The organism is Histidinibacterium aquaticum (assembly GCF_008710275.1).
GTDB classification, from domain to species: Bacteria; Pseudomonadota; Alphaproteobacteria; order Rhodobacterales; family Rhodobacteraceae; genus Oceanicola; species Oceanicola aquaticus.
In genome coordinates, this window is record NZ_VYQE01000007.1 from 1 (window position 1) to 55,102 (window position 55,102).

Consider the following 55,102-nt stretch of genomic DNA (forward strand, 5'->3'; position numbering starts at 1 on the left):
CCATTGCCCGAGTTCGAGCTGGCCGCCGACCCGCGGCGATCGTCGTCGTCATCGTCGCTGCGGGGGTTCAGCACCCGCGGGCGGCTGTCGTCGCCGCGCCTGATGGTGGTGAGGTCCCGCAGGATCTCGCCCGTCGTCGGGTTGAACACGAGCTCCCGGTCATAGCTGGGGCTCTGCGCGTGCAGAATGACGCGCCCGAGCAGGGTCCGGCTCGCCTCGATCGAGGTGAAGCCCTGGGCGCGAAGCTGCGAAACGATCTGGTCCTGCACCGTCTGGGCGCCAGCGGCAGTGGCGGCAAGGACCAGGTAAAGGACAAGCGCGAGGCGCGTCATAATCTCTCCGTGCAGGATGCCCCGCCGGCGCAGCCGGCGAGGCATCCGGATTCAAGTTTGACCGGAAAGGCGCCCGGCGACAATCGGATCAATCGTCGTCGTCATCATCGTCATCATCATCGTCGTCGTCGTCATCATCGTCGTCGTCGCGATCACGGCCACGGCGATCATCGTCGTCGTCATCGTCATCGTCGGCGCCACGGCCACGGCCACGGCGATCATCGTCGTCGTCATCGTCATCGTCATCGTCGGCACCACGGCCACGGCCCCGGCGATCGTCGTCGTCGTCATCGTCGTCGTCATCCGCGCCGCGGCCACGTCCGCGCCCGCGGCCATCGTCGTCATCGTCATCGTCGTCTTCGAAGCGGCGGCCGTTGCCGCCGAGGCCCGGATCGTCATCGTCGTTGTTGCGGGCCGCGACGAAATCGCGACGCTCGCGGCTGACCTCGATTCCGCGGCGGTTGGCGTCTTCCGGATCGGCGCGGCCCTCCTCGCGCTTGAGGAGCTCGCCGGTGCGGCTGTCATAGACGAGCTCGAGCTCACGGCCGTCGCGAATGGCCTCGATCTTGGTCTGCGTGGGGCCGGTCTTGACCTCGATATGGTCGAAGCCGCGCGCCGAGAGCTGGCTGACGACCTGGTCCGCGACCGATTGCGCGGCCGCCGGGCCGGCGAGCGCGAGGGCGGCGAGGCCGCCGGCGAAGATGGGCTTGATCATGGTATCCTCCGGGACTGGGGTTGGCTGGTGAGCCGAGTTGACCCCGTGTCCGGCGGTCGGCACCATCGGCCGCAGGCTTATCCGGGGCCGGATAAGCCTGCGCCGCATGCCCATAAACCTGGGTTTATGCCGATCAGGCCCCGCCCATGTCCCAGCCGAGAGCCTTGGCCACCGTGTAGATGTCCTTGTCCCCCCGGCCGCACATGTTCATGCAGATGATGTGGTCACGCGGCAGCTCCGGCGCGATCTGCGTGACGTGAGCCAGCGCATGGCTGGGCTCGAGCGCGGGGATGATGCCCTCGGTCTCGCAGGAGAGCTGGAAGGCCTCGAGCGCCTGGGCATCGGTGATCGCCACGTATTCCGCGCGACCAGTATCGTGCAGCCAGGCGTGCTCCGGGCCGATGCCGGGGTAGTCGAGCCCTGCGGAGATCGAGAACCCTTCGAGGATCTGCCCGTCGTCGTCCTGCAGCAGGTAGGTCCGGTTGCCGTGCAGCACGCCCGGGCGGCCGCCCGTCAGCGAGGCGCAGTGCTCCATCTTCTCCGTGACGCCCTTGCCGCCCGCCTCGACGCCGATGATGCGGACCTCCTTGTCGTCGAGGAAGGGGTAGAACAGGCCCATGGCATTGGAGCCCCCGCCGATGGCAGCGACAAGCGTGTCGGGCAGCCGTCCCTCGGCCTCCATCATCTGCTCACGCACCTCCTTGCCGATGATCGACTGGAAGTCGCGGACCATGGCCGGGTACGGATGCGGGCCGGCAACGGTGCCGATGCAGTAGAAGGTGTCGCGGACATTGGTCACCCAGTCGCGCAGCGCGTCGTTCATCGCGTCCTTGAGGGTGCCGCGGCCCGAGGTCACCGGCACCACCTCGGCGCCCAGCAGCTTCATTCGGAAGACGTTGGGCTTCTGCCGCTCGACGTCGTGCGCGCCCATGTAGACGACGCATTTCAGGCCGAACTTGGCGCAGACCGTCGCGGTGGCGACGCCATGCTGACCCGCGCCGGTCTCGGCGATGATCCGGGTCTTGCCCATGCGGCGGGCCAGCAGGATCTGGCCCAGCACGTTGTTGATCTTGTGCGCGCCGGTGTGGTTCAGCTCGTCGCGCTTGAGGTAGACCTTGGCGCCGCCCAGCCGCTCGGTCAGCCGTTCGGCGAAATAGAGCGGCGAGGGCCGGCCGACGTAGTGGGTCCAGAGATGGTGCATCTCGTCCCAGAAACTCTGGTCGGTCTTGGCATGCTCGTAGCAGGCCTCGAGCTCGAGGATGAGCGGCATCAGCGTCTCGGACACGAAGCGCCCCCCGAAATCGCCGAACCGCCCGCTCTCGTCGGGCCCGGTCATGAAGCTGTTGATGAGATCTTCGGCCATGATCGCCTCCCGCCTGGACCATGAAGCTCTAGCGAAGGCCGCCCTCCGCCTCAAGCGCACAGGCCGTCGCGGGGGCGCCGAACGCCCGGATTTCTCCAAAGGCGCTTCGAAGCGCCTTGTCCGAAGCGGTTTGGTGCTCCCGGACCTGCCGCTTGACCACACCACCGCGTTGCGCCTCGCGCGAAGCGAAGACCTGGGCCAGCCCACGCTCCGGGGTGAGGTGTTCGGGCAGGGAGCTCATGCCCCGTCCTCCCACAGGACGGTTAATCCGGCCCTACCCGCACGCAGGCTTTGACACGACTCGTCTACTAGGAAACAATTTTCGGACAAGGGAGGATCGAACCATGCACCACATCCGACTCGCGGCGGCCCTGCCGCTCGCCCTTCTCGCCCCGGGCTGGGCGCTGGCCCAATGCGCCGACTTGAGCGAGGCCGCCCCCGAGGGCGTGACGCTCACCGAGACGACGGAGATGCCCGCCGGAGAAGAGGCGCCCGTCGCGCATTGCCTCGTCCGCGGCACGATGGACGAACGCACCGGCACCGACGGAAAGACCTATGCCATCGGCTTTGAGCTGCGCCTGCCGGAGGACTGGTCGGGCCGCTTCATGCACCAGTTCAACGGCGGCGCCGACGGCTCGGTCGTTCCGGCGCTGGGACAGATGTCCCAGCTCGGCCCCGACCAGGGGGCGCTCGCGCGCGGCTTCGCCGTCGTCTCCTCGAACGCCGGCCACGACGGCTCCGCGAACCCCGATGCGGGGCTCGCCGGTGGCACCCGCTTCGGCCAGGACTTCGAGGCTCGGCGCGACTATGGCTACGATGCCGTCGCCACGCTGCACCCGGTGGCCCTCGCCCTGACGGAGGCGCAGTACGGACGGGCTCCCGATTACATCTACGGCATGGGCGGCTCCAACGGGGGTCGTCACGCGATGATCGCCGCCGAACGGATGCCGGAGGCTTTCGACGGTCTGCTCGCCGGCTACCCGGGCTTCAACCTGCCCCGCGCCGCGCTCCAGCATCCCTGGGACGTGCAGAGCTTCCTCTCGGTGGCGGACACCCTGCCCGAGGCCTTCTCCCGCGACGAACTCGCTCTCGTCTCCGCGGCCGTCTCGCAGGCCTGCGACGGGCTCGACGGGCTGGAGGACGGCCTCGTCTATGCCACGATGCAGTGTCAGGAGGCCTTCGACCCGCAGAGCCTCGCCTGCACCGAGGGCGACGGGGCCGACTGCCTGCCGCAGGAAAAGGTCGACGCGCTCACCCGCATCCACGGCGGTCCCCGCAACAGCGCGGGCGAGCAGCTCTACAGCGACTGGCCCTGGGACACCGGCATCTCCAGCAACGACTGGCGGTTCTGGAAGCTCGAGAGCGGCATTCCGCCCTGGGGCGGCCAGCCGCTCATCGCGGTGATGGGCGCGGGGTCGCTGGCCGAGGTCTTCACCACGCCCCCGACCTCCGTCGAGGGCACGCCCGAGGCGCTGCAGGACTTCCTCACCGGTTTCGACTTCGACGAGGACGCGCCGAAGATCGATGCGACCACCGAGGCCTTCCCCGAAAGCCCGATGGAGGTGATGACCCCGCCCGATGCCGACGACCCGACGCTGGCCGAGTTCCGGGAGGCCGATGGCAAGCTGATCGTCTTCCACGGCGTCTCCGACCCGGTCTTCTCCTTCTTCGACACACTCGACTGGTACGAGGCCTTGCAGGAGAACACCGGCGGGACGGAAGGGACCGTGCGGCTATACGCCGTGCCCGGCCTGCCCCATGGCAGCGGCGGCGCGGCGCCCGACCGCTTCGACATGCTGGGCGCGCTCATCGACTGGGTCGAGGAGGGCGAAGCGCCGGAGGAGGTGACGGCCACGGTGCGCTCGGACAACGAGGAAGCGCCCGAGGCCCTGCGCGGCGCGGAGCGCATCCTCTGCCCCTGGCCGCAGATCGCGGTCTACGGCGAGGGCGACGTAAGCGCGGCGGAAAGCTTCAGCTGCGAAGAGCCCGCCTGACGCGGGCCACGTCCGGGGCTTCGGCCCCGGGCGCGTTCTCGGAGGTCTTGCTAGCGCAGGCTCGGGATGGCCGGGCCGCGGGCCGCCCGGATGAAGGCGGCGATGCGCTCCGGATCCTTTACGCCGGGCGCGGATTCCACACCGGAGGAGACGTCGACCTGCCGCGCGCCAGTGAGGTCCAGCGCCTGCGCCACGTTCCCGGCATCGAGCCCGCCGGCCAGCATCCAGGGCACCGGCCAGCGCCGGTTGGCGACCAGGCGCCAGTCGAAGGCCACACCGTTGCCGCCGGGCAGCGGCCCTCCCGGGGCGGGTTTGGCGTCGACCAGCAGCTGGTCCGCGACCGCGCCGTAGGCATCGAGCTTCTCCACGTCCTCGCGCCCGGCGATCCCGACGGCCTTCATCACCGGCAGGCCGAAGCGCGCGCGCACCTCCGCCACCCTCTCCGGAGTCTCGCGACCGTGGAGCTGGAGCATGTCGAGCGGCACGCGGTCGAGGATCTCGTCCAGCTGCTCGTCAGTGGGGTCCACCGTGAGCGCCACCTTCGCAACCCCGAGCGGCGCGGCGACCGCGGCCTCGCGCGCAGCCTCGACGCTCAGGTTGCGTGGGGATCGCTCGAAGAAGACGAAGCCCACGTAGGACGCGCCCGCACCGGCGGCGGCCTCGACTGTCTGCGGGTCGCTCAACCCGCAGATCTTCACCCTGACGTCGGGGGGCATGGGCTCAGCCGGTCTGGTCGAGAAGCGCAAGGACCTCGTCCTTGCCCTCGTGCTTCTCCGCCTTGAGGCGATTCACCTCGGCCTCGAGCTCACGTTCGTGCCGGATGTGGCGCCGGGCCTCGACCCGCTGCGGATGCTCGCGGATCCATTCCCAGATCAGCCCGATCACGAGGCCCACCGCCACGCCGATCATCAGCGCCACGAAGAGCGGAACCGAGACGGCCGTCCCGAGCCAGCTGAGCCCCGGCACGGCATCGGCGAGCGCATCGGGCAGAAGGCGCAGTTCGACGGTTCCGCGGTTGGCGAAACAGACCACGATCAGGATGAGGGCGACGAGCGCCCAGAAGGCGTAGCGGATATAGCGCATGGCGTAGGTTCTACTTCCCGTTCAGCCGGTCCCGCAAGAGCTTGCCGGTCTTGAAGAACGGCACATGCTTCTCTTCCACATGAACGCTCTCGCCGGTGCGGGGATTGCGGCCGGTCCGCGCGTCGCGCTTCTTGACCGAGAAGGCGCCGAAGCCGCGCAGCTCCACCCGGTGGCCCTGCGACATCGCGCCGGTGATTTCCTCGAAGATGGTGTTCACGATCCGCTCGACGTCGCGTTGGTAGAGGTGAGGGTTTTCGTCAGCGATCTTCTGGATCAGTTCGGACCGGATCATCCATCTACCCCCTTGTCTCGGCACCACACGGTCCATGACCTGAACGTCAGCCGAATTTGGTCCCGACTATAGGGCGGGTCTGCTTTCGGAGAAATACGGCTTGCGACGAAATTGGTGTGTTTTTCCGGGCATTTCCGGGTTGCGCCCAGTTCCTCGGCATCCCGGATCACGCGAGCGAGAGGATTCCGCGATCCGCCGCGCCGCAGCATCGGACGATGATTCGCGGCCCCTCAAGGACCCAAATGAAAAACCCCGCGGCCTTTCGGCCGCGGGGTCCGGTCCTCCGGAGAGGAACCTCTATCAGTTGTCGTCGTCGTCGCGGTTGAGCGCGGCGCCGAGGATGTCGCCCAGCGAGGCGCCGGAGTCGGAGGAGCCGTACTGCTGCACCGCTTCCTTCTCTTCGGCGATCTCGCGCGCCTTGATCGACAGGCCCAGACGGCGGGTCTTGCTGTCGATGTTGGTCACGCGGACGTCCACCTTGTCGCCGACGCCGAAGCGCTCGGGGCGCTGCTCGGCCCGGTCGCGCGACAGGTCGGAGCGGCGGATGAAGGACTTCATGCCCTCGTATTCCACCTCGATGCCGCCGTCCTCGATCTTGGTCACCTCGACGGTGATGATCGAGCCGCGCTTCACGCCGCCGACGGCCTCCGCGAATGGGTCGTCCTCGAGCGCCTTGATGGAGAGCGAGATGCGCTCCTTCTCGGTGTCGACCTCGAGCACCTTGGCGCGGACAACGTCACCCTTGCGATAGTCGCCGATGACGTCCTCGCCCCGGCCTTCCCAGGTGAGATCCGAGAGGTGGACCATGCCGTCGATATCGCCGGGCAGGCCGACGAAGAGGCCGAACTCGGTGATGTTCTTGACCTCGCCCTCGACCTCGGTCCCCTCGGGGTGCGTCTCGGCAAAGACTTCCCACGGGTTGCGCTGGGTCTGCTTGAGGCCGAGCGACACGCGACGCTTGGCTTCGTCGATCTCCAGCACCATGACCTCGACCTCCTGGGAGGTGGAGACGATCTTGCCGGGATGGACGTTCTTCTTGGTCCAGCTCATCTCGGAGACGTGGACCAGGCCCTCGACACCGGCCTCGAGTTCGACGAATGCACCGTAGTCGGTGATGTTCGTCACGCGGCCCTGGTGGACCGAGCCCAGCGGGTACTTGGCGACCACGGTATCCCAGGGATCTTCCTGCAGCTGCTTCATGCCGAGGCTGATCCGGTGGGTCTCCTTGTTGATCTTGATGACCTGGACCTTCACGGTCTCGCCGATCGACAGGATCTCGGAGGGGTGGTTCACACGGCGCCAGGCCATGTCGGTGACGTGCAGCAGGCCGTCGACGCCGCCGAGATCGACGAAGGCGCCGTACTCGGTGATGTTCTTGACCACGCCGTCGACCGCCTGACCTTCATGCAGGTTGGCGATGACCTCGGCGCGCTGCTCGGCACGGCTCTCTTCCAGGATGGCGCGGCGGGAAACGACGATGTTGCCCCGGCGGCGGTCCATCTTGAGGATCTGGAAGGGCTGCTTGAGACCCATGAGCGGGCCGGCATCCCGGACCGGGCGCACGTCGACCTGGGAGCCGGGCAGGAAGGCCACGGCGCCGCCGAGATCGACGGTGAAGCCACCCTTCACGCGGCCGAAGATCGCGCCCTCGACGCGCTCCTCGTCGGCGTAGGCCTTCTCCAGGCGGTCCCAGGCTTCTTCACGGCGGGCCATCTCGCGCGAGATGACGGCTTCGCCGCGGGCGTTCTCGACGTTGCGGAGGTACACTTCGACCTCGTCGCCGACGTCCAGGTCGGGCGTCTCGCCGGGATTCGCGAATTCCTTGAGATCGACGCGGCCTTCCATCTTGTAGCCGACGTCGATGATGGCCTGGCCCGCCTCGACGGCGATGACCTTGCCCTTGACCACCGACCCCTCGGTCGGCGTGTCCATTTCGAGGCTTTCGTTAAGGAGGGCCTCGAAGTCCTCCATGGATGCGTTCTGAGCCATGTGGCTTTGGATTTCCTTTGCGTTTTCTATTCGGGCCGGGCGGTTGTCTCCGCCGGTCTTGACGGTGGGTTGGCCGAAGGGCCGGATACAAAAGAGGGCCGGCTGTGACCGACCCTGCCTCAACTCCGCTCGCGACAGTCCCGCCGCTTCGACGGGGGCCCCTATAGACGAGGCCCCGGCGATTGGCAACCCCGCCGCGCGGCGGCGCAAGGGGACGTTAACCCGTTGGGCCTAGGGTCCTCCGCGGATCCAGCAGACAGGTCCGGACCCTCAGACCGGGGGCCGAGCCATCCTTGCGCAACGGGGGAGCATAAGTCCTCCGACAGGTGTTCCGGACCGCCCATTGGCGGCGCCGCCTCTCCTGCCATTTCACTGCGCCGCGCCGTCGCCTCGGACGGCGGGGCGGCGCGCCTCGATGACGGCCAGCGCCGTCTCGATGGCCTCCTCGATCGACAGGGTCGTCGTGTCGATCTCCACAGCATCCTCGGCTGGGCGCATCGGCGCCACGGCCCGCTCGCTGTCGCGCGCGTCCCGGGCCCGCACGTCCTCAAGCACGGAGTCCTCGGTGACGTCGTAGCCCTTGGCCGAGAGCTCCTTGTAGCGCCGCTCCGCCCGGCACTCCGGCGAGGCGGTGACGAAGAGCTTGGCCTCGGCTTCGGGGCAGATCACCGTCCCGATGTCGCGCCCGTCCAGCACCGCGCCCCCTGCCCTGCGAGCGAAGGCGCGCTGGAAATCCGTCAGCGCCTGCCGCACCTCGGGCAGCGCCGCCACCTGCGAGGCCGCCTGCGCCACCGGGCCGGTCCGCAGCCGCTCCTCGTCCAGCTCCGACGGGTCGAGGCTGCGCGCGGCCTCCACCGGCTCCTGCCCCTCGAGCATCCGCGCCCCGACGGCGCGGTAGAGCAGGCCGGTGTCCAAGTGCGCGAAGCCCAGCCGCGCGGCCACCGCACGGCTGATGGTTCCCTTGCCCGAGGCAGCGGGCCCGTCGATCGCGACCGTGAATCGTTCGCTCATTCCAGCACCTGCGTCGTCATCCCCGGGTCTTCGCCCTCGGCCTGCGGCAGGCCGTCGGCGATCTCGTAGTAGGCGCCCTTGTCGGCGCAGAAGATATGGCCCGTCAGCCGAATCCCCACGTCGCCGTCGAGCGTGCCCGCGTGGATCGACAGATGCGACCCCGGTCCGTCCCAGAAGAGGTTCGATCCGCAGACCGGGCAGAAGCCGCGCCGCGCGGTCTCCGAGCTGCGGTACCAGCGCACCTCGCCCGAGATATCGACGCTCTCGCGGGGGGCCGATGTCGCGGCGACGAAATGGCCCGAGGTCTTGCGGCACTGCCGGCAGTGGCAGCCGATCACAGGCCGGAGCGCCGCCGTCACCCGGTAGCGCACCGCGCCGCAGAGGCAGGAGCCCTCAGCCATCCCGCGCGATCCCGGCGCCCAGCCCCGTCATCAACGGCTCGAAGACCGGGAAGGAGGTGGCGATCGGCCCCGCGTCGTCGACCCGCATGGGCTGTCGCGTGGCAAGGCCCAGCACGAGGAAGGACATGGCGATCCGGTGGTCGAGACGGCTCTCCACCGTGACGCCCCCGGGCACGCCGCCCGGGCCGCGTCCGTGGACGATCCACCAGTCATCGCCCTCCTCGACGTCGACCCCCGCCGCGCGCAACCCCTGCGCCATGGCGTCGATCCGGTCGCTCTCCTTGACCCGCAGCTCCTTCACGCCGCGCATCACCGTGGTCCCCTCGGCGCAGGCCGCGACGACCGAGAGCACGGGGTATTCGTCGATCATCGAGGCCGCGCGCTCGGGCGGCACCTCGATCCCCTTGAGCCCTTCGGAGAAGCGCGCGCGAAGGTCCGCGACCGGCTCGCCGCCCTCCTCGCGTTCGTTCTCGTAGCTGAGGTCCGCGCCCATCTCGCGCAGCGTGGTGAAGAGCCCCGCGCGGGTCGGGTTGAGCCCGATGTTCGGCACCAGAACGTCCGACCCCTCGGCGATCAGCGCGGCGCAGACCGGGAAGGCGGCCGAGGAAGGGTCGCGGGGCACGGCGATGCGCTGCGGCCGCAGCTCCGGCTGGCCGCGCAGGGTGATGACCCGGCCTTCGTTGGTCTGGTCCGAGGCGATCTCGGCACCGAAGCCCGCGAGCATTCGCTCGGTGTGGTCGCGCGTCGCCTCGCGCTCGATCACCACGGTCTCGCCCGGCGCGTTGAGGCCGGCGAGCAGGACGGCCGATTTCACCTGCGCCGAGGGCACGGGCACCTCGTAGCGCACCGGCACAGGCTCGCGCGCGCCGACGAGCGTCATCGGCAGGCGCCCGCCCTCGCGCCCCACGGCGCGGCAGCCGAAAAGCGCGAGCGGATCGGTCACCCGTCCCATGGGCCGCCCGCGCAGGCTCGCGTCGCCGGTGAAGGTCGCCGTGATCGGGCTGGTGGCCATGGCGCCCATGATGAGCCGCACACCGGTGCCGGAGTTGCCGCAGTCGATGACGTCCTCGGGCTCGCCGAAGCCGCCGGTGCCGACGCCGTGGACGTGCCAGGTCTCTCCGTTCTGCGTGACCTCGGCGCCGAAGGCGCGCATGGCCTTCGCGGTGTCGAGGACGTCCTGTCCCTCCAGCAGGCCGGTGATCGTGGTCTCGCCCACCGAGAGCGCGCCGAGGATCAGCGACCGGTGCGAAATCGACTTGTCGCCCGGCACATGCGCCTCGCCCCGGAGCGGTCCGCCCCTCGTTGCCGTCATCGGGATCGGTGTGCCGTGTGCGGACATGGGTCCCCTCGCCTGAATTCGCGCCCGGTCTTAGCCCGGGTGCCCGGCGGGGTCTATGGGGCGGGGGAGGCACGAGCGAAGTGAGGCGGCGCGCGGTTCTGTCTGGGTTCAACCCCTCAACTCCGACGCGCCCACGTCGCCCCAAGGCCAGCACCCGACGGCGGGCGGGGGAGAATATCCATGATAACCGCGCGTTACCCGCGTTGGGGTCGGAGCGGCCGCTTGCCCTCAGCCGGCCTGCCCCCGCCGCCGCTCGATCGCCTCCCAGATCATGCCGGTCACGTTGGAGCCGTCGAACCGCTCCAGCTCCTGCAGGCCGGTCGGAGAGGTCACGTTGATCTCCGTCAGCCACTCGCCGATCACGTCGATACCGACGAAGACCTGGCCCTTCTCTCGCAGCAGGGGCCCGATCCGGGCGCAGATCTCGCGGTCCCGGTCGGTGAGCGCGACCTTCTCGGCCCGCCCGCCCACATGCATGTTCGAGCGCGTCTCGCCCTTCTGCGGCACGCGGTTGATCGCGCCCGCGGGCTCTCCGTCGACCAGGATCACGCGCTTGTCGCCCTTCTCCACCGAGGGGAGAAACTTCTGCACGATCAGCGGCTCGCGGCTCATCCCCGTGAAGAGCTCGTGCAGCGAGGCGAGGTTGCCGTCGCCCGGCGCCAGCTTGAAGACCCCGGCCCCGCCGTTGCCGTAGAGCGGCTTGACGATGATGTCGCCATGTTCCTCCCGGAAGGCGCGGATCGTGGCGAGGTCGCGGGCGATTGCGGTGGGCGGCGTGAGGTCGGGGAAGTCGAGGACCAGCAGCTTCTCGGGGTAGTTGCGCACCCAGAACGGGTCGTTGACCACCAAGGTCGAGCCCGCGATGCGCTGCAGAAGGTGCGTGGTGGTGATGTAGGACATGTCGAAGGGCGGGTCCTGGCGCAGCCAGACGACGTCGAACTCGGACAGATCCGCGGTCCGCGTCTCCCCGACCTCGAAATGGTCGCCCTTGACCCGGCGCACGGTGAGGTCGGCCCCATTCGCCACGACGCGGCCGTTCACGTAGGCCAGCTGGTCGGGCGTGTAGTAGAAGAGAGAATGCCCCCGCGCCTGCGCCTCTTCGGCGATGCGAAAGGTGCTGTCGGCGGCGATATCGATCGCACCGATCGGGTCCATCTGTATGGCGACCTTGAGCGGCATGGGCTCCCCCGTTGCGCGGTTCGGCGCAAGAGATGGCGCAGCCGCGCTCGACTGTCCATGCCCGAGGACCTGTGCGCCCCTGCAGGATGGCGGTCACACCGCGAAGGCGTTTTCCACGACCCGGACCTCCCCCCGGGCGTCGACGGTGGCGACGTCGAAACGCACCGGGGTAAGCTGGCCCTCGGGTTGGGTGCCGAGGAATTCCTGGGCGGTCGCCATGATCCGCTCCGTCTGGCGCCGGGTGACGCGCGCCAGGGCGCGGGCATGATCGCGGCTCTTCTTGACCTCGACGAAGACAAGCCCGGCGCCGTCGCGCAGGATCAGGTCGATCTCTCCCAGGGTGCCCCGCCATCGGCGGGCGACGAGCGCCTTGCCGCGCCGGTCGTAGTCACGGGCGACGGAGCCCTCGGCATGGGCGCCCGAATGGTAGTTGGTCATCCCGCGACTGATCCTGCTGGTCCTGGTCATGCGATGCTCCGTCTCCGATGACGACCTGTCTCGCACGAGAGTCTTAAGATTCCCTCAAGGTCAGCGCCCTCTGGTAGACCTCCCGCCGCGGCAGGCCGAGCGCCCCGGCGACGGCCGTGGCGGCATCCTTGACCCGCATCGTCTCCATCGCCTGTCGCAGCGCCGCGTCGATCTCCTCCTCGCCGGGGCCCTCTCCCTTCTCCGCCGCGCCCACGAGCACCACGAACTCGCCCTTCAGGGTCAGCCCGGCGGGGTCGATCGCGCCGGCGGGGCCCGAGACGACCTCCTCGAACTTCTTGGTCAGCTCGCGGCAGAGCGAGACCGGGCGGTCGGGACCGAGGCCCTCGGCGATGTCTCCCAGGAGGTCCGTCACCCGGTTCGGGCTTTCGTAAAGGACCAGCGTCGCGGGGACCTGGGCGAGCTCGGCGAGGGCGGCGCGGCGGGCGGCGCGGGCGGAGGGCAGGAAGCCCGCGAAGAAGAAGCGGTCGGTCGGCAACCCGCCGACCGAGAGCGCCGCGAGCAGGGCCGAAGCGCCGGGCACCGCGGTCACCGCCCCGCCCGCCGAGCGCACCTCGCGCGCCAGCCGGAAGCCCGGGTCGGCGAGCAGCGGCGTCCCGGCCTCCGAGACGTAGGCGAGCGACCCGGTGCGTGCCGCTTCGACCAGCCGGGCCCGGTCCGGCGCGGAACTATGGTCGTGGTAGGCCAGCACGCGCCGCCCGCCGAGCGGAACGCCGTGGATCTCCATCAGTCGCCGCGCGGTGCGGGTGTCCTCTGCGGCGAGCGTGTCGGCTGCGGCCAGCACGTCGAGCGCGCGCAGGGTGATGTCCCGCGCGTTCCCGATGGGCGTCGCCACGAGGTAGAGGCCGGCGGAGAGCGGCCGGGGATCGGAATTCATGCCTAGAAACTCCGGCTGCGAAACCTATGATGCCCAAGACCCCGGGTCCGGGACGCTCCGGCGACAGAACCAGCCCGCGCCCGCCGCCACAAGACCGGACGACCTCAAAGGAGCCCCCGCATGGACGCCCGAACGATCCGCCGCCCCGCCGCCCGACTGGCCGCCTTCCTGGCTGCCGTCTGGCTCTCAGCCTGTACCGTGGTCGACGGACCGACCGCCGGCTTCGGCGGAGACTCCGGCCCCCGAATCGATCCCTCCGCTCCCGTCCCTGTCGCGCTCCTGGTGCCCGCCGGCTCCTCGATCGGCGGCGATGCCCAGATCGCCCGTGACCTCGAGAACGCCGCCCGGCTCGCGATTTCCGATCTGCAGGGCGCCGACATCGACCTGCGCGTCTACAACACCGCCGCCTCGCCGGGCCAGGCGGCCCAGGTCGCGCAGCAGGCCGTGGCCGACGGCGCTCAGATCATCCTCGGACCGCTCCGGGCCGATGCCGCCGCTGCGGCGAGCTCGGCGGTCGTCGCGCAGAACGTCAACGTGCTGGCCTTCACCAACACCACCTCTGTCGCGGGCGGCAACCTCTTCATCCTCGGGCCGACCTTCGAGAACACCGCCCGCCGCCTGGTCCGCTTCGGCAACAGCCAGGGGATCGACCGCTACCTCGTGGTCTACGGCAACGACCCGCAGGGCACGACCGGCCGCGACGCCATCGCCCGCGAGGCCCAGCGCAACGGCGCCACCGTCCTCGGGATGGAGAGCTATCCCATGACCTCGCAGCAGGCGATCATGGAGGCCGCGCCGCGCATCGCCGCCGCCGCCGAGCAGAGCGGCGCCGAGGCCGTCTTCCTCACCGGCGGCGTGAACGCCGACCTGCCGATCATCGCCTCCGCCCTACCCGAGGCGGGGCTCGACACCTCGTCCACGCCCTACTTCGGCCTGACCCGCTGGGACGCGCTCTCGCAGGCGATCTCGCTGCCGGGGCTGCAGGGCGGCTACTTCGCGCGCCCCAACCAGGCCGCGATGCAGAGCTTCGAGAGCCGCTTCGCCGCGCGCTATGGAGACGCGCCGCACCCGCTGGCCGGTCTCGCCTACGACGGCATCGCCGCCATCGGCGCGCTGGTGGCCCAGGGCAACTCCGACGCGCTGACGGCCAGCTCGCTGACCCAATCGGCGGGCTTCACCGGGACCTCGGGCATCTTCCGCCTGCGGCCGGACGGCACCAACGAACGCGCGCTCGCCGTGGCGCGGATCCAGAACAACCAGGTGACGGTCGTTGACCCAGCTCCAAACTCCTTCGGCCGCGCCGGTTTCTGAGACCGACGTCCCCGAAGACGTGAAGACCCCGCGGCCGGATGACCTCGTGTCTCCGGCCGAGGCCATTTTCGACCGTGCCGCCGTCGCGGCGGAGGTCGAGGCGATCTATTCCGGGGCGGAGACGCCCTCCGAGGCCAAGCCGGATCTCGTCGCCTGCCTCTCGGCGGCCCGCACCCGCGGCATGGACGAGATCGCGCGGGCCTTCGCCGCGAAGCCCCACGACTCGCGCCCGGTCAAACGCTCCTATGCCTGGCTCACCGACCAGATCGTCGGCATGGTCTTCGAGATCGCGACCACCCGGGTGCATCCGCTGAACAACCCCACGGAGGGCGAGCGGCTCTCGTTGATCGCGGTGGGCGGCTACGGGCGGGGCGAGATGGCGGCCTATTCCGACGTCGACCTGCTGTTCCTCACGCCCTGGAAGATCACCCCCTGGGCCGAGAGCGTCATCGAAACGATGCTCTACATCCTGTGGGACCTGAAGCTGAAGGTCGGCCACGCCAGCCGGACGGTGAAGGACTGCATCCGCCTGGCGAAGCAGGACTTCACGATCCGCACCAGCCTCGTGGAGTACCGCCACATCGCCGGCGACGCCGCCCTGGCCGAAGAGCTGGGCGAGCGGCTCTGGACCGAGCTTTTCCGCTCCTCCGCCCCCGCCTTCGTCGAGGCGAAGCTCGCCGAACGGGCCGAGCGGCACCGCAAGCAGGGCGGCCAGCGCTACATGGTCGAGCCCAACGTGAAAGAGGGCAAGGGCGGCCTCCGGGACCTGCAGTCGCTCTTCTGGATCGGCAAGTACGTCTACGGCGTCCGCGACGCGGCCGAACTGGTCGACCACGGCCTGTTCAGCCGCGAGGAATACGACACCTTCATCCGCGCCGAGGATTTCCTCTGGGCCGTGCGCTGCCACCTGCACCTGCTGGGCAACCGCGCCGTGGACCAGCTGACCTTCGACATGCAGGTCGAGGTGGCCGAGCGCATGGGCTACCGCGACCGCGGCGGGCGGCGCGGGGTCGAGTGGTTCATGCAGGACTACTTCCGCCGCGCGACGCAGGTCGGCGACCTCACCCGGATCTTCCTCACCGTGCTGGAGCAGAGCCAGACCAAGCCCGAGCCGATGCTCACTCGGCTGATGACCCGGCGCAAGAAGGCGAAGCCGCCCTATGCCATCAAGCAGAACCGGCTGACCGTCGGCGACGAGGCCGAGTTCCTCGGCGACAAGCTCAACCTCCTGCGGATCTTCCGCGAGGCGATGCGCACGGGCACACTGCTCCACCCCGACGCCATGCGCCTGATCGCGGCGAACCTGCGGCTGGTGGACGAGGAGATGCGCGCGAGCCCCGAGGCCGCGCGGATCTTCTTCGACACCCTGCTGAAGAACGGCAACCCCGAGCGCGCCCTGCGCCGGATGAACGAACTCGGCATGCTCGCGGCCTACATCCCCGAGTTCCAGCCCATCGTCGCGATGATGCAGTTCAACATGTATCACAGCTACACGGTGGACGAGCACACCATCCAGGTCGTGTCCTCCCTCGCGCAGATCGAGCGGGGCGAGCTCGACGAGGAACTGCCGGTCGCGGCTCAGATCCTGCGCGAGGGTCTGAACCGCAAGGTGCTCTTCGCCGCCATGCTGCTGCACGACATCGGCAAGGGCCGGCCCGAGGACCACTCAATCGTCGGCGCGCGGATCGCCCGGACCGTCTGCCCCCGGCTCGGCCTCAAGAAGCGCGAGACGGAGACCGTCGAGTGGCTGGTGCGTTACCACCTGCTGATGTCGGACATGGCGCAGAAGCGCGACATCGCCGACCCGCGCACCGTCAAGGACTTCGCCAAGGCGGTGAAGACCAAGGAGCGGCTCGACCTGCTTCTGGTGCTGACGGTCTGCGACATCCGCGGCGTCGGCCCCAACGTCTGGAACAACTGGAAGGCCGCGCTGCTGCGCGCGCTCTACCGCCAGACGAAGCGGGCGCTGGAAGACGGGCTCGAGGCGATCAACCGCGAGGAACGCGGCACCGAGGCGCGCCGCAAGCTGCGCGAGGCGCTCTCGGACTGGCCAGAGAAGGTGCTGCGCACCGAGACCCAGCGGCACTACGCGCCCTACTGGCAGGGCCTGCACGTCACCGCCCACGTCGACTTCGCCGAACTCCTGCGCGAGGTGAAGCCCGACGAGATCGCGCTGAAGCTCACCCCCGACGAGGACCGCGACGCGACCCGTGTCTGCTTCGTCATGCAGGACCACCCCGGCATCTTCTCCCGCATGTGCGGGGCGCTGGCGCTGGTGGGAGCCGACATCAAGGACGCCCGCACCTTCACCACCAAGGACGGCTGGGCCACGGCGGCCTTCTGGATCCAGGACCAGGACGAAAGCCCCTACGAGGCCGAGAAGCTGCCGCGCCTGCGCACGATGATCGACAAGACGCTTCGGGGCGAGGTCGTGGCCCGCGACGCCTTCCGCGACCGCGACAAGCTCAAGAAGCGCGAGAAGCCCTTCACGGTGCCGACCTCGATCACCTTCGACAACGAGGGTTCCGAGATCTACACGATCATCGAGGTGGACACCCGCGACCGTCCCGGCCTGCTCTACGACCTGACGCGGACGCTCGCCTCTTCGAACGTCTATATCGCCAGCGCCGTCATCGCGACATACGGCGAGCAGGTCGTCGACAGCTTCTACGTCAAGGACATGTTCGGGCTGAAATTCCACGCCGAGGCGCGGCAGCGCACGCTGGAGCGCAGGTTGCGCGAGGCCATCGACCGCGGCGCACAGCGCGCGGAGGGCTGAGCGGGAGTCCGCCGGAGGGCGGAAGCGACGGAATCCGATAGGCTAATCGGCCGGGCACGCTCTCGGGCGACGGCGGGCCCGCGTCGATTGACGTTCAGGTATCCGCCCCCGGCGAATTCACGCGGGAACAGACTCCATCGCTCCCGCTTGATCACCGGGACGAGAGCAATGGAGTACCTGATGTTTCACCATTCCTCGAAGCTTCAATACGAAGTCCGCGTCGACAAGCCGGAGCCGGCCTTCGCGAAATACCTGCAGCAGGCCATCGGCGGGGTCGAGGGAGAGATCCGCGTCGCCATGCAGTACTTCTTCCAGGCCATGGGCGCCCGGGGCGACGCGAAGTACCGCGACATGCTCATGATGACCGCCACCGAGGAATTGAGCCACATCGAGTTCCTCGGCCATGCCGTCGCGCTGAACCTCGAAGGTGCGCCGGTCGAGGCCAAGGAGGAAGCGGCCAAGGACCCGGTCGTGCACGCCATCCTCGGCGGCATGAACCCGCGCCACATCCTGTCCTCGGGGCTCTCGGCCATGCCGGTGAACTCGAACGGCGTGCCCTTCGACATGAGCCACGTCTACGCCACCGGCAACCTCGCCGCCGACATGATGGCCAACGCCACCGCCGAGAGCGGCGGCCGGGTGCTCGCCTCGCGGCTCTACAACATGACCGACGACCCCGGCATGAAGGACATGCTCTCTTTCCTCATCGCGCGGGACACCTACCACCAGCAGCAGTGGCTGGCGGTCATCGAGGAACTCGGCGGCTGGGAAAAGGCCCTGCCGATCCCGAACTCGACGCCGGAAGAGCACGAGCGGATGAAGGACAGCTACTACTTCCTCAACACCTCGCTCGACGAGCCGACGCCCGAGGGCCGCTGGACCTCCGGCCCCTCGCTCGACGGCCGCAGCGAGTACCACGTCGAGGAGAAGATGAAGCCCTACGGCCAGAAGCCGGACCTCGGAAAGGCGCGTCCCGGTTCGGGCGCCCAGACCGAGCAGGAGTAAGATCCGGGCACCGGGATGGGCGCGGGGGATCGCCTCCGCGCCCGTCTCACGAGGCCGCTTCCCCTCGGGCCGGGAAGCGGATAACCGGGCGGACGGAGAACCGCGGGCCCGGATGCACTCATGAAACCGATCCGCCTCATCGCAGGCTTCCTGACCGTCGGGGTCTGGACCCTGCTCAGCCGCGTGCTGGGCTTTGCCCGCGATATCCTGATCGCCGGGATCCTCGGCACGGGCCCGGTGGCCGAGGCCTTCTTCGTGGCCTTCGCCCTGCCCAACATGTTCCGCCGCTTCTTCGCCGAGGGCGCCTTCAACATGGCCTTCGTGCCGATGTTCTCGAAAAAGGTGGAGTCGGGCGGCGACGCCGAGGGCTTCGCCCGCGATGCGCTCTCGGGGCTGGCGACGATCCTGATCGGGCTGACGGTCGTCGCGCTGGTCTTCATGCCCTTCCTCGTTCTTGCCATGGCGGGGGGCTTCGCCGCCGACAACCGGCTGGAGATCGCCACGGTCTTCGGGCGGATCGTCTTCCCCTACATCCTGCTGATCTCGATGGCCGCGCTGCTTTCGGGCGTCCTCAACGCGCTCGGCCGCTTCGCCGCCGCCGCCGCCGCGCCGGTGATCCTCAACGTGATCCTCGTGGGCGCGCTCTGGTACGCGACCGGGGCGCCGGAGTCCGTGGGGCCCGAGGGCTTCGAGGCCGCCGGCCTTGCCGAGGGCTACATCCTCTCCTGGGGCGTCCTCGTCGCAGGCGTGGCGCAGCTCGCCCTCGTCTGGGTCGCGGCCCGGCGGGCGGGTATCACCGTGATCCCGCGCCGCCCGCGCCTGACGCCCGAGATGAAGCGGCTCGCCCGGATCGCCGCCCCGGCCGCCCTGGCGGGAGGCGTGGTGCAGGTGAACCTGCTCGTGGGCCGGCAGGTCGCGAGCTTCTTCGACGGGGCCATCGCCTGGCTGGCCTATGCCGACCGGCTCTACCAGCTGCCGCTGGGCGTGGTGGGCATCGCGGTGGGCATCGTCCTGCTGCCCGATCTCTCACGCCGGATCGCTGCGCAGGACTCCATCGGCGGCCAGAACGCCTTCAACCGCGCCTGCGAGTTCTCCCTGGCCCTGACCGTGCCCGCCGCCATCGCCCTGATCGTGATCCCCGGCCCGATCGTCGGCGTCCTGTTCCAGCGCGGCGCCTTCGACGCCTCCGATACCGCCGCCACGGCCCTTGCGGTCGCGATCTACGGCGCGGGGCTGCCGGCCTTCGTGCTGCAGAAGGCGCTGCAGCCGCTCTTCTTCGCGCGGGAAGACACCCGCCGGCCGTTCTATTACGCGCTGGTCTCGATGGTGGTGAACGCCGTGGTGGCCATCGGCCTCGCGCCGGTCATCGGCTTCACCGCCGCCGCCTGGGGCACCACGCTCGCCGGCTGGGCGCTCGTCGTGCTGCTGGCCCTCGGCGCCCGCAAGCGCCTGGGCGAGGCCGCGACGATCGACCCCCGGCTCCGCCGCCGGGTGCCTCCAATCGTGCTCTCCGCCGCGCTCATGGGCGCGGTGCTCTGGGCCGCCGCCTGGGCCGGCGCGCCGCTTCTGGAGAGCGGCAGCTCGCGCTACGCGGCCCTCGCCGGGCTCGTCGGCCTGGGGATCGTGGTCTACTTCGCCGCGGCGCAGGTCACTGGCGCGATGCGGCTGGCGGAGCTCAAGGGCGCCATGCGGCGGGGGTAGCTCCGGAGCGGAGATGCGTCGGGCGGGGTTCCACCCCACCGCACGACCAAATCGCCCCTACCGCTCCCGGAGCTTCGCGAGCAACGCCGTCCAGCCGCCGGGCACGAGGACCGGCGTGATGGCGAAGCCCAGCACGAAGCCCGCGATCTCGGCCACCCAGATGGGCGATGGCCCGAAGAACACCGAGAAGATCAGCTGCAGCGCCACCAGCACCCCGATCAGCCGGAAAGCCGCGAGTTGCCGCGCCCCCTGCCGACCCAGATGCACCCAGAGCAGGTAGGTATAGGCCCCGATCAGCCCGTAGGCCCCCGGAAAGCCGCCGATCAGCGCCGCGTTCTCCTGCACCGCGAGCCCGAAGACCAGCGCTCCGCCCACGGTGCACGCGAGCCAGAGCGCCGCGAGCTGCACCTCGCCCAGCACCTCGCCGCAGAACTTGCCCAGCGCCAGCGTGATGACCACGGCGAAGGCGGTATTGGTGACCGAGCCATGAACGAAGGCATAGGTGACGAAGCGCTTGAGCAGATCGGGGCTCCAGGCCCCGCCCGGCGCGCCCAGAAGCTCCAGCACCCGCGGCGCGAAGGCATAGTCCTGCACCGCCCAGGAGCGCCAGCCGATGCCGGTGCGCCCGCCGAGGATCCCCGCCGAGGCGAGCGAAAAGACCGCCTCCGCCAGCAGCATCGCGCCCGCGATCGCGAGGATCACGCCGGGCATGCGATTGAGGGGAAACTCGTCGCTCATGAGGCGAGGGGGGCTCTTCTTGACGCTCTGACCCCCCGTGGGTAAGCGAGGCCGTCCCGGAACGCCAGTCTTGGAAATCCCATGTCAGACAGCCAGTTCTCCACCCGCGTCTTCTCCGGCATCAAGCCGTCGGGGGGCCTCACGCTCGGCAACTACCTGGGCGCGATCAAGCGGTTCGTCGACTGGCAGGAGCGCGGGACCGACTGCATCTTCTGCGTCGTCGACCTGCATGCGATCACCGTCTGGCAGGAGCCCTCCGAGCTGCCCGGCATGACCCGCGAAGTCGCCGCGGGCTACCTCGCCGCGGGCATCGACCCCGAGAAGTCGATCCTGTTCAACCAGAGCCAGGTGCACGAGCACGCCGAGCTCGCCTGGATCTTCAACTGCGTGGCGCGCGTGGGCTGGATGAACCGGATGACCCAGTTCAAGGAGAAGGCCGGCAAGAACTCCGAGAAGGAGAGCCTAGGCCTCTACGCCTACCCCTCGCTGATGGCCGCCGACATCCTGCTCTACCACGCGACCCACGTCCCGGTGGGCGAGGACCAGAAGCAGCACGTCGAGCTCACCCGCGACATCGCGGCGAAGTTCAACCACGACTACGGCACGGAGTTCTTCCCGCTGACCGAGCCGGTGATCGACGGCCCCGCGACCCGGGTCATGAACCTGCGCGACGGCTCCAAGAAGATGTCGAAGTCGGGCCAGTCGGACATGGAACGGATCAACATGACCGACGATGCCGACACGATCGCCAAGAAGTTCAAGAAGGCCCGGACCGACCCCGAGCCGCTGCCCGAGACCATGGAGGGCCTCAAGGAGCGCCCCGAAGCCAGGAACCTCGTGGACATCTACGCCTCGCTCTCCGACCGGAGCTCGGCCGAGGTCCTGCGCGATTACGCCGGCGCCGGCTGGGGCCAGTTCAAGCCCGCCCTCGCCGAGCTCGCCGTCGAGAAGCTCGCGCCGGTGGCCGAGGAGATGCGCCGCCTGATGGACGACCCCGCCGAGATCGACCGCACCCTCGCCCGCGGCGCCGAGCGCGCCCGCGCCATCGCGGCCCCGATCCTGGCCAAGACCTACGAGACGGTCGGCCTCATCCGGGGCTGATCCTCCCTCTTCTGGGTCCAAATATTCCTCGGGGGGTGGCCGCGCCCGCGCGGCCCGGGGGGCAGACAGCCCCCCGTCCCCGGCTCGACGCGGGGACCGGCCCTCAGGCCATCAGGAAGACCACCAGCGGCAGCGGCGCCACCGCCAGGAGCACCGTGGGGACAAAGGCCCAGGCCGGGTAGAGCCGGCTCATCCCGGCCAGCATGGCGAGCCCGCCACCGCCCCCCACCAGGGCCGAGCCGGGAAAGTTCAGTGCCAGGACGAGCGCGAGGTAGCGGTGGCGCAGCAGCACCGGCACCCAACGCCCCGGCGCGTTCTCGACGAAGAGTTCGAGCCGTGACTCGCTGTCGAGCTCGGCTCCCTGCGAGACAAGCCCCGCCGCGCGCCGCAGCCCGAGCGCGAGGAAGATCCGCGCCAGGACCGGCGCGGGCACCAGCCGGCCCGCCGCGTAGGCAAGGCAGAGCGCCCCCACCATGCCGAGGTAGACCAGCGGCGCCGCCTGCGCGCCGAAGGCGAGCATCAGCCCCATGCCGATCTCGGCCCCCGGCACGAATGGCACGGCGGAGACCATGACGTAGACCACCGCCGCCGTCACCAGCATAGCGCCGCCCATGGCATACTCGGCCGCCAGCCAGCCGGGGAGCGTGCGCGCCAGCCAGAGCCCCGCTCCCAGCGCCGCCGCGTAGAGGGGCACCAGGATCCATAGCCTGCGTCGTCCGGTCGGCGTCATGGCCACCTCTTCGCGTTCACGCACCAAGTCCCGCTCGTTTTCGCCAGTTTCGCGCGCGACCGCACCTGTCTATCTCGGAAAGGCAAACGGAGACAGCCATGACCTACGTCGCACCCCCGGCCGCGCGCATCGGCCACGTTCACCTGAAGGTCGCCGACCTCGAGCGGTCCATCGCCTTCTATTCCGGCGTGCTGGGGTTCGAGCTGACCCAGCGCTACGGCCCCGGCGCCGCCTTCCTCTCGGCCGGCGGCTACCACCACCACATCGGCCTGAACACCTGGGAGAGCGCGGGCGGCACGCCGCCGCCGCGCGGTCACACCGGGCTCTTCCACACGGCCTTCCTCTACCCGGACCGGGCCTCCCTCGGCGCGGCGGTCCGGCGGGTGGTGGAGGCCGGCATCCCGCTCGACGGCGCCGCGGACCACGGGGTGAGCGAGGCGGTCTACCTGCGCGACCCCGACGAGAACGGGGTGGAGCTCTATGCCGACAGGCCGGAGTCCGAATGGCCGCGGGAGCCCGACGGCACATTGAAGATGGTCAACGCGCCTCTCGACGTGCCTGCGCTGATGCGGCTCGGCTGAGCCGGTACGAACGACTGTCACGAGGACGACACGGAGGCCCTGTAGAGACGGGCTGTCGCGGGCCGTCCCGACCCGCGCGACATCCCGGCCTGTCCCGGCCGACCCCACGGTGCCCGGGCCGCCCTGCCCGGGCGCCACACCGCCCGGCGGCTCTGGACCTCCCTCGCCCCCTCGCCTAGCCTGCGCGCTCTCAGGAAGACAGGAGCACGGGACGCATGGCGGCGGGGACGAATATCCGGACGTATTTCGAGGGCAGCTGGCACGACGGCAACGCGATGATCATGCGCGCGGCCGACCACGGCAGTTGGCTCGGCTCCTCGGTCTTCGACGGCGCCCGCTATGCCAATGGCCTCGCTCCGGACCTCGAGGCGCATTGCGCGCGGGTGAACCGCTCGGCCGAGGCGCTGATGCTGACCCCCCACCTTCCGGTCGAGGACATGGTGGAGATCGTCCGAGAGGGGCTCGCCCTCTACCCCGAGGACGCGGCCGTCTACATCCGGCCGATGTACTGGGGCATCGAGAACGGCATGGCGGCCATCGTCCCCGGCGAGGGCACGCCGGGCTTCGCCATCTGCCTGGAAGAGATCCCGATGGCCCCCGCCGACGCCGGCGTGAAGGTGACGACCACCCGCTTCCGCCGCCCGGTGCTGGAGAACGCGGTGGTCAACGCCAAGGCAGGCTGCCTCTATCCCAATAACGCCCGGATGCTGGCCGAGGCCCGGTCGCGGGGCTGCCAGAACGCCCTGGTGGCCGACGCCATGGGCAACCTCGCCGAGAGCGCGACGGCAAACGTCTTCCTGGTGAAGGACGGCGCGGTCTTCACGCCGATCCCGAACGGCACCTTCCTCGCCGGGATTACCCGGGGCCGCCATATCCTGAACCTGCGCGCGGCGGGCTACGAGGTGCACGAGACCGTGCTGACCTTCGACGACGCCCGCGCGGCGGACGAGGTCTTCCTGACCGGCAACATGAACAAGGTGACGCCCGTCACCGCCTTTGACGACGTCTCCTACCAGGTCGGCCCGGTGACGCGGCACGCGCGCGAGCTCTACTGGGACTGGGCCGCGAGCGCAGGCTGATGCTTCGCGAGGGGCCGGTCCGCTACGGGTTCTTCGCGCTCTGACTGCTGCTCGAACCCGGCTCCAAGGGCCTTGCAGCCGCAGATTGCCAGCCGTGCGCGCACGCGGCATGCTGCGGTCAAGGGAGACCCAGATGCGCAAGTTCCTCGTCGTCCTCGACGACAGTCGCGAATGCCTGAACGCCATGCGGTTCGCCGCCATGCGCGCCGCCAAGACGGGCGGTGGCGTCACGGTGCTGTCGATCATTCCCCCCGAGGAATTCAACCACTGGATGGGCGTGGGCGAGATCATGCGGGCCGAGTCCCGCGAGCGCATCGAGGTGCACTTCGAGGTCTTTGCGAAATGGATGCGCGACAAGCAGAAGGTCGACCCGGAGCTTGTGATCCGCGAGGGCGAGGCGGTGCCGCAGATCCTCGAACACATCCGCGACGACCCGGAGATCGGCGTGCTGGTGCTGGGCGCGGCGTCGGACAAGAAGGGCCCGGGCCCGCTGGTCACCCAGCTGACCCGGACGGCCGGGACGCTGCCCGTTCCGATCACCATCGTCCCCGGCGACATCTCGAAGGAACGGCTCGAGGCGATTACCTGAGCCCGTCCGGCGGTTCCGACGCCCCGGATCGGGCCCGATGCAAATCTGAACAGGTCGGTTCACATTTTTGCGTCAGGACGTAACGTCGCCTGTGTCCTGGGACATGGCGTATCCCGCGGGCCACAGTTCTGCGCGGACGGCTTCCCGCCACTGTGCGGCACAGCGCAGAACCGGGGACCCGGTCGGCGTCGAGCGAAATCAAGGGCGCCAAACCCCCGTTTCGCCTGCGATTTTTCGTGATCGAGCCAGACCTTTTCCGGGGGCTCCGGCGACCTTTTCTCTAGCCCACCGCAACGGCGGCCTGACCTCCCTCGGGTCGCACAGAGAAAGGAAAAGACACATGAAACGCACCATCGCCCTCGCCCTTGCCGCAACCGTCGCCACCGCCGGTGCCGCCACGGCCGACAGCTACTTCACCATCATCGACCGTCAGGACAGCGCGATCCTCGACCTCGGCACGGTCGTCTCCGACCTCGACGGCGTCGTCGAGATCCGCGACAGCAAGGATGCCGTCCTCGGCCAGACCACCGTCCGCGCCGGCGCCAACGACCGCGTCCGCGTCGACGTGAAGACCACGCCGAACACCGATCTGACCGCCGTGCTCGTCGCCGACGGCAACGTGCTCGCCGAAGGCCTCGTGCGGGTCGACCGGGACAACTGAGACCCGCGTCTCGCGGGCGGTGCCGCACAGGCGTCGCCCGCCAACGGGGTCCGGGCCGGACGGAGCCCGACATACCCTGACTGAACGGTTTAGTTCACGATTATGTGACGCCACGCTGCCCTGCGATCCGCCGGGTCATCTTGTTTCTCCATTCGCCGCATTCCGAGCCTGACAGCCGGCCCCGCTGTTCACCGGCGCGCAGAACCCGGGGCCCGTCGACCCCGTCCGCCTTTCAAGACCGGCGGGCCCGCCCGCGCCGCACTCTTTCGTGATGGATCAGGCTTATTTACCCTACGTCACTCGCTTCCTTTCTAGGTCCTACCGCAACCCGGCCCGGCATCCGCCGCGCTCCTCCTGAAAGGAATGTCATATGGCACGACTCCTCTCCCTTGCTCTCGCGGCCGCGGTCTCCACCGCGGGCGTGGCCTCGGCGGACAGCTACTTCACCATCATCGACCGCCAGGACGGCCGGACGATCCTCGACCTGGGGACGGTCGTGTCCGACGTCGACGGCGTGGTCGAAGTGCGCGATGCCCGCGACACGATCCTCGGCACGACCAATGTCCGCGCGGGCGCGAACACGAACGTGCGCGTCGACGTGCACAACCGCCCCGTGGGCGGTCTCGTGGCCTATCTCCTCGACGGCGATCAGGTTCTCGCCCAGAGCCGCGTGACGGTCGATCTGGACGACCGGAAGAACTGACGGACGGCTCCGGGCGGCGCGTCTCGCACCGCCGCCCGGAGCTTCTTAGAACGATTCCAAGAGACCTTGACCGTTCGGCCCCGAACCCGCATATGCTGGGTAACCAGACACGGGAGCCGCCGATGTTCATCCAGACCGAATCCACGCCGAACCCGGCGACGCTGAAGTTCCTGCCCGGCCAGGCCGTTCTGGACGCGGGCACCGCCGATTTCGCCAGCCCCGACGCGGCCGGCAACTCGCCCCTCGCGCGCCGCATCTTCGCGGTGGACGGGGTGACCGGCGTCTTCTTCGGCACCGACTTCGTCACCGTCACGAAGGCCGACGGCGTCGAGTGGGACCACGTCAAACCCGCCATCCTCGGCGCGATCATGGAGCACTACCAGTCCGGCGCGCCGGTCATGGAGGGCGCGGGCGGCGCCGTCGAGCACGCCCAGCACGACGGCGAAGACGCCGAGATCGTGGGCCAGATCAAGGAGCTGCTGGACACCCGCGTGCGTCCGGCGGTGGCGCAGGACGGTGGCGACATCACCTTCCACGGCTTCGACCGGGGCGTGGTCTACCTGCACATGCAGGGCGCCTGCGCGGGCTGCCCCTCCTCGACCCTGACGCTCAAAATGGGGATCGAGAACCTGCTGCGGCACTACATCCCCGAGGTGACGGAAGTCCGGCCGGTTGCCGCCTGAGACGATCCTTCTCGGCTTCGACACATCGGCGGCGCATTGCGCCGCCGCTTTGCGTTGCGCCGACGGATCCGTCGTCACCCGCATCGAGGAGATGGCCCGCGGCCAGGGCGAGCGGCTCTTCCCGTTTCTCGAGGCGCTGCTCGCCGACGCCGGTCTCGGCTTTCGGGACGTGACGGCGATCGGCGTCGGCATCGGACCCGGCAATTTCACCGGCACCCGCATCGCCGTCAGCGCCGCCCGGGGGCTCTCGCTGGGGCTGGGCGTCCCGGCGGTGGGCGTCTCCACTTTCGAGATGATGCGGGGCACGGCCCCGGGCGGCTCCGTCGAGATCGTCAGCCTCGCGGCCCCGCGCGACCAAGTCTACCTGCAACGGTTCGAGAACGGACGGCCCACCGCCCCGCCCGCGCATTCGGCGCTCGACGGCCCGGCGCTCGCCGCGCTCGGACTGCCCGGCGGCGCGCGCATCGTCGGCCACCGGGCCGAGGAGATCGCCGCGCTCCTGCCCGGCGCGCCCGTGGCGGACCCGCGAGAGATCGAGGACCTGCCCCGAACGCTCCTGGGCATCGCCGCCGCGAAGGTCGCCTCCGGCGAGACCGGCCCCCGCCCCGCGCCGCTCTACGTGCGCCCGGCGGACGCCGCGCCGCCCTCCGACCCGCCGCCGGTCATCCTCGCGGAGGACTGAGGTGGAGCCCGAGGAAATGGCGCGCCTCCACGCCCGCGCCTTCGAGACGGAGCGACCCTGGAGCGCCGACGAGTTCTGCCGGCTGCAGTCGAGCCCGTCGAGCCTGGTGCTCGGCGACTCCCGCGCCATGATCGTCGCCCGGGTCATCGTGGACGAGGCGGAGATCCTGACACTCGCCACCGACCCGGACCACCGGCGGCAGGGCCTCGCCCGCGCCCTCCTGGAGGACTTCCACCGGGCGGCTCAGGAGCGAGGCGCCGAGACCGCGTTCCTGGAGGTCGCCGCCGACAACGCCCCGGCCCGCGCGCTTTACCTGGCGGCGGGTTACACCGAGAGCGGGCGGCGTCGCGGCTACTATCCGCGCGAGGGCGGCCCGGCCGTGGATGCGCTGCTGCTTTCGCGGGCCCTTGACGCACCGGCACCCGGTCAATCCTGAGGCAACCGCCCGTGAGGACGGCACGTCGCGGCCAGAATCCTATTGACCCTCCCTGCCCCGCATTGCCTTATTCCCGGCATGGCCGGTGCGGGGACGCATCGGAAGCGGGGCGCCAGACCTCGCGACGGGACAACCACCTGGGAGTGATCCATGACCTTCATGACGAAATTTCTCGGCGCCTCCGCGGCGCTCGCCCTCTCCGCGGGCATCGCCTCGGCGCAGGACGCTGCGGACCCGGCGCTGATCTTCGATCTCGGCGGCAAGTTCGACAAGTCGTTCAACGAGAGCGCCTACACCGGCGCCCAGCGCTGGGCCGACGAGACCGGCGGCGAGTACAACGAGGTCGAGCTGCAGTCCGACGCGCAGCGTGAGCAGGCGCTCCGCCGCTTCGCCGAGAACGGCAACAACCCCATCGTGATGGCCGGCTTCTCCTTCGCGACGCCGCTCTCCGAGGTGGCGCCCGACTATCCCGACACCACCTTCGTCATCATCGACGGCGTGGTCGACCAGCCCAACGTCAAGTCGGTCATCTTCTCCGAGCACGAGGGCTCCTACCTCGTCGGCATGATCGCCGCGATGGCCTCCGAGACCGATACCGTGGGCTTCGTCGGCGGCATGGACATCCCGCTGATCCGCAAGTTCGGCTGCGGCTACGCCCAGGGCGTGAAGGCCGTGAACCCCGAGGCCGAGGTCATCGCCAACATGACCGGCACGACCCCCGCCGCCTGGAACGACCCGGCGCGCGGCGGTGAGCTGGCGCTGTCGCAGATCGGCCAGGGCGCCGACGTGATCTACGCCGCCGCCGGCGGCACCGGCGTGGGCGTTCTGCAGCGCGCCGCGGACGAGGGCGTCTACTCCATCGGCGTGGACAGCAACCAGAACTACCTGCACCCGGGCCAGGTGCTGACCTCCATGGTCAAGCGCGTGGACAACGTGGTCTACGAGGCCTTCTCGACGGAGCCCTCCGAGATCGAGACCGGGCTGACCGTCATGGGCGTGGGCACCGACAACGTCGGCTACGCCGTTGACGAGAACAACGAAGAGCTCATCACCGAGGAGATGGCCGCTGCCGTCGAGGAAGCCAAGGCGGCGATCGCCTCCGGCGAGCTCGAGGTGCACGACTACACCTCCGACGAGAGCTGCCCCGCGATCACCTTCTGATCGCGGCGGCCCAGTGCCGCAGGGAGGGCCGCGCCGGTGACGGGCGCGGCCCTTTCGCATCGGGGCGGACCCTGTCCGGGCGCCCCTGCTTGACGATCCAGGCAGCGGGCCCGACTGTGGCCCGGCCTTCGCGTCCGTCCTGAGGGGCGGGTCGGGCGCGGTCTGACCCGGCCCCGCGGGGGCACGGCCAGAGGTATGCGCGCGCCCCGAAGCTTGAGAGAGGCGCCATGAGCGAGACCCCGGCCATCGAACTCAAGGGCATTTCCAAGGCCTTCGGCCCTGTGCAGGCCAACAAGGACATCTCGATTCGCGTGATGCCCGGCACGATCCACGGGATCATCGGCGAGAACGGCGCGGGCAAGTCGACGCTCATGTCGATCCTCTACGGCTTCTACAAGGCCGACGCCGGCGAGATCTTCATCTCCGGCAAGAAGACCGAGATCCCCGACAGCCAGGCCGCGATCACCGCCGGCATCGGCATGGTCTTCCAGCACTTCAAGCTGGTGCAGAATTTCACGGTGCTCGAGAACGTGGTGCTGGGGGCCGAGGACTCGGGCCTGCTCAAGCCCTCGCTCTCCCGCGCCCGGGGCGAGCTGAAGAAGCTGGCCGAGGAATACGAGCTCAACGTCGATCCCGACGCGGTGATCGACGACATCGGCGTCGGCATGCAGCAGCGCGTGGAGATCCTGAAGGCGCTCTACCGCGGCGCCGACATCCTGATCCTGGACGAGCCCACCGGCGTGCTGACGCCGGCCGAGGCCGACCACCTCTTCCGCATCCTCGAGGGGCTCAAGCGCGAGGGGAAGACGATCATCCTGATCACCCACAAGCTGCGCGAGATCATGGAGGTGACCGACACGGTCTCCGTCATGCGGCGCGGCGAGATGACGGCCACGGTCAAGACCGAGGACACCAACCCCTCGGAGCTCGCCGAGCTCATGGTCGGCCGCAAGGTGCTGCTGCGGGTGGAGAAAACACCGGCCCAACCGAAACAGGCCATCGTCGAGGTGCGCAATCTCAACGTCACCGACGAGAAGGGCGTGCACCGCGTCAAGGACGTGAGCTTCGACGTCCGCGCGGGCGAGATCCTCGGCATCGCCGGCGTGGCGGGCAACGGTCAGTCCGAGTTGCTGGAGGTTCTCGGCGGCTACGAGGTCGCCACCGGCTCCGTGAAGATCAACGGCCAGGAGATCGACCTGACGGGCGCGAAGTCCGACGGCCGCTCGCGCCGCGCGCGGGGCATCAGCCACGTCCCGGAGGACCGCCAGCGCGAAGGTCTCATCATGGACTTCCACGCCTGGGAGAATATCGCCTTCGGCTATCACCACGATCCCGCCTACCAGAGCGGGATCCTCATGAACAACGCCACCATCCGGCAGGTCTGCCAGGACAAGATGGAGCGCTTCGACGTCCGTCCGCCCGACCCGAACCTGCTCGCCAAGAGCTTTTCGGGCGGCAACCAGCAGAAGATCGTCCTGGCCCGCGAGATCGAGCGCGACCCGGACCTGCTGCTGGTCGGTCAGCCGACGCGGGGCGTGGACATCGGCGCGATCGAGTTCATCCACCAGGAGATCGTGCGGCTGCGCGACAAGGGCAAGGCGATCCTTCTGGTCTCGGTGGAGCTCGACGAGATCATGGGGCTCGCCGACCGGATCGCGGTGATGTTCGACGGCCGGATCATGGGCGAACGGCTGCCCTCCGAGACCTCCGAGCAGGAGCTCGGCCTGCTGATGGCCGGCATCACCGACACCGACCGCACCCACGACCATTCCGAGGTCGAGGCGCAGCTTGCCGAACGCCACGGCGCCGCGGGCAAGGAGGCATGAGCATGACCTCCGCGTCCGACGCGCAAGGCGGTTCGAACCGCCTTCCACGCGGCTTGAAAGCCGCGTCACGCCGTTTCGAAACGGCGTCACGCGTTTCTGAAAACGCGTGGCAAGTGGCTTCGAAGCCGCTTCTTCGCCCCTCTGACGAAAGGACCGCCTGATGGACCGCATGCCCGCCTGGGCGGACGCCATCCTCGTCCCGCTCATCTCGCTCCTGCTGGCCGCGCTGCTTTCGGCAGTCGTGATCCTCGCCATCGGCGAGAACCCGGTCGAGGCGCTCAACCTCATGGTCGCCGGCGCGCTCGGCTCGACCTACGGCTGGGGCTACACGCTCTACTACGCCACCAACTTCATCTTCACCGGTCTCTGCGTGGCAATCGCCTTCCACGCGCGGCTCTTCAACATCGGCGGCGAGGGGCAGGCCCTGCTGGGCGGCCTCGGCGTGGCGGTGATCCTGCTCTATGTGCCCTGGCCGCACTGGACCATCGCGCTGATCGCCGCGACCCTCTCCGCCGGCGCCTTCGGCGCCGCCTGGGCGGCGATCCCGGCCTACCTGCAGGCCAAGCGGGGCAGCCACATCGTCATCACGACGATCATGTTCAACTTCATCGCCTCCGCCCTGCTGAACTGGGCCCTGGTCGGCCCGATGAAGGCGCCGGGCCAGGAACCCGCGACGCCCTCCTTCGCGGCGAGCACGCACCTGCCGACCCTGAGCGACGTCTTCGGGCTCGTCGGCATCCAGTGGTCGAGCGCGGCCCCGGCCAACGTCAGCTTCTTCGTGGCCATCGCCGCCTGCGTGGCGCTCTGGCTGCTGATCTGGCGGACCAAGCTCGGCTACGAGATCCGCGCCTTCGGCCAGTCCGAGCCGGCGGCGCGCTACGCGGGCATCTCGCCGGTCAAGATCATCATGGTCACCATGCTGATCTCCGGGGCGCTGGCGGGCTGCATGGCGATCAACAACGTCCAGGGGGAGGCGGAACGGCTGGTGCTGAACGCCGCCGAGGGCGCGGGCTTCATCGGCATCGCCGTGGCGCTCATGGGCCGCAGCCACCCGCTCGGCGTCTTCCTCGCGGCGATCCTCTTCGGCTTCCTCTACCAGGGCGGTGCGGAGCTGGCGCTCTGGATGAACATCCAGCGCGAGCTGGTGGTGGTGATCCAGGCACTGGTGATCCTCTTCACCGGGGCGCTCGACAACATGATCCGGATGCCGCTGGAGAGCCTCTTCCTCGCCAACCGCCGGCGGCGCGAGCGCCGGGGCGGCGGCGGTGGCCCCAAGCCGGACCGGAAGTCCACCACCGCGGAGGGCGCGCGATGATCGCCGATCTCCCGAACCTCCTGCTGGCCCGGGGCATCCAGGCGACCGGCGTGCTCTCGCCCGGACCGGCGGTCGCGCTGATCCTCGGGCTCGCCACCACCGAGGGGCGCGGGCCCGCCCTGCGCACCTGCCTCGGGATCGCCACCGGGTCGCTTCTGCTGGCGGTTCTGACCGTCGTCGGGCTCGCCGCCCTGCTGGCCGAGCTGCGCCACGTCATGATCGCCGTAAAGATCCTGGGCGCGGCCTACCTCGCCTGGCTGGCCTTGGGCGCCTTCCGCAAGGCGGCCTCTTCCGAAGAGCCCCCCGTCCCCGCCGCCACAGCGATGAGCGCCGGGCGGCGTTACGCGGCCGGCTTCGTCTTCCAGGCCTGCAATCCCAAGGCCATCGTCTTCTGGCTGGCCATCGCCACCGTCGGCGGGCTTCAGACGGTCTCCGCCGCCTCGCTGGCGCTCTTTCTCTGCGGGGTCTTCGTGATCTCCTTCACCGGCCACGGCGGCTGGGCGGTGCTGCTCTCCAGCGCGCCGGTCCGCCGTCTCTACGCCCGCGCCCGGCGCGGGATCGAGGCGGGGCTGGGCCTCGTCTTCGCCGCCGCCTCCCTCCGTATCCTGACGTCGAGGATCTGAAGCCATGGATCTCAACACCGTTCTTCTCGTCCTCGATTCCACGGTCCGGCTGGCGACGCCGCTGCTGCTGGCCTGTCTCGCCGGTCTCTTCTCCGAGCGGGCGGGCATCCTCGACATCGGTCTCGAGGGAAAGATGCTGGCCGCGGCCTTCTTCTCGGCCGCCGTTTCCGCCGTGACCGGGCAGGTCCTTCTGGGCCTCGGCGCGGGGATCGCGATCTCGGTCGCGCTCTCGGCTGTTCACGGGCTGGCCTCGATCACCTTCCGGGGCAACCAGCTGATCTCGGGCGTGGCGATCAACTTCCTCGCCCAGGGCTTGACGGTCGTCATCGCGCAGGACTGGTTCGCCCAGGGCGGACGGACGCCGCAGCTCGAGGGCAGCGGCCGCTGGGACAGCCTGACGCTACCGCTGGCCGAAACGCTGCGCGACGTGCCGGTGCTGGGGCCGATCTACTACGAACTGATCTCCGGGCACTCGATCCTCGTCTACATCGGCTTCCTCTTCGTGCCGCTGACCTGGTGGATCCTGTTCCGCACCCGCTTCGGCCTGCGCCTGCGCGCGGTGGGCGAGAACCCGGCGGCGGTCGATACCGCTGGCGTCAGCGTGATCGGCATGCGCTTCGCGGCGGTGGCCATCGCTGGCCTGCTCTGCGGCATCGCGGGCAGCTACCTCGCGACCGCGCTGCAGGCGGGCTTCACCAAGGACATGACGGCGGGCCGGGGCTACATCGCGCTGGCCGCGCTGATCTTCGCCAAGTGGCGGCCCTGGTACGCGCTGATGTCCTGCCTGCTCTTCGGCTTCCTGCAGGCGGTGGGCATCCGCTTCCAGAACATCGATCTCGGGGTCTTCGAGGTGCCGGTGCAGTTCATGGACGCGCTGCCCTACATCCTGACGGTCATCATTCTGGCGGGCTTCGTCGGCAAGGCGATCCCGCCGCGGGCAGGAGGACAACCCTATGTCAAGGAGCGCTGATCTCGCCACCGTCCTGCGCTCGCGCGCAGGGGACGAGCCGCCGCGCGCCGCGCTGATCCTGGGCTCGGGCCTGGGCCACCTGGCGGGCGCCGTGGAGGGGGTCGAGGTCCCCTACTCCGACCTCCCGGGATTCCCGCACGCGGGGGTCTCGGGGCACGATCCCAAGGTCGTCATCGGCGACCTGGAAGGCGTGCGCGTCGCCGTCCTCGGCGGGCGGTCGCACTACTACGAGCACGGCCACGCCGACGCGATGCGCCTGCCGCTCGAAGTCATGGCGCAGCTCGGCGCGGAGTGCCTGATCGCCACCAACGCCGCGGGCTCGCTGGTGCCGGAGATGCCCACGGGCTCGATCATGGCGCTCTCGGACCACATCAACTTCTCCGGGCTCAACCCGTTGATCGGCGAGCCGACCGACGCGCGCTTCGTGCCGATGACGGCGGCCTACGACGCCGACCTGCGCCGCCACCTGCACGAGGCCGCGGAGGCGACGGGCACCGAGCTGCGCGAGGGAGTCTACGCCTGGTACTCCGGCCCGTCCTTCGAGACGCCGGCGGAGATCAAGGCGATCCGGATGCTGGGGGCCGATGCCGTGGGCATGTCCACCGTGCCAGAGATCATCCTTGGGCGGTTCCTCGGGCTGCGTTGTGCAGGGGTCTCGACCATCACCAACATGGCCGCGGGCATGTCGGACGAGCAGATCAGCCACAGCCACACCAAGGAGATGGCGCCCCTCGGGGCCGCGAAGCTCGAGACGGTGCTGCGCAAGGCGCTTCCGGCGATCGCGGGGGGAGTCCCTCGTGAGCACGGGCCGGGCTGAAGCCCGGCCTACGCCCGCGCCAATGCCCCGTAGGCCGGGCTTCAGCCCGGCGCCCCGACGCAGCCGTTGCATCCGCCGCAGGCCCTCCGGCCGTTGCCCCCGGTTTCCCTTTGCCGCCAATGACTTGACCACGCGTCCAAATCTGGCCGCCCGGACCGCCCGCCGGATCGCATAAAGCGCATCGCGCGCCGCCTCGCCGTTGCGCGTGAAGGCCGGGCGGGGCAGTTTGGGAGCCATGACGATCTACCTCCCCATCGCCGAGGTTTCGGTCAACGCCTTCCTGCTCCTCGGCATCGGCGGGGTCGTCGGGCTGCTGTCGGGCCTCTTCGGCGTGGGGGGCGGCTTCCTCATCACGCCGCTGCTCTTCTTCGTAGGCATCCCGCCCGCGGTGGCCGTGGCGACCTCGGCCAACCAAATCGTCGCCTCTTCGGTCTCCGCGGTTCTCGCGCATTTCCGACGGCGGAACGTCGACCTGAGGATGGGCACCGTGCTCATGGCGGGCGGCCTCGCGGGGTCGACCGTGGGGGTCTGGGGCTTCGCCATCCTGCGCGAAATGGGTCAGGTCGATCTCTTCGTGAGCCTCTGCTACGTCGTCTTCCTCGGCTCGGTCGGCGCGCTGATGTTCGTCGAGAGCCTCAACGCGCTGCGCCGCGCCAGCAAGCCGGGGGCCAAGGTCACGCGACGGCGGCACGGGCTGGCGCACACCCTGCCCTTCAAGATGAAATTCCGGGTTTCGGGGCTCTACATCTCGGTGATCCCTCCGGTGCTGGTGGGCTTCTCGGTCGGCATTCTCTCGGCGGTGATGGGCGTGGGCGGCGGCTTCATCATGGTGCCGGCAATGATCTACCTGCTGCACATGCCGACGAAGGTCGTCGTGGGGACCTCTCTCTTCCAGATCATCTTCGTGACCGCCTACACGACGCTGCTGCACGCCACGACGAACCAGACCGTGGACATGATGCTGGCCGTCATCCTGCTGCTGGGCGGGGTCGTGGGCGCGCAGCTCGGCACCCGGATGGGCGCGCGGATGCGGGCGGAGCAGCTGCGGATCCTGCTGGCGATCCTGGTGCTGGCGGTCTGCGGCAAGCTCGCGGCCGACCTTCTGATCGAACCGGCGGAACTCTACTCGATCGACGAGCAGGGGGTGGGATGATCCGGCTCCTGCTTCTGCTCCTGCTGGCGGGCCCCGCGGCGGCGGAGGAGGTCGTACTCGGGCTCAGCCGGGACGAGGTCTCGATCACCGCGACATTCGACGGCTCGGAGATCCTCTTCTACGGCGCGGTGAAGCGCGAAGAGCCGATCCCGGAGGATGCCGACCTCGAGGTCATCGTCACGGTGGAAGGGCCGAGCGAGCCGCTGACCGTGCGGCGCAAGGACCGGGTGGCGGGGATCTGGATCAACCGCGCCGCCATGCGCATGGACCTCGCGCCCTCGTTCTACGCGGTGGCGACGACGGGGCCCCTCCGCGAGGTCATCAGCCATACCGAGGAGCTGCGCCACAACGTCACCATCCCGCAGTCGATCCGGGCGGTGGGCGAGGTGGAGGGCGTGGACGATCCCGAGGCCTTCCGCCAGGCGCTGATCCGGATCCGCGCCGAGGACGGGCTCTACCAGATGCTCGAGGGCGAGGTGACCCTGGAGGAGGAGACGCTCTTCTACACCCGGGTGGAACTGCCGGCGAACCTGACCGAAGGGCTCTACGGCGTGCGCATCTTCCTGACGCGCGACCGCGAGGTGATCGACGTCTACCGCGGCGAGATCGAGGTGCAGAAGGTCGGGCTGGAGCGGTTCCTGTTCAAGCTCGCGCAGGAGCAGCCCCTGGTCTACGGGCTCCTCTCCATCGTCATCGCCATCGCGGCGGGCTGGGGCGCCTCCGCCGTCTTCCGGGCCCTGCAGAGCTGACCTCGCGGTGCGCTGACGCGCGCCGGCCGGGCCGCGTTCGGGCCACGCAGGCCCCGGGGGCGCTGCCCCCGGACCCCCGAGGGTATTTGGAGCTAGATGAAGATCAGCCCCGTCCCACGAGAGGCATCTTCGTGGCCATGATCGTCTGGAAGAGCGTGTTGGCCGAGAGCGGCAGCTCGGCCATGGCGAGGACGGCTTCGGCGACATGGGAGACGTCCATCGTGGGCGGTGCGGGCTCCCCGGCTTCCCGGGCGCGGGCCTTGAGGTGGGCCACCATCTCGGTCTCGGCATTGCCCACGTCGATCTGGCCCGCGGCGATGTCGAAGGTCCGGCCGTCGAGGGCGAGTTGCTTGGTGAGGCCGGTCACCCCGTGCTTGGTCGCGGTATAGGAGGCGGCGCCGGGTCTGGGCCGGTCGGCGGAGACCGAGCCGTTGTTGACGATGCGCCCGCCCTGCGGGTTCTGCCGGCGCATCAGGCCGAAGGCGGCGCGGGCGCAGAGGAACATGCCGGTGAGGTTGACCGAGACGGAGGCGAGCCAGTCGGCGACCGGGATCTCGTCGGGCGGCGCGGCGGGCGTGAAGATGCCGGCGTTGTTGAAGAGGAAATCGAGCCGCCCGGTCTCGGCGGCGAAACGGTCGAAGGCGGCCTCTACCGCGTCTGGGTCGGTCACGTCGCAGGGGAGGACCAGGGCGGATCGGCCCTCTGCCAGCTCCACCAGCGCATCGCGGCGGCGGGCGAGAAGGCCCACGGTCCAGCCCTCGTCCATCAGCCGCAGCGCCACGGCCCGGCCGATGCCGGAGGAGGCGCCGGTGACGACCGCGGTCTTCATGTCTCTTCGCTTTCGAGTTTCAGGGGCGCGGGGGTGCGGCCGAGATCGTCGGTCCTGAGCTCGCCGGTCGGCTTGGCCAGGCGGTTGCGGACGACCCAGCGCAGCTCGCGCTCAGCGCGGGTGACGGCGACATAGGCGAGGCGTTTCCAGAGCGGCTGGCCCGCCTCGACCCGGCCCATCTGCGCGGCGGCGTAGATGTCGGGGGCGAAGACCTGCACCGTGTCCCACTGCGAGCCCTGGGCCTTGTGGATCGTCACTGCCGCGCCGTGCAGGAAGGTGGCGCCCATGGTCGCGGCGAAAGGGATGAAGGGCTCTTCCTCGCCCTCGTTCTCGATCTTGACGATGGAGGCGGCGGAGACCTGGGGGTCCTCCGCGCCGAAGACATGGAGCCGGGAGAAGCCGGGGCGGCGGCCGGGGCCGAGGTAGACCACCTGGGCGCCCTTGATCAGGCCGCGGGCCTCGAGGTCGAGACGCTTCTTGCGGTGCTTGAGCGGCAGCTCGATGCCGTCGCAGATCAGCGGCTCGCCCTCGAGCAGTTCGTCGTCGGGCGCGTTGTAGGCGGCGCGGAAGGCGTGGATCAGGCGGATCCGGGTCTTGTTGCGCCAGACCAGCGCGGGGGAGCGGGACATGAGGTCCGCCTCCATCCGCTCGGCCCGGACCACGCGCTCGTCGCGCTGCGCGGCCTCGGCGACCAGCCACTCGAAGCGGTGGAAGTCGACCTCGGGGTCGGCGAGGGCATGGGCGAGGTCGAGGATCGGGTTGTCCTCGGCCTGCCGGTGGACGCGGGAAAGCTCGAGCTTGCGGGGGGCGGGAAGCTCGTCGAAGACCATGCCGCCGGTGCTGCTCTGGACCGGCGGGAGCTGGGCGGGATCGCCGAAGAGCAGGAGCGTGGGGAAGATCTCCTTGAGGTCCTCGAACTGGCGCGCGTCGAGCATGGAGCTCTCATCGATGAAGCCCACGTCGAGCGGCTCTTCCCGGCGTTTCCAGCCGGTGATGAAGTCCGAGCCGCGCAGGCCCGCGGCCGCGAGGGCGGCGGGGACCGAGCCGTGGAGCTGGAAGGCCGCCCAGGCGCGGTCGAGCGCCTCGTCGGTCAGCGCCTCGGTGTCGGGGCGGTCGCCCTGCCCCGCCAGCCACTCGGCGACCTTCTCGAACTCGGGGTCGTAGACCGGCGTGTAGATGATCCGGTGGATCGTGGTGGCGGGCACGCCGCGGGAGCGGAGAACGGAGGCCGCCTTGTTGGTGGGGGCGAGGATCGCCAGCGTGCGGCGGTCCTTGCGGCGCTTGCCCTCCCAGTCGCCGGAGACGATGTCGACGCCCATTTCCTTGAGCCGCCGGTAGAGCTCCGCCAGCAGCAGTGTCTTGCCGGAACCCGCCTTGCCGATGACGGCGAGGACGTTCTCCACGCCCTCCTTGGGCGGGGTGAAGCTCTCGTTCTCGATGGAGAGGCCGGACCGCTCCAGCGCTTCGGCGATGGTGTCCCAGGCGGTGGCCTGGTCGTCGGAGAAGGTGAGCGCGGGAAGGGCCATGCGCGCGACCCTATCCCCGCCAGACGGCAGGTTCTAGGAGATCATGGCGGCAGGCAGGGTGTGGCCGAAAGGCGAAACGGACCACGGACCGCTAGGCTCCGGAGGGGCCGACCTCGATCATGTCGAGCGCCGGCCATTGGCCGCTGGCGGCCCGGCGGGCGCCGCCGACCACGATCAGGCCCTCGGCCACCGCGCGCGACACGGCCTGCATCGTGTTGAGCGCGCCGAGCTTGACCCGGGCCCCCTCGATATAGGCGCGCAGGGTATGCTCGGAGATCGAGAGGAGGTTCGCCACCTGCCCCCGGCCATAGCCCATGGCGAGATAGGTCAGGGCATCGGCCTCGCGTGGCGAGAGGGCCCGGGCGGGTTCCGGCTGCCGGCTTTCGGCGAGGGAGAGGGCGACGCTGTTGAAGTAGTGGGCGAAGAGAATGAGGTCGCGCTGGCGCTCGCGGGTGAAGCGGTCCCAGGCCGTGTCGTCGACGGTCGAGGAGAGCGTGAAGACGGCGAACTGGCCGCTCGGGCCGCGGACCGGGACCGAGTAGCCCTGGGTTCCGACGCCGTGCGCGCGGGCATCGTCGAGGAAGGCGCGGACCGGCCGCGGCGACCAGTCGAGCTCGCGCCAGTCAAGCGGGTGGGCGCGCCGGTAGCACGCGAGCACGACGGGATCGATCCGTAGGTAGTCCTTGTGGAGATAGCGCAGGCACCACGCGCGCGAGTAGGTGCCACAGCCATACTGCTCACCGTCCGGGCTGACCCAATGGTAGACGCAGTGATCGACGCCGAAGATGCCTCTCAGCCGCTCGACGATGTCCTGCAGGTCGTCAAGACGGCCGGCCCGCTGCAAGGTATCGAGGGCCAGGTTCAGAGTGTCCGCCATCCACAAACGCCCCGGTGGACGCCCCTTCCTGGGACCTGGCGAGCATTTCGGCGACGGCGACGATCGAGGTCAGTTCGATCTGGCCGGCCAGCCGGTCAAGCCCGTTCGTCTCGGCGAAGGCCTTGAGATCGGCGAGAACGTCCAGGAGCCACGTGTTTTCCATGAAAGACAATCCTCAGTAAACGTTAACAAAGTCTTACCAACAGAGGCAGTGGACTCAGATTAACAGGGATTGCCCGGCGCCGGGCCCCGCCGAAAATGGGGAGGCCGCGCGTCCCGACCGGTTCGGTCAGCGCCGCGCGGCCTCGAGCGCGTCCTCCCAGGTGCGCAGGCCAGTGCGCGGTGTTTGCACCAGGACTGCCATGTTGCCCGGCTTGTGTTCGTTCTTGCGCATCTTCGTGTGGGCCGCCGGTATCTGGTCCCAGCCGAAGACCTCGGACATGCAGGGGTCGAGGCGGCGCTCCACCATGAGCTTGTTGGCCGCCGCGGCCTGCTTGAGGTGGGCGAAATGGCTGCCCTGCACGCGCTTCTGGTTCATCCAGAGATAGCGGGCATCCATCGTCAGGTTGTAGCCGGTGGTCCCCGCGCAAATGACGACCATGCCGCCCCGTTTCACCAGAAAGACCGAGACCGGCATCGTGGACTCGCCGGGGTGCTCGAAGACCATGTCGACGTTGACGCCCTTGCCGGTAATCTCCCAGACCGCCTTGCCGAATTTGCGAGCCTCGGACATCCAGGCCTTGTACTCCGGTGTATTGACGGTTGGCATCTGTCCCCAGCAGTCGAAGTCGCGCCTGTTGATGACGCCCTTTGCGCCGAGCGAGAGCACGAAATCGCGCTTGTCCTCGTCGGAGATGACGCCGATCGCGTTGCCGCCCGCCGTGTTGATGAGCTGGATCGCGTAGGAGCCGAGACCGCCGGACGCTCCCCAGACCAGGACGTTCTGCCCCGGCTTCAGGTCGTGCGGCTCGTGGCCGAAGAGCATCCGGTAGGCCGTCGCCAGGGTGAGCGTGTAGCAGGCGCTCTCTTCCCAGGTCAGGTGCTTCGGCCGGGGCATGAGCTGTTGCGACTGCACGCAGGTGAACTGGGCGAAGGAGCCGTCGGGCGTCTCGTATCCCCAGATGCGCTGCGAGGGGGAGAACATCGGGTCGCCGCCGTTGCAGTGCTCGTCGTCGCCGTCGTCCTGGTTGCAGTGGATGACGACCTCGTCGCCGACCTTCCAGCGGGTGACCTTGTCGCCCACGGCCCAGACGATGCCGGAGGCGTCGGACCCGGCGATGTGATATTCGGCGCCGTGCACGTCGAAGGGCGAGATCGGCAGGCCGAGGCCCGCCCAGACGCCGTTATAGTTGACCCCCGCCGCCATCACCATGACGAGCACCTCGTGGCTGTCGGGGCGCGGGGTCTCGACCACCTCGAGCTGGAAGCTCTGGTCGGGTTCGCCGTGACGCTCGCGCCGGATTGCCCAGGCGTGCATCCGGTCCGGCACATGACCCACGGGCGGCATTTCGCCGACCGCGTAGAGGTCCTTCTTTTCCGCCGCTGCCGCGGTGCCGTCGTCCAGGGCCATCGCTGCCTCCATCGCCGCCGTCCTTGTCCGGGCGCGCCGGATCGCGGCGCGTCTGAGCCCAGACCTAGAATTGGCGAAGCAACAAAGCAACCCCTGAGATTCGATTATTGGAACATTATTGCTTTGCCGATGCAGAAACCTCCTTCGCATCAGCAGAATCTTCCGGGAAGTGCTGGGCCAGGGAGGCCGCGTAGAAGGACAGCGCCGCCTCCTCTCCGGGCACCGGCGTGCCGTCCGCCGTGACGATCCCCCGCTCGTTGAGCCGGGCGAGACCGCGTGCGGCGATGCGGGCGGCCTCGCCCTCGGTTCGCGGGACGCCCGCCGCGTCGAGCGCGGCGATGTCGCGGGCGACCGCTGCCGCGATCTCTTCGCCCCGGGCGCCGCAGGAGATGGCCCGGGCGGTCAGCGGAACGGCGAGCGCGGGCATGGTGCGGCCGATGCGTTCGAGCAGGGTCTGCGCGAGGGCCGCCACGTTCTCGCGGTCCTCCGGACCGGGGCGAAGCGGCGTGCCGAAGCTCACCGCCGCCTCGCCGAAGCGTCGGAAGCGGCGCGTGAGGCGCAGCCAGAAGTGCCGCAGGACGGCACCGGCCGCCTGGGTTGCGGGCACGCCGAAGCGCCGCTCGCCGGCGGCATGGGCGCGGATCAGGATGCGGTCCTCGATGACCCGGTCATAGGCGAGCGCGACGGGAACAAAGACCAGCCGATCGGCGCCCTCCCCCTCCATCAGGTAGCTCAGGAGCCCGAGCTTGGGCTCCGCGAGCCGCCCGTCGAGACTGAGCCCGCCCTCGGGAAAGAAGGCCTGGGTGACGCCGTTGGCCGTGGCCATCTGCACGTAGCGGGCCAGCACCTTGCGGTAGAGCAGCCCGCGCGAGCGGCGGCGGATGAAGTAGGCGCCCATCATCTTGACCATGGCCGAGAGCGGCCAGACCCGCGCCCATTCCCCCACCGCGTAGGAAAGCGTGGTCGCGCCGCTCACGAGGTAGGTGACGAGGACGTAATCCATGTTGCTGCGGTGGTTCATCACGAAGACGACCGTCGCGTCCTCGGGCACCTCGGCCAGCGCCTCCTCGAAGCGGGTCACCTTCACGTTGAAGAGCGACCGCGCGAGCCACCTGGCGATCCGGGTGCCCCAGCCGAAATAGGCGGTGGCGGAGAAGGCAGGCACGATCTCGCGCGCGTAGCGGCGGGCGGTCTCGAAGGCGACGTCCTCGCGCTCTCGCCGGTCGCGGGCGTGACGGACGACGGCGCGGGTCACCTCGGGGTCGTAGATCAGCCGCTGGATCATGTCGTAGCGGCGCGAGAGCTTGAAAGGCTCGATCGGCCGCTGCAGGCGCTTGTTGAGCTCGTCCACCACGCGCTCGGCCCGGCGGCGGAAGAACCAGCGCACGGAGGGAAAGAGGAAGTGCGACGCGAAGGTGACCCCGGCGAAGAGGACGATGAGCACGAAGAGCCAGAGGGGAAGCGTCACGGGTTGGGTCATCTGGCCGAGAGCCTATGCGCTGCCTCATTGCCGGGCAATCTGCGAACACCCTCTGCGAAGTGCTTCCGGCGTCGCACTCCTGCCGGGCCACGCCGCGCCGCGGCGTGTTGACAGGGTGATTAAATGTCCCTAGTTCGATCTTGGACGTAATTTTGTTGCGCAGTAGAGGCGAGCCATGACCGAGACACGGAAAGATCGCCCCTGGGTTTTCCGGACCTACGCGGGTCACTCGACCGCCCGCGCCTCGAACGCGCTCTATCGCGAGAACCTCGCCAACGGGCAGACCGGGCTCTCGGTCGCCTTCGATCTGCCGACCCAGACCGGATACGACAGCGACCACCTTCTGGCGCGCGGCGAAGTCGGCAAGGTGGGCGTCCCGATCTGCCATTTGGGCGACCTGCGCGCGCTCTTCGAGGAGATCCCGCTGGAGCGGATGAACACCTCGATGACGATCAATGCCACCGCACCCTGGCTGCTGGCGCTCTACGTGGCGCTGGCCGAGGAACAGGGGGCCGATGTCGCGGCGCTGACCGGGACGGTGCAGAACGACATCGTCAAGGAGTACCTCAGCCGCGGCACCTACATCTGCCCGCCGGAGCCCTCCCTACGGATGATCACCGACGTCGCCGCCTGGACCCGGGAGCACATGCCGCGGTGGAACCCCATGAACGTCTGCTCCTACCACCTGCAGGAGGCCGGAGCGACGCCGGAGGAGGAACTCGCCTTCGCGCTGGCCACCGCGACTGCCGTGCTGGACGATCTGAAGAGCAAGGTGGCGGCGGAGGACTTCCCGGCGATGGTCGGCCGGATCTCGTTCTTCGTGAATGCAGGCATCCGGTTCGTCACCGAGATGTGCAAGATGCGCGCCTTCACCGAGCTCTGGGACGAGATCTGCCGGGAGCGCTATGGCGTCGAGGACCCGAAGCTCCGCCGCTTCCGCTACGGGGTGCAGGTGAACTCGCTGGGGCTGACCGAGCAACAACCGGAAAACAACGTCTACCGCATCCTGCTGGAGACACTGGCGGTCACCCTGTCGAGGAATGCCCGCGCCCGGGCGGTGCAACTGCCCGCGTGGAACGAGGCGCTCGGGCTGCCGCGCCCCTGGGACCAGCAGTGGTCGCTCCGGCTGCAGCAGATCCTGGCCTACGAGACGGACCTGCTGGAATACGCCGACCTTTTCGAGGGCAATCCGGCGGTCGAGGCGAAGGTCGACACGCTCAAGGATGGCGCCAGGGCGGAGCTCGCCCAGATCGACGCGATGGGCGGAGCGATGAAGGCCATCGGCTACATGAAGACGCGGCTGGTAGAGAGCAACGCGGCGCGGGTCGCCGCCATCGAGAGCGGCGAGACCGTCGTCGTGGGGGTGAACCGCTACGAGGGTGGCGCGCCCTCTCCCCTGACGGCCGGACCCGATGCAGTGATGGCGGCGGACCCCGGTGCGGAGGCCGACCAGGTGGCGCGGCTGCAGGAGTGGCGTGCCGGGCGGGACCACGGCGCCGTCGCCGTTGCGCTCGAGCGGCTGCGGGCGGACGCGGCAGCGGGCGCCAACATCATGCCCGCCTCCATCGCCTGTGCGAAGGCAGGGGTGACGACGGGCGAGTGGGCAGAGGTCATCCGGGCGGTGCATGGCGAGTACCGCGCACCGACCGGGGTCGCGGAACATGCCTCCAACCGACTTGAGGGCCTCGACGCCCTGCGCGATCGGGTCGATGCGGTCTCCGCCGCGCTGGGACGGCGGCTCACTTTCCTGATGGGCAAGCCCGGGCTCGACGGTCACTCCAACGGAGCGGAACAGATCACCGCCCGCGCCCGCGACTGCGGCATGGCGACGGTCTATGCCGGCATCCGCCTGACCCCGGCCGAGATCGTCGCGGCGGCGCAGGACGAGAACGCACATGTCGTCGGCCTCTCGATCCTCTCGGGCAGCCACATGCCCCTCGTCGAGGAGGTCCTGACCGGACTGCGCGAGAGCGGGCTCGGCCACCTGCCGGTCGTCGTGGGCGGCATCATTCCGGAGGTCGATCGCGACCGGTTGATCGCGCTCGGCGTCGCCCGGATCTACAGCCCCAAGGATTTCGCGCTGAACGCGATCATGGACGATATCGTGACGCTGGCTGATCCGGACAGGATCGCGGCGGAATAGATTTTCCCGCACAGATTGCCTATACTTTTGGACTATTCGTCCCTTTGAAGGAACAACTTCAGGGACTTTTTCCTTGCATTCGCTCCCGGATAGCGCGATGCGAGATTCGGGTGAGGGCAGTCGCCCGTGGAAAACCTGAAGAAAAAGGGACCAAAGATGGCCACCGATATTTCCAGCATGTCGCGTAAAGAGTTGGAGCAGCTTCGCAAGGATATCGACCGTCAGCTCGAGAAACGAGCGAAGGACGAACAGAAAGCAGCCTTGGAAGCGGCTGAACGTGCGGCGCGTGAGTATGGGTTTTCTCTCTCCGAATTGACCGGTTCGTCGGGCGGAAAACGCAGCAAGAGTGGTAGCGTGAACCCGCCGAAATACCGTAACCCGGACAACCCGGAACAGACCTGGACGGGTAAGGGCCGCCGGCCCGAGTGGATCAAGGACGCCCAGAAAAAGGGCGAGGATCTCAAGCGCTTCGAGATCTCCTGATGACCGTCCATATCGGCGCCGGCGAGGGCCGGATCGCCGAAACGGTGCTGATGCCCGGTGACCCCTATCGCGCGCGGTGGGTCGCCGGGAATTTCCTGAAGGACGCCGAACTCGTGAACGAGGTTCGCGGAATGCTCGGCTTTACCGGAACCTGGAACGGCCACCGCGTGACCGTTCAGGGATCCGGAATGGGGATGCCCTCTCTCTCGATCTACGCCAACGAACTGATCCGGGATTACGGGGCGCAGACGCTCATTCGAATCGGATCCTGCGGAGCGATGCAGGAGAGTGTCGCGGTGCGGGATGTCATTCTCGCCATGACCGCATCGACCGTTTCGACTCCGTCGAGCACAATTTTCCGGGAGTTGAATTACGCCCCCTGCGCCGATTTCGGTCTCCTGTCCGCTGCGCATGTCGCGGCCGGAAAACGCGATGTGGCGACGCATGTCGGCGGAATCTATTCCTCGGATACCTTCTACGACGAACGGCCCGACCTGAACGAGCAGATGACCCGCCACGGGATTCTCGCCGTGGAAATGGAGACGGCCGAGCTCTACACGCTGGCCGCCCGCCATCGGCGTCGCGCGCTCGCCGTCCTCACGGTGAGCGACCACCTCGTGACCGGAGAGGCCCTGCCCTCCGACCAGCGCGAGCAGTCCTTCGGGGACATGGTCGAGATCGCCCTGGAGGCGGCCTTCTCCTAGGTGCCGTGGCTGCGGTCGTAGCCGTTGCGCTCGGGCGGCGCCCAGCCTTCGGGCGGGGACGCCGCCCAGACCTCCATGTCGAGCGGGTGGCACGGCGCGGTATCGCTGGAATGCTCCGACCCGCAGTCGCCGCCAGGACAGGCCGAGAGCAGAGCCAGCAGGTCGATCTCCGCGAATAGAGTGAGATGATCGCCCGGGCGGACCGGCGAGGCCTTCATGAAATACTGCCCGGTGTCGCGCGTGAAGCCGGTGCACATGAAGACGTTCAGCACGTCGTGCACATGCATCTCCGCCTCATGCGGGGGCAGCCCGCGCGCCTCGGAGAGGGCGCGGGTGAGGTTCGAGTGACAGCAGTGGTGGTAGTCCGTCCCGTTCAGTAGCCGGCCCGTGTAGGGATCACAGCGCGTGCCGATGACGTCGTGGACCGAGCCGCCGAAGGCGTCGATCCCGTACCACTCGAGCGTGTCCTCGACGACTGTCGCCATGGGCCTCAGGTGCGGAAAACCGGACCAGAGGCGGTCGCCGGTCGTCAGGTGCGTGCCATGAAGGGCGCGCGTCTTCCCGGAATAGAAACGTTCGGACAGGTCGTCGCGCGCAAAAAGGTTGAGATCGCCGACCTGCGGACCCTCGACGGAGCGGATGCGGAGGAAGGACCCGGCGGGAATCTCCACCGCGCGAGCCTCTCGGGGCGGGACGCGCACGGTCTCTGCGTGCGTCGCGGCGGCAAGGCTCGCGGCGTAGAGGTCCAGCGGCGGCTGCGGGAGCGTTTCCGTGGGGTAGCAGATCACCGGGCGGACGGCGCGGCGGCTCTCGGCGTCGGGGGGCGGTGTTCGGGTCACGGGCGGCTCCTGCGGATCGTCGGACCGGCAGGATGCCAGAGGCGGAGCGGCGGAAAAAGATCCGCCGCTCCGCCCCGTCTCAAAGCGTCCGCTCGACCATCATTTCCTTGATGTGCGAGATCGCCTTCGCCGGGTTCAGGCCCTTGGGGCAGGTCTTCGCGCAGTTCATGATGGTGTGGCAGCGGTAGAGCTTGAACGGATCCTCGAGGTCGTCCAGCCGCTCGCCCGTCGCCTCGTCGCGGCTGTCGGCGATCCAGCGGTAGGCGTGCAGCAGCGCCGCCGGACCGAGGTACTTGTCGCCGTTCCACCAGTAGGAGGGACAGGCCGTCGAGCAGGAGGCGCACATGATGCACTCGTAGAGACCGTCGAGCTTCTTGCGGTCCTCGATGGTCTGACGCCACTCCTTCTGCGGCTCGTTGGTCTTGGTCTCCAGCCAGGGCATGATGCTCGCGTGCTGGGCATAGAAATGGGTGAGATCGGGGATGAGATCCTTGATGACCGGCATGTGCGGCAGCGGATAGATCTTCACGTCGCCCTCGACCTCGTCGATGCCCCAGGTGCAGGCCAGCGTGTTGATCCCGTCGATCATCATGGCGCAGGAGCCGCAAATCCCCTCGCGGCAGGAGCGGCGGAAGGTCAGCGTCGGGTCGATCTCGTTCTTGATCTTGATAAGGGCGTCCAGGATCATCGGTCCGCAGGTGTCGAGATCGACGAAATAGGTGTCGATCCGGGGACGCTCGCCCGATTCCTCGTTCCAGCGGTAGATCTTGAAGGTCTTGAGGTTGGTCGCGCCTTCCGGCTTCGGCCAGGTCTTACCGGTCGTGATGCGCGAGTTCTTGGGAAGGGTGAACTGGACCATGGGTCTTCGTCCTTTCCGGTCAGGCCGCGGCGGCGGCGCATTGCGAGGTCGCGGGACGCTGCAGGATCTGGGCGATCAGCAGCGTGATGTCGGGCGCCGGTCCTTCGACCGAGGTGGCGTCGGCGGCGATGCGGGTGAGTTCCCCCGGCGTGGCGTTCTGGATCACGCAGTCGGTAATGCGGTCGGCCTGGGCTGCGTTGCCGGTCTGCCGCTCGATCGCCGGGCGGATGACGGAGCGGGCGGGATTGCCGACCGCGGCCTCCGTCACCCTGTCGACGGTGCCGGAGAGCTGGGTGCAGGCGGGCAGCGCGAGAAGCGCCAGCAGGGCAATACGGATCATCTTTGGCCTCTCAGGCGCGGGGGGCGGTAGGGTTCACCGCCGGTTAGATTGTAGACGCACTGACGATAGACCTCGACGGGGTCGCGGCCCGCCAGGAAGTCGCCCGTCACGCCGATGGTGGCGTTCGTGAAGGGGCCATCGTCGGAGTTCACGCCGACGGTGACGTTGCCGGTCGGCCCCTGCGCAGCCCGCGCCCGCGCCTCGCACCGCTCGGCGGCCTCTTCGGGCGTCGGAGGGGTCGGCGTACAGGCCGCGGCGAGGAGACAGGACAGCAGGACGATCGCGCGCATCACATCTGCTCTCCGAAGAGCTTCTGGTTACGCCTGACAAGCTCGGCGACCTGGGCCCGTGGCCTGTCGCCGAGCGACAGGGCATTGACCTGGCGGAGGAATTCAGTCGCCGCCTCCCCCAGGGAGGCATTTTCCCGTCCCGCCGGTTCGAACCGGTTCAGCTCCTCCTCGGCCACACCGGCGAGCCGCAGGACCGTGGCGCCGAGCGCCTCCTTCGCCTCGTCCTCCATCCGGACCACCCGGATCGCGGACTTGAGCGCACCGCGCAGACGCTCGATGCCCGCCTCGCTGTCGAGATCACCGGGGATCGCGCCGAGCCAGGTCTCGAAGTCGGCTGCTGTGTTGCCGTTCGCCACGTCTTGCCGGTAGGCGCTGCGCAGCCACTTGTCCGGGTCGCGGGTGTAGAGGACGAAGCTGACTTCGGCGTCGGAGAAGGCCTCTTCCAGCATGGGGAGGAAGAGCGCGGCGAGGTCGTAGATCGTCTCTCCCCGCTCGGTGACGATGCGGTTTCCGACCAGGTTCTCGTCCGAGATCACGACGGTCCCGCCGCCGCAGTTCCGCGCCATGACCACCGCCGCCGCGCGCGCCTTGCGGAGCTTCCGCGGCGCACCGGTCCGGCAGTAGGTCATCGCCTCCTTGCGGAAGGGCTCGGTCAGGTCGTCGCGGGCGTGCACCTCGATCGGAGCCAGCCGGTGGGCATTGGCCCGCAGCATGGACTGGATCGAGGTCGACCCGGCCTTCCTGAACCCCGCGTGGATGACGACCCGCCGCATGGCTCCGTCCTAGTAGACCCGCGCTTTGGGCGCGATCTTCTTGAGGTCGATGCCGCCCTCGTCGTGGGTGGTCAGCGGGTCGAGGTGGACCGGGCGGTAATCGAGCTTCGTCGTCTTGCCGTCGACCCAGGCGAGCGAGTGCTTGCGCCAGGTCTTGTCGTCGCGGTCGGGATAGTCCTCGTGGGCATGGGCCCCGCGGCTTTCCTTGCGGGCCTCGGCGCCGACGACCGTTGCGAGCGCGTTGGGCATGAGGTTCGTCAGCTCGAGCGTCTCCATCAGGTCGGAGTTCCAGATCATCGTCCGGTCCGTGACCTTGATGTCGTCCATCTTGCCGGCGACGGCTTCCATCTTCTTGACGCCCTCGGCGAGGGTCTTGTCGGTGCGGAAGACGGCCGCGTCCTGCTGCATGGTCCGCTGCATCTCGAGCCGGAGCTCGGCCGTGGGCGTGCCGCCCGAGGCGTGGCGCAGGCCGTCGAACCGATCGAGCGCCTTTTCGATCTCGGAGGCGCGCGGCGTGGGCACGGCGCTCTCGCGGTCGACCTTCTCGCCCGCGCGGATGGCGGCGGCCCGGCCGAAGACCACGAGGTCGATCAGGCTGTTGGAGCCCAGGCGGTTCGCCCCGTGGACCGAGGCGCAGCCGGCCTCGCCCACGGCCATCAGGCCGGGCGCGATGGCGTCGGGATCGTCCTTCGTCGGGTTCAGCACCTCGCCCCAGTAGTTCGTCGGGATGCCGCCCATGTTGTAGTGCACAGTCGGCAGAACCGGGATCGGCTCCTTCGTCACGTCGACACCCGCGAAGATGCGCGCGCTTTCCGAGATGCCGGGCAAGCGCTCTGCCAGAGTCTCCGGCGGCAGGTGATTGAGGTGCAGGTGGATGTGATCCCCCTCGGCACCCACGCCCCGGCCTTCGCGGATCTCTATCGTCATGCAGCGCGACACCACGTCGCGCGAGGCGAGGTCCTTGTAGGTGGGGGCATAGCGCTCCATGAACCGCTCGCCCTCGGAGTTGGTGAGATAGCCCCCCTCCCCGCGCGCGCCCTCGGTGATGAGGCAGCCCGCGCCGTAGATGCCGGTCGGGTGGAACTGTACGAACTCCATGTCTTGAAGCGGCAGGCCCGCGCGGGCGACCATGCCGCCACCGTCGCCGGTACAGGTGTGGGCGGAGGTCGCCGAGAAATAGGCCCGGCCGTAGCCGCCGGTGGCGAGCACGACCATCTTGGCCGCGAAGACGTGCAGCGTGCCGTCGTCGAGCTTCCAGGCCAGTACGCCCTCGCACTGGCCGTCCTCGCTCATCAGCAGGTCGATGGCGAAATACTCGATGTAGAACTCGGCCTGCTGCTTGAGGGACTGGCCGTAGAGCGTGTGCAGGATCGCGTGACCGGTCCGGTCGGCCGCGGCGCAGGTGCGCTGCACCGGCGGACCCTCGCCGAACTCGGTCGTGTGGCCGCCGAAGGGACGCTGGTAGATCTTGCCCTGCTCGGTCCGGCTGAACGGAACGCCGTAGTGCTCGAGTTCGTAGACCGCCTTCGGCGCCTCGCGGGCGAGGTATTCCATGGCGTCGGTGTCGCCCAGCCAGTCGGAGCCCTTCACCGTGTCGTACATGTGCCACTGCCAGTGGTCGGGGCCCATGTTCGAGAGCGAGGCGGCGATGCCGCCCTGCGCGGCGACGGTGTGAGAGCGGGTCGGGAAGACCTTGGTGATGCAGGCGGTGCGCAGGCCCTGCTCGGCCATGCCGAGCGTCGCGCGGAGGCCGGAGCCGCCGGCACCCACCACCACGACGTCGTATTCATGCGTCTCGTATTCGTAAGCGGCCATACGGGGCTCCTGTCAGAGGGCGATGCGGACGATGGCGAGCACGCTCGCGGCCAGCGCGAGGTAGCTCAGGCAGATCGTCCCGAGAATGAGCGCCTTGCGCGTCATGCCGCGAGTGTAGTCCTCGATCGCGACCTGTGCGCCGTGGCGGAAATGGATCCAGCCCACGGAGAGGGTCAGGATCGCGATCAGCGCGGGAAAGGGCCGGGTATAGTAGACCGCGGCCTCCTCGTAGCCCATGCCGAGGGCGCTGCCGAAGGTGAAGACGAAGAGCACGCAGAGCGGCAGCAGGGCGACGGAGGTCACCATCATGCGGATGTGCTGGGCGGTGCCGGACTTGGCGGAGCCCAGTCCCTCGGCGCGCTTGCGGTCGGTCAGGTAGGCCATGGATTTCCCCTCAGAGCACGATGGCGGTGAAGATCGTCAGGATGACGGAGGCCACGATCATGGCGAGGCCGTAGGTCTCGGATTCCTTCACGCCGAGCATGTGCCCGTTGTCCCAGATCAGGTGCCGGACGCCAGCGAAGAGGTGGTACCAGAAGGCCGCGACGGAGAGGAACATCACCAGGTCGCCGAACCACGAGGTGATGAAGCCATTGGCGCGGGCATAGGCCTCGGGGCCCGTGGCGAGGGCCACGAACCACCAGGCGATCAGCAGGCCCGCGACGACCAGCGCATTGCCGGTGATGCGGGTGAAGATCGAGGTCATCGAGGTCATCTGCGGGCGGTAGTACTGCCCGATCATGAAGGGGGAGAGCGGGCGGTTGCCGCGGTTCACATCGGCCATCACTGCGGTCCTTCGCTATCTGTCCCGGCGCGCGTGCACCGTGGCATATCACTGGATGTCTTAGTGATTTCTGTAGAGATGTCACGCTCCCGGGGCCAGAGATGATGCGTTTTTGTGACGCAATCGGCCATTTCCCCCGCCTTCGTGATCACACACCGATTTCATGTGATCACATAAGAACGGCCCGGAGAGCGCGGTCTCCGGGCCGTTCGGGCGCGCTGATGCGGGCGCGGCTCAGATGTTGTTGCCGCGGCCTGCGGCGTAAAGGCCGAAAGCCAGCAGCAGGGTCTGGAACTCCATGCCGCCGAAGGGGTGGCTTTCGGAGGGGATGTTGCTCCACTGGCCCCAGTGGACGAGCACGATGGCCCCGACCATGATGACTGCCACGACCACGCCGGAGGCGCGGGTCGCGAGATCGCCGAGGCGGGTGCGCAGGGCGCCGCCCAGGATCAGTCCGGCCCCGGCGGCGAGTTCGCCCAGCGCGACGAGGGCGAAGACGACGAGCGGGAGACCCATGAACTCGGCCTGCCCGGCCATCCCGGGGAACTTGATGGCGCCGTGGTAGAGGAAGGTCGCGGCGACGGCGAGGCGCGGCAGCCAGTGGGCGGCGCGAAGATCGGCAAGGCCGGCGGCGGAGCCGGTATCGGAATAGCTGGTGGTGGTCATGTCTCAGGTCCCTTTGAGTTCCGGGGGCGCAGCGGCCCGACGCGTGGGAACCTAGTCATTGCGCTGACGCGCGAAACTGCCGAAATTATCTTTCCTTCGTGCGCTGGCGCGCAGATCAGGACGGCAACAGCGCCCAGTAGTCCAGGTCCAGAAGGACGCCTGGCAGATAGCGTCCGTCGTCGCCCTTGAGGGAGAACGGCTCGGCCTCCGCGGTCTGCGCCACCAGCCGCAGGCGCAGCGCGCCCACTCCCGGAGCAGATGTGGTGGCCCGGTCAAGCACTTCGGACCAGGCCTGCACCGTCGTCCCCGCGAAGCAGGGGTTCGCATGGGCCCCACCATTGATCGCCGCGACGACCTGCGCGTTGGCCAGCCCGTTGAAGCTGAGCGCGCGGGCGAGGCTGATGACATGGCCGCCGTAGACCAGCCGCCGTCCGTCTTCGCGTGCGGTCGCGTCGAAATGCACCCGGGCCGTATTCTGCCAGAGCCGGGTGGCCATCATGTGCTCGGCCTCTTCGACCGTCACGCCGTCGACGTGGTCGATCCGCTCACCGATCTCGTAGTCGCCCCAGCGGTGCGGCTCTCCGGCAAGGTCGGTGTCGTAGGCCGAGAAATCGAGGCCCGGCGGCACCACGAGGTCGTCCGCCGGCACGGCATCCGCGAGTTCGGGGATGGTGGTCTCCGACGCCGGCGCGGTGGCGTCCCGCTTGCGGACCATGACCCAGCGGACGTAGCTGAGGACCGTCTCGCCCCGCTGGTTGAGCCCGCGTGTGCGCACCCAGAGCACGCCGGATTTCCCGTTGGAGTTCTGCTTGAGGCCGATGACCTCGGACTCGGCCGTCAGCGTGTCCCCCGGCCAGACCGGCGCCAGGAACCGCGCCTCGGCATAACCCAGGTTGGCGAGCGCGTTGAGCGAGATGTCGGGCACCGTCTTCCCGAAGACGGTGTGGAAGACGATCAGGTCGTCGAGCGGCGCCGCCGGCAGTCCGCAGGCCCGGGCGAAGGCGTCGGAGGAATGAAGCGCGTGCCGGGCGGGATAGAGCGCGTGGTAGAGCGCCCGCTCGCCGCCCGAGACCGTGCGCGGCACCGCGTGGCGGATCGTCTCGCCCAGCCGGTAGTCCTCGAAGAAGCGGCCCGGCGAGGTCTTGGTCATTGCTGGCCGAGTTTCATGTCCGGGTAGTACTCGGCGTCGACCTCCTTGGTCACCGCCTGCCCGCAGCGCATCACGCCGTTGGCCTGGTCGAAGGCATAGGTCGGGTCGCCGTAGAGCCGCCAACCCCGGGCCAGTGCCTCCGAGACCTTGTGGCAGAACTCCGACGTGTCGTCGGCCGAGAGGAAGCGGTAGAGCGTGCTCATGGGATCATCCGAACGGCCAAGGGCCGACGAGCCCGTGGATCAGCGCGACAATGATATAGATGACCACAGCGACGACCACCGCCGTGATCTCCTTCTGCCGTGGCACCTCGTGCGCAGGCGGCTGCCAGTCGGGCTCGGCCCGGTTGATGACCGCCATCTCCACCAACGCCCAGACCAGCAGCCCGCCGAAGAGGATGAAGGAGGGCACATCGCCGTTCACGAGCAGGTGGGCGAAACAGAAGACCACGACCGCCGAGAGCTGCGGGTGACGCATCTTCTTCGATAGCCAGGTTTTCGATCCGCTCACGGCGAAGAGGTAGAAGGCCAGCAGCATCAGCAGGTTGTTGATGCCCGTCAACGCGGGCGTCCGGCCCCAGTAGAAGGCGCCGTAGGAAGTGCGGTAGCCGATCACCATGAGAACGATGGAGAGCAGCAGGGCCCCGGCGACGGCGCCCTTGCGCTTGTCCCCCATCCGGGCCCGCGCGTCGGGCGCGATCCGCTTGAAGAGGTGCGCGGCCCACCAGAGGGCCACCCCGAGGATCAGCCAGATCATGTCAGTCTCCCCTCCCGTCGGGCGTCCGTGTCCCGTCCGAGATGTCGCGGATCGCGTCTGCCTTGGCAAGGGTCGCTCGGGCGGTCGCAACGTGGAGGTTCTCCACGATGCTGCCGTCAACGACCGCAACGGCCTGCCCCTGCCGTCCCGCCTCCTCGTAGGCCGCGATCTGGCGTTCGGCGAGGTCGATCTCCTCCTCCGAGGGCGAGAAGACCCGGTTGGTGACCGGCAGCTGGGCGGGATGGATCACGCTCTTCCCGTCAAAGCCCAGCGCCCGGCCCTGGTCGCATTCGCGCCGCAGGCCCTCCTCGTCGCGGAAGGCGTTGTAGACCCCGTCGAACGCCACGATCCCCGCCGCCCGCGCGGCGAGCAGGCAGGTCTGCAGGGCGGTCTGGAGCTCGGCGCGGTCCGCTCCGACGCGGGCGCCGAGATCCTTGGCGAGGTCGTTGGTGCCCATGACGAAGCCTTCGAGCCTCGGATGCCGTGCGATCTCGAAGGCTGCGAAGACGCAGGCGGGCGTCTCCATCATCGCCCAGACGGGACGGCCCGGCAGGAGGTTGGCGAGCCTGTCGATGTCGCCGGGTCCGGTGACCTTCGGCAGCAGCACGGCATCGCAGTCGGCATCTCGCAGGGCGACGGCATCGTCCCGGCCCCACTCGGTGTCGAGCGCGTTGATCCGCACGATCCTTGCGCGGCTGCCGTATCCGCCTGCCGAGAGTTCCGCGACCAGGGTCTCGCGGGCCGCCGGCTTCTCCTCCGGCGCG

General features: G+C 69.0%; 59 protein-coding genes (1 of these 59 cut by a window edge). 25 read left to right on the forward strand and 34 right to left on the reverse strand.

The window, feature by feature from the left end:
• The 4 genes from F3S47_RS17885 to F3S47_RS19485 form a co-directional block, all read right to left on the reverse strand.
• On the reverse strand, positions 1-332 hold a 332-nt coding region (locus tag F3S47_RS17885), incomplete at its 3' end, for a hypothetical protein (protein WP_150446684.1).
• An 88-nt stretch (positions 333-420) separates the two neighbouring features.
• Complete coding sequence (locus F3S47_RS17890) at positions 421-1,047, reverse strand: PepSY domain-containing protein (protein WP_150446685.1); 627 nt, start codon at positions 1,045-1,047, stop codon at positions 421-423.
• Positions 1,048-1,180: 133 nt separating this feature from the next.
• Positions 1,181-2,410, reverse strand: coding sequence for a tryptophan synthase subunit beta (gene trpB, locus F3S47_RS17895; RefSeq protein WP_150446686.1), 1,230 nt, complete (start codon positions 2,408-2,410; stop codon positions 1,181-1,183).
• 28 nt (positions 2,411-2,438) lie between these two features.
• Complete coding sequence (locus F3S47_RS19485; RefSeq protein WP_191090239.1) at positions 2,439-2,651, reverse strand: N-(5'-phosphoribosyl)anthranilate isomerase; 213 nt, start codon at positions 2,649-2,651, stop codon at positions 2,439-2,441.
• A gap of 103 nt (positions 2,652-2,754) precedes the next feature.
• Between F3S47_RS19485 and F3S47_RS17905 the strand changes: the two genes are divergently transcribed.
• Positions 2,755-4,404 carry a tannase/feruloyl esterase family alpha/beta hydrolase gene (locus tag F3S47_RS17905; protein WP_150446687.1) on the forward strand — a complete coding sequence of 550 codons (1,650 nt, stop codon included), beginning with the start codon at positions 2,755-2,757 and terminating at the stop codon, positions 4,402-4,404.
• Positions 4,405-4,454: 50 nt separating this feature from the next.
• Here F3S47_RS17905 and F3S47_RS17910 read toward each other — a convergent pair whose 3' ends face one another.
• The 10 genes from F3S47_RS17910 to rsmI form a co-directional block, all read right to left on the reverse strand.
• On the reverse strand, positions 4,455-5,120 hold the full coding sequence (locus F3S47_RS17910) for a phosphoribosylanthranilate isomerase (protein ID WP_150446688.1): 666 nt from the start codon (positions 5,118-5,120) through the stop codon (positions 4,455-4,457).
• Between the two features lie 4 nt (positions 5,121-5,124).
• Positions 5,125-5,487 (reverse strand): LapA family protein, encoded by a 363-nt coding sequence (locus F3S47_RS17915; RefSeq protein WP_150446689.1) that lies wholly within the window; start codon positions 5,485-5,487, stop codon positions 5,125-5,127.
• 10 nt (positions 5,488-5,497) lie between these two features.
• The gene (gene ihfB / locus F3S47_RS17920; protein WP_150446690.1) at positions 5,498-5,779 is read right to left on the reverse strand and encodes an integration host factor subunit beta; all 282 of its coding nucleotides are present in this window, start codon (positions 5,777-5,779) and stop codon (positions 5,498-5,500) included.
• Between the two features lie 300 nt (positions 5,780-6,079).
• Complete coding sequence (gene rpsA, locus F3S47_RS17925) at positions 6,080-7,780, reverse strand: 30S ribosomal protein S1 (RefSeq protein WP_263406009.1); 1,701 nt, start codon at positions 7,778-7,780, stop codon at positions 6,080-6,082.
• Between the two features lie 357 nt (positions 7,781-8,137).
• The gene (gene cmk / locus F3S47_RS17930) at positions 8,138-8,779 is read right to left on the reverse strand and encodes a (d)CMP kinase (RefSeq protein ID WP_150446692.1); all 642 of its coding nucleotides are present in this window, start codon (positions 8,777-8,779) and stop codon (positions 8,138-8,140) included.
• Positions 8,776-9,180 (reverse strand): GFA family protein, encoded by a 405-nt coding sequence (locus tag F3S47_RS17935; protein WP_150446693.1) that lies wholly within the window; start codon positions 9,178-9,180, stop codon positions 8,776-8,778. The genes cmk and F3S47_RS17935 overlap by 4 nt, the downstream gene beginning before the upstream one ends.
• The gene (gene aroA, locus F3S47_RS17940; RefSeq protein WP_150446694.1) at positions 9,173-10,519 is read right to left on the reverse strand and encodes a 3-phosphoshikimate 1-carboxyvinyltransferase; all 1,347 of its coding nucleotides are present in this window, start codon (positions 10,517-10,519) and stop codon (positions 9,173-9,175) included. Before aroA ends, F3S47_RS17935 begins: the two co-directional genes overlap by 8 nt.
• Positions 10,520-10,747: 228 nt before the next feature.
• Complete coding sequence (gshB, locus tag F3S47_RS17945) at positions 10,748-11,698, reverse strand: glutathione synthase (protein ID WP_150446695.1); 951 nt, start codon at positions 11,696-11,698, stop codon at positions 10,748-10,750.
• A 93-nt stretch (positions 11,699-11,791) separates the two neighbouring features.
• On the reverse strand, positions 11,792-12,166 hold the full coding sequence (locus F3S47_RS17950; RefSeq protein ID WP_150446696.1) for a YraN family protein: 375 nt from the start codon (positions 12,164-12,166) through the stop codon (positions 11,792-11,794).
• Between the two features lie 43 nt (positions 12,167-12,209).
• The gene (gene rsmI, locus F3S47_RS17955; protein WP_150446697.1) at positions 12,210-13,061 is read right to left on the reverse strand and encodes a 16S rRNA (cytidine(1402)-2'-O)-methyltransferase; all 852 of its coding nucleotides are present in this window, start codon (positions 13,059-13,061) and stop codon (positions 12,210-12,212) included.
• Positions 13,062-13,181: 120 nt separating this feature from the next.
• On the opposite strand from rsmI, the gene F3S47_RS17960 reads away from it, so the two are divergent.
• From F3S47_RS17960 to murJ, 4 genes are all read left to right on the forward strand, one after another.
• Positions 13,182-14,372 carry a penicillin-binding protein activator gene (locus tag F3S47_RS17960; protein WP_150446698.1) on the forward strand — a complete coding sequence of 397 codons (1,191 nt, stop codon included), beginning with the start codon at positions 13,182-13,184 and terminating at the stop codon, positions 14,370-14,372.
• Entirely contained in the window at positions 14,332-17,151 is a 2,820-nt protein-coding gene (locus F3S47_RS17965; protein ID WP_191090240.1) for a [protein-PII] uridylyltransferase, read from the forward strand. The genes F3S47_RS17960 and F3S47_RS17965 overlap by 41 nt, the downstream gene beginning before the upstream one ends.
• A 180-nt stretch (positions 17,152-17,331) precedes the next feature.
• Positions 17,332-18,156, forward strand: a complete 825-nt coding sequence (locus F3S47_RS17970) for a manganese catalase family protein (RefSeq protein ID WP_150446699.1) — start codon at positions 17,332-17,334, stop codon at positions 18,154-18,156.
• 120 nt (positions 18,157-18,276) lie between these two features.
• Entirely contained in the window at positions 18,277-19,857 is a 1,581-nt protein-coding gene (murJ, locus tag F3S47_RS17975; protein WP_150446700.1) for a murein biosynthesis integral membrane protein MurJ, read from the forward strand.
• A 57-nt stretch (positions 19,858-19,914) separates the two neighbouring features.
• Here the strand turns inward: murJ and F3S47_RS17980 are convergent, their stop codons facing one another.
• On the reverse strand, positions 19,915-20,595 hold the full coding sequence (locus tag F3S47_RS17980; RefSeq protein ID WP_150446701.1) for a rhomboid family intramembrane serine protease: 681 nt from the start codon (positions 20,593-20,595) through the stop codon (positions 19,915-19,917).
• A gap of 81 nt (positions 20,596-20,676) precedes the next feature.
• On the opposite strand from F3S47_RS17980, the gene trpS reads away from it, so the two are divergent.
• Positions 20,677-21,696 carry a tryptophan--tRNA ligase gene (gene trpS / locus F3S47_RS17985; RefSeq protein ID WP_150446702.1) on the forward strand — a complete coding sequence of 340 codons (1,020 nt, stop codon included), beginning with the start codon at positions 20,677-20,679 and terminating at the stop codon, positions 21,694-21,696.
• Between the two features lie 103 nt (positions 21,697-21,799).
• On the opposite strand, the gene F3S47_RS17990 is transcribed toward trpS, so the two are convergent.
• A complete protein-coding gene (locus F3S47_RS17990; RefSeq protein WP_150446703.1) occupies positions 21,800-22,450 on the reverse strand; it encodes a hypothetical protein in 651 nt (216 codons plus the stop codon).
• 74 nt (positions 22,451-22,524) lie between these two features.
• Between F3S47_RS17990 and F3S47_RS17995 the strand changes: the two genes are divergently transcribed.
• The 16 genes from F3S47_RS17995 (at position 22,525) to F3S47_RS18070 (ending at position 36,454) form a co-directional block, all read left to right on the forward strand.
• Positions 22,525-23,007, forward strand: a complete 483-nt coding sequence (locus F3S47_RS17995) for a VOC family protein (RefSeq protein ID WP_150446704.1) — start codon at positions 22,525-22,527, stop codon at positions 23,005-23,007.
• Between the two features lie 215 nt (positions 23,008-23,222).
• Complete coding sequence (locus F3S47_RS18000; RefSeq protein WP_150446705.1) at positions 23,223-24,086, forward strand: branched-chain amino acid aminotransferase; 864 nt, start codon at positions 23,223-23,225, stop codon at positions 24,084-24,086.
• Positions 24,087-24,219: 133 nt separating this feature from the next.
• Positions 24,220-24,675 carry a universal stress protein gene (locus F3S47_RS18005; protein ID WP_150446706.1) on the forward strand — a complete coding sequence of 152 codons (456 nt, stop codon included), beginning with the start codon at positions 24,220-24,222 and terminating at the stop codon, positions 24,673-24,675.
• Positions 24,676-25,015: 340 nt separating this feature from the next.
• Positions 25,016-25,336, forward strand: a complete 321-nt coding sequence (locus F3S47_RS18010) for a hypothetical protein (RefSeq protein ID WP_150446707.1) — start codon at positions 25,016-25,018, stop codon at positions 25,334-25,336.
• A 370-nt stretch (positions 25,337-25,706) separates the two neighbouring features.
• Positions 25,707-26,039 carry a hypothetical protein gene (locus F3S47_RS18015; protein WP_150446708.1) on the forward strand — a complete coding sequence of 111 codons (333 nt, stop codon included), beginning with the start codon at positions 25,707-25,709 and terminating at the stop codon, positions 26,037-26,039.
• A 122-nt stretch (positions 26,040-26,161) separates the two neighbouring features.
• The gene (locus F3S47_RS18020; protein WP_150446709.1) at positions 26,162-26,722 is read left to right on the forward strand and encodes a NifU family protein; all 561 of its coding nucleotides are present in this window, start codon (positions 26,162-26,164) and stop codon (positions 26,720-26,722) included.
• Positions 26,712-27,404, forward strand: coding sequence for a tRNA (adenosine(37)-N6)-threonylcarbamoyltransferase complex dimerization subunit type 1 TsaB (gene tsaB, locus F3S47_RS18025; protein WP_150446710.1), 693 nt, complete (start codon positions 26,712-26,714; stop codon positions 27,402-27,404). The genes F3S47_RS18020 and tsaB overlap by 11 nt, the downstream gene beginning before the upstream one ends.
• Position 27,405: 1 nt before the next feature.
• Positions 27,406-27,840, forward strand: a complete 435-nt coding sequence (locus F3S47_RS18030) for a GNAT family N-acetyltransferase (RefSeq protein WP_223877879.1) — start codon at positions 27,406-27,408, stop codon at positions 27,838-27,840.
• A 150-nt stretch (positions 27,841-27,990) separates the two neighbouring features.
• Positions 27,991-29,001, forward strand: coding sequence for a BMP family lipoprotein (locus tag F3S47_RS18035; RefSeq protein WP_150446711.1), 1,011 nt, complete (start codon positions 27,991-27,993; stop codon positions 28,999-29,001).
• A gap of 227 nt (positions 29,002-29,228) precedes the next feature.
• Positions 29,229-30,827 (forward strand): ABC transporter ATP-binding protein, encoded by a 1,599-nt coding sequence (locus tag F3S47_RS18040; RefSeq protein WP_150446712.1) that lies wholly within the window; start codon positions 29,229-29,231, stop codon positions 30,825-30,827.
• 160 nt (positions 30,828-30,987) lie between these two features.
• Positions 30,988-32,142, forward strand: a complete 1,155-nt coding sequence (locus tag F3S47_RS18045) for an ABC transporter permease (protein ID WP_150446713.1) — start codon at positions 30,988-30,990, stop codon at positions 32,140-32,142.
• A complete protein-coding gene (locus tag F3S47_RS18050) occupies positions 32,139-32,765 on the forward strand; it encodes a LysE family translocator (protein ID WP_150446714.1) in 627 nt (208 codons plus the stop codon). Before F3S47_RS18045 ends, F3S47_RS18050 begins: the two co-directional genes overlap by 4 nt.
• Before the next feature lie 4 nt (positions 32,766-32,769).
• Complete coding sequence (locus F3S47_RS18055) at positions 32,770-33,735, forward strand: ABC transporter permease (protein ID WP_150446715.1); 966 nt, start codon at positions 32,770-32,772, stop codon at positions 33,733-33,735.
• Complete coding sequence (locus tag F3S47_RS18060; RefSeq protein WP_150446716.1) at positions 33,719-34,552, forward strand: purine-nucleoside phosphorylase; 834 nt, start codon at positions 33,719-33,721, stop codon at positions 34,550-34,552. The genes F3S47_RS18055 and F3S47_RS18060 overlap by 17 nt, the downstream gene beginning before the upstream one ends.
• A 235-nt stretch (positions 34,553-34,787) precedes the next feature.
• Entirely contained in the window at positions 34,788-35,705 is a 918-nt protein-coding gene (locus tag F3S47_RS18065; protein WP_150446717.1) for a sulfite exporter TauE/SafE family protein, read from the forward strand.
• A complete protein-coding gene (locus F3S47_RS18070; RefSeq protein WP_150446718.1) occupies positions 35,702-36,454 on the forward strand; it encodes a TIGR02186 family protein in 753 nt (250 codons plus the stop codon). The genes F3S47_RS18065 and F3S47_RS18070 overlap by 4 nt, the downstream gene beginning before the upstream one ends.
• 103 nt (positions 36,455-36,557) lie before the next feature.
• Here the strand turns inward: F3S47_RS18070 and F3S47_RS18075 are convergent, their stop codons facing one another.
• The 5 genes from F3S47_RS18075 to F3S47_RS18095 form a co-directional block, all read right to left on the reverse strand.
• Positions 36,558-37,283, reverse strand: coding sequence for an SDR family oxidoreductase (locus F3S47_RS18075; protein ID WP_150446719.1), 726 nt, complete (start codon positions 37,281-37,283; stop codon positions 36,558-36,560).
• Positions 37,280-38,809: an ATP-dependent DNA helicase gene (locus F3S47_RS18080; protein ID WP_150446720.1), complete on the reverse strand. Its 1,530-nt coding sequence runs from the start codon at positions 38,807-38,809 to the stop codon at positions 37,280-37,282. Before F3S47_RS18080 ends, F3S47_RS18075 begins: the two co-directional genes overlap by 4 nt.
• A gap of 91 nt (positions 38,810-38,900) precedes the next feature.
• Positions 38,901-39,686 carry a helix-turn-helix transcriptional regulator gene (locus F3S47_RS18085; protein ID WP_150446721.1) on the reverse strand — a complete coding sequence of 262 codons (786 nt, stop codon included), beginning with the start codon at positions 39,684-39,686 and terminating at the stop codon, positions 38,901-38,903.
• Between the two features lie 289 nt (positions 39,687-39,975).
• Positions 39,976-41,256: a crotonyl-CoA carboxylase/reductase gene (gene ccrA, locus F3S47_RS18090; RefSeq protein WP_150446722.1), complete on the reverse strand. Its 1,281-nt coding sequence runs from the start codon at positions 41,254-41,256 to the stop codon at positions 39,976-39,978.
• A gap of 115 nt (positions 41,257-41,371) precedes the next feature.
• Positions 41,372-42,736, reverse strand: coding sequence for a 1-acyl-sn-glycerol-3-phosphate acyltransferase (locus tag F3S47_RS18095; protein WP_150446723.1), 1,365 nt, complete (start codon positions 42,734-42,736; stop codon positions 41,372-41,374).
• 175 nt (positions 42,737-42,911) lie between these two features.
• Between F3S47_RS18095 and F3S47_RS18100 the strand changes: the two genes are divergently transcribed.
• The 3 genes from F3S47_RS18100 to deoD all read left to right on the forward strand — a co-directional run bounded on the left by F3S47_RS18100 (position 42,912) and on the right by deoD (position 46,066).
• Positions 42,912-44,879: a protein meaA gene (locus F3S47_RS18100; protein ID WP_150446724.1), complete on the forward strand. Its 1,968-nt coding sequence runs from the start codon at positions 42,912-42,914 to the stop codon at positions 44,877-44,879.
• A gap of 156 nt (positions 44,880-45,035) precedes the next feature.
• Complete coding sequence (locus F3S47_RS18105; protein WP_150446725.1) at positions 45,036-45,362, forward strand: H-NS histone family protein; 327 nt, start codon at positions 45,036-45,038, stop codon at positions 45,360-45,362.
• Positions 45,362-46,066: a purine-nucleoside phosphorylase gene (deoD, locus tag F3S47_RS18110; RefSeq protein ID WP_150446726.1), complete on the forward strand. Its 705-nt coding sequence runs from the start codon at positions 45,362-45,364 to the stop codon at positions 46,064-46,066. Before F3S47_RS18105 ends, deoD begins: the two co-directional genes overlap by 1 nt.
• On the opposite strand, the gene F3S47_RS18115 is transcribed toward deoD, so the two are convergent.
• From F3S47_RS18115 to F3S47_RS18175, 13 genes are all read right to left on the reverse strand, one after another.
• Complete coding sequence (locus F3S47_RS18115) at positions 46,063-46,905, reverse strand: urea carboxylase-associated family protein (protein WP_150446727.1); 843 nt, start codon at positions 46,903-46,905, stop codon at positions 46,063-46,065. The genes deoD and F3S47_RS18115 overlap by 4 nt on opposite strands.
• A 79-nt stretch (positions 46,906-46,984) precedes the next feature.
• The gene (locus F3S47_RS18120; protein ID WP_150446728.1) at positions 46,985-47,764 is read right to left on the reverse strand and encodes a succinate dehydrogenase iron-sulfur subunit; all 780 of its coding nucleotides are present in this window, start codon (positions 47,762-47,764) and stop codon (positions 46,985-46,987) included.
• A 19-nt stretch (positions 47,765-47,783) separates the two neighbouring features.
• The gene (locus tag F3S47_RS18125; protein WP_150446729.1) at positions 47,784-48,104 is read right to left on the reverse strand and encodes a hypothetical protein; all 321 of its coding nucleotides are present in this window, start codon (positions 48,102-48,104) and stop codon (positions 47,784-47,786) included.
• The gene (locus F3S47_RS18130; RefSeq protein ID WP_150446730.1) at positions 48,101-48,394 is read right to left on the reverse strand and encodes a hypothetical protein; all 294 of its coding nucleotides are present in this window, start codon (positions 48,392-48,394) and stop codon (positions 48,101-48,103) included. The genes F3S47_RS18125 and F3S47_RS18130 overlap by 4 nt, the downstream gene beginning before the upstream one ends.
• Entirely contained in the window at positions 48,394-49,167 is a 774-nt protein-coding gene (locus tag F3S47_RS18135; RefSeq protein ID WP_150446731.1) for a hypothetical protein, read from the reverse strand. The genes F3S47_RS18130 and F3S47_RS18135 overlap by 1 nt, the downstream gene beginning before the upstream one ends.
• A gap of 9 nt (positions 49,168-49,176) precedes the next feature.
• On the reverse strand, positions 49,177-50,982 hold the full coding sequence (gene sdhA / locus F3S47_RS18140; RefSeq protein WP_150446732.1) for a succinate dehydrogenase flavoprotein subunit: 1,806 nt from the start codon (positions 50,980-50,982) through the stop codon (positions 49,177-49,179).
• 12 nt (positions 50,983-50,994) lie between these two features.
• Positions 50,995-51,366, reverse strand: a complete 372-nt coding sequence (locus F3S47_RS18145; protein ID WP_150446733.1) for a succinate dehydrogenase, hydrophobic membrane anchor protein — start codon at positions 51,364-51,366, stop codon at positions 50,995-50,997.
• Positions 51,367-51,376: 10 nt separating this feature from the next.
• On the reverse strand, positions 51,377-51,766 hold the full coding sequence (gene sdhC / locus F3S47_RS18150; RefSeq protein WP_150446734.1) for a succinate dehydrogenase, cytochrome b556 subunit: 390 nt from the start codon (positions 51,764-51,766) through the stop codon (positions 51,377-51,379).
• 234 nt (positions 51,767-52,000) lie between these two features.
• Positions 52,001-52,432 (reverse strand): DoxX family protein, encoded by a 432-nt coding sequence (locus F3S47_RS18155; protein ID WP_150446735.1) that lies wholly within the window; start codon positions 52,430-52,432, stop codon positions 52,001-52,003.
• Positions 52,433-52,547: 115 nt separating this feature from the next.
• A complete protein-coding gene (locus tag F3S47_RS18160) occupies positions 52,548-53,582 on the reverse strand; it encodes a MaoC family dehydratase (protein ID WP_150446736.1) in 1,035 nt (344 codons plus the stop codon).
• A complete protein-coding gene (locus tag F3S47_RS18165; protein WP_150446737.1) occupies positions 53,579-53,785 on the reverse strand; it encodes a DUF1737 domain-containing protein in 207 nt (68 codons plus the stop codon). Before F3S47_RS18165 ends, F3S47_RS18160 begins: the two co-directional genes overlap by 4 nt.
• Before the next feature lie 4 nt (positions 53,786-53,789).
• On the reverse strand, positions 53,790-54,338 hold the full coding sequence (locus tag F3S47_RS18170; RefSeq protein WP_150446738.1) for an NnrU family protein: 549 nt from the start codon (positions 54,336-54,338) through the stop codon (positions 53,790-53,792).
• A gap of 1 nt (position 54,339) precedes the next feature.
• Positions 54,340-55,102, reverse strand: the 3' portion of a protein-coding gene (locus F3S47_RS18175) for an HpcH/HpaI aldolase/citrate lyase family protein (protein ID WP_150446739.1). 116 nt of this gene lie beyond the right edge of the window; 763 of the gene's 879 nt are visible here — the last part of the coding sequence; its start codon lies beyond the right edge, outside the window — the gene reads right to left on this strand; its stop codon occupies positions 54,340-54,342.

Coding starts and splice junctions, on each gene's coding strand:
- F3S47_RS18125 (WP_150446729.1), bottom strand. CDS start 48,104: ATGATCCGTATTGCCCTGCTGGCGCTTCTCGCGCTGCCCGCCTGCACC.
- F3S47_RS18075 (WP_150446719.1), bottom strand. CDS start 37,283: ATGAAGACCGCGGTCGTCACCGGCGCCTCCTCCGGCATCGGCCGGGCC.
- F3S47_RS18010 (WP_150446707.1), top strand. CDS start 25,016: ATGAAACGCACCATCGCCCTCGCCCTTGCCGCAACCGTCGCCACCGCC.
- F3S47_RS18045 (WP_150446713.1), top strand. CDS start 30,988: ATGGACCGCATGCCCGCCTGGGCGGACGCCATCCTCGTCCCGCTCATC.
- F3S47_RS17960 (WP_150446698.1), top strand. CDS start 13,182: ATGGACGCCCGAACGATCCGCCGCCCCGCCGCCCGACTGGCCGCCTTC.
- F3S47_RS17980 (WP_150446701.1), bottom strand. CDS start 20,595: ATGAGCGACGAGTTTCCCCTCAATCGCATGCCCGGCGTGATCCTCGCG.
- trpB (WP_150446686.1), bottom strand. CDS start 2,410: ATGGCCGAAGATCTCATCAACAGCTTCATGACCGGGCCCGACGAGAGC.
- F3S47_RS19485 (WP_191090239.1), bottom strand. CDS start 2,651: ATGAGCTCCCTGCCCGAACACCTCACCCCGGAGCGTGGGCTGGCCCAG.
- F3S47_RS18165 (WP_150446737.1), bottom strand. CDS start 53,785: ATGAGCACGCTCTACCGCTTCCTCTCGGCCGACGACACGTCGGAGTTC.
- ccrA (WP_150446722.1), bottom strand. CDS start 41,256: ATGGCCCTGGACGACGGCACCGCGGCAGCGGCGGAAAAGAAGGACCTC.
- F3S47_RS18155 (WP_150446735.1), bottom strand. CDS start 52,432: ATGACCACCACCAGCTATTCCGATACCGGCTCCGCCGCCGGCCTTGCC.
- F3S47_RS18040 (WP_150446712.1), top strand. CDS start 29,229: ATGAGCGAGACCCCGGCCATCGAACTCAAGGGCATTTCCAAGGCCTTC.
- F3S47_RS18085 (WP_150446721.1), bottom strand. CDS start 39,686: ATGGCGGACACTCTGAACCTGGCCCTCGATACCTTGCAGCGGGCCGGC.
- F3S47_RS17910 (WP_150446688.1), bottom strand. CDS start 5,120: ATGCCCCCCGACGTCAGGGTGAAGATCTGCGGGTTGAGCGACCCGCAG.
- ihfB (WP_150446690.1), bottom strand. CDS start 5,779: ATGATCCGGTCCGAACTGATCCAGAAGATCGCTGACGAAAACCCTCAC.
- F3S47_RS17890 (WP_150446685.1), bottom strand. CDS start 1,047: ATGATCAAGCCCATCTTCGCCGGCGGCCTCGCCGCCCTCGCGCTCGCC.
- F3S47_RS18060 (WP_150446716.1), top strand. CDS start 33,719: ATGTCAAGGAGCGCTGATCTCGCCACCGTCCTGCGCTCGCGCGCAGGG.
- F3S47_RS18070 (WP_150446718.1), top strand. CDS start 35,702: ATGATCCGGCTCCTGCTTCTGCTCCTGCTGGCGGGCCCCGCGGCGGCG.
- gshB (WP_150446695.1), bottom strand. CDS start 11,698: ATGCCGCTCAAGGTCGCCATACAGATGGACCCGATCGGTGCGATCGAT.
- F3S47_RS18020 (WP_150446709.1), top strand. CDS start 26,162: ATGTTCATCCAGACCGAATCCACGCCGAACCCGGCGACGCTGAAGTTC.
- F3S47_RS18130 (WP_150446730.1), bottom strand. CDS start 48,394: ATGCGCGCGATCGTCCTGCTGTCCTGTCTCCTCGCCGCGGCCTGTACG.
- F3S47_RS18145 (WP_150446733.1), bottom strand. CDS start 51,366: ATGGCCTACCTGACCGACCGCAAGCGCGCCGAGGGACTGGGCTCCGCC.
- deoD (WP_150446726.1), top strand. CDS start 45,362: ATGACCGTCCATATCGGCGCCGGCGAGGGCCGGATCGCCGAAACGGTG.
- F3S47_RS18170 (WP_150446738.1), bottom strand. CDS start 54,338: ATGATCTGGCTGATCCTCGGGGTGGCCCTCTGGTGGGCCGCGCACCTC.
- murJ (WP_150446700.1), top strand. CDS start 18,277: ATGAAACCGATCCGCCTCATCGCAGGCTTCCTGACCGTCGGGGTCTGG.
- F3S47_RS18160 (WP_150446736.1), bottom strand. CDS start 53,582: ATGACCAAGACCTCGCCGGGCCGCTTCTTCGAGGACTACCGGCTGGGC.
- F3S47_RS18055 (WP_150446715.1), top strand. CDS start 32,770: ATGGATCTCAACACCGTTCTTCTCGTCCTCGATTCCACGGTCCGGCTG.
- F3S47_RS17970 (WP_150446699.1), top strand. CDS start 17,332: ATGTTTCACCATTCCTCGAAGCTTCAATACGAAGTCCGCGTCGACAAG.
- F3S47_RS17935 (WP_150446693.1), bottom strand. CDS start 9,180: ATGGCTGAGGGCTCCTGCCTCTGCGGCGCGGTGCGCTACCGGGTGACG.
- F3S47_RS18080 (WP_150446720.1), bottom strand. CDS start 38,809: ATGGCCCTTCCCGCGCTCACCTTCTCCGACGACCAGGCCACCGCCTGG.
- F3S47_RS18100 (WP_150446724.1), top strand. CDS start 42,912: ATGACCGAGACACGGAAAGATCGCCCCTGGGTTTTCCGGACCTACGCG.
- F3S47_RS18015 (WP_150446708.1), top strand. CDS start 25,707: ATGGCACGACTCCTCTCCCTTGCTCTCGCGGCCGCGGTCTCCACCGCG.
- F3S47_RS18000 (WP_150446705.1), top strand. CDS start 23,223: ATGGCGGCGGGGACGAATATCCGGACGTATTTCGAGGGCAGCTGGCAC.
- sdhA (WP_150446732.1), bottom strand. CDS start 50,982: ATGGCCGCTTACGAATACGAGACGCATGAATACGACGTCGTGGTGGTG.
- F3S47_RS18105 (WP_150446725.1), top strand. CDS start 45,036: ATGGCCACCGATATTTCCAGCATGTCGCGTAAAGAGTTGGAGCAGCTT.
- F3S47_RS18095 (WP_150446723.1), bottom strand. CDS start 42,736: ATGACCCAACCCGTGACGCTTCCCCTCTGGCTCTTCGTGCTCATCGTC.
- F3S47_RS18065 (WP_150446717.1), top strand. CDS start 34,788: ATGACGATCTACCTCCCCATCGCCGAGGTTTCGGTCAACGCCTTCCTG.
- rsmI (WP_150446697.1), bottom strand. CDS start 13,061: ATGAATTCCGATCCCCGGCCGCTCTCCGCCGGCCTCTACCTCGTGGCG.
- F3S47_RS18135 (WP_150446731.1), bottom strand. CDS start 49,167: ATGCGGCGGGTCGTCATCCACGCGGGGTTCAGGAAGGCCGGGTCGACC.
- trpS (WP_150446702.1), top strand. CDS start 20,677: ATGTCAGACAGCCAGTTCTCCACCCGCGTCTTCTCCGGCATCAAGCCG.
- F3S47_RS17905 (WP_150446687.1), top strand. CDS start 2,755: ATGCACCACATCCGACTCGCGGCGGCCCTGCCGCTCGCCCTTCTCGCC.
- F3S47_RS17950 (WP_150446696.1), bottom strand. CDS start 12,166: ATGACCAGGACCAGCAGGATCAGTCGCGGGATGACCAACTACCATTCG.
- aroA (WP_150446694.1), bottom strand. CDS start 10,519: ATGTCCGCACACGGCACACCGATCCCGATGACGGCAACGAGGGGCGGA.
- F3S47_RS18035 (WP_150446711.1), top strand. CDS start 27,991: ATGACCTTCATGACGAAATTTCTCGGCGCCTCCGCGGCGCTCGCCCTC.
- F3S47_RS17995 (WP_150446704.1), top strand. CDS start 22,525: ATGACCTACGTCGCACCCCCGGCCGCGCGCATCGGCCACGTTCACCTG.
- F3S47_RS18050 (WP_150446714.1), top strand. CDS start 32,139: ATGATCGCCGATCTCCCGAACCTCCTGCTGGCCCGGGGCATCCAGGCG.
- F3S47_RS17915 (WP_150446689.1), bottom strand. CDS start 5,487: ATGCGCTATATCCGCTACGCCTTCTGGGCGCTCGTCGCCCTCATCCTG.
- sdhC (WP_150446734.1), bottom strand. CDS start 51,766: ATGGCCGATGTGAACCGCGGCAACCGCCCGCTCTCCCCCTTCATGATC.
- cmk (WP_150446692.1), bottom strand. CDS start 8,779: ATGAGCGAACGATTCACGGTCGCGATCGACGGGCCCGCTGCCTCGGGC.
- F3S47_RS18005 (WP_150446706.1), top strand. CDS start 24,220: ATGCGCAAGTTCCTCGTCGTCCTCGACGACAGTCGCGAATGCCTGAAC.
- F3S47_RS18120 (WP_150446728.1), bottom strand. CDS start 47,764: ATGGTCCAGTTCACCCTTCCCAAGAACTCGCGCATCACGACCGGTAAG.